The organism is Lunatimonas salinarum (assembly GCF_017811155.1).
GTDB classification, from domain to species: domain Bacteria; phylum Bacteroidota; class Bacteroidia; order Cytophagales; family Cyclobacteriaceae; genus Lunatimonas; species Lunatimonas salinarum.
The window spans coordinates 230,687-288,357 of sequence record NZ_JACVCV010000006.1; the positions used below are offsets into that span (position 1 = coordinate 230,687).

At 46.4% G+C, this 57,671-nt stretch carries 50 protein-coding genes and 1 riboswitch (2 of these 51 running past the window's edge); of the genes, 20 read left to right on the forward strand and 30 right to left on the reverse strand.

The features are described 5' to 3' along the window. From IAQ59_RS09480 to IAQ59_RS09510, 7 genes are all read right to left on the reverse strand, one after another. On the reverse strand, positions 1–283 hold the beginning of the coding sequence (locus tag IAQ59_RS09480) for a DUF1501 domain-containing protein (RefSeq protein WP_209330554.1). It extends 1,175 nt beyond the left edge of the window; only the first 283 of its 1,458 coding nucleotides appear in the window; it begins with the start codon at positions 281–283; the stop codon falls past the left edge of the window. Between the two features lies 1 nt (position 284). Continuing rightward, complete coding sequence (locus IAQ59_RS09485) at positions 285–2,603, reverse strand: PSD1 and planctomycete cytochrome C domain-containing protein (RefSeq protein WP_209330555.1); 2,319 nt, start codon at positions 2,601–2,603, stop codon at positions 285–287. 209 nt (positions 2,604–2,812) lie between these two features. Continuing rightward, on the reverse strand, positions 2,813–4,168 hold the full coding sequence (accC, locus tag IAQ59_RS09490; RefSeq protein WP_209330556.1) for an acetyl-CoA carboxylase biotin carboxylase subunit: 1,356 nt from the start codon (positions 4,166–4,168) through the stop codon (positions 2,813–2,815). Between the two features lie 28 nt (positions 4,169–4,196). After that, complete coding sequence (gene accB, locus IAQ59_RS09495) at positions 4,197–4,664, reverse strand: acetyl-CoA carboxylase biotin carboxyl carrier protein (protein ID WP_209330557.1); 468 nt, start codon at positions 4,662–4,664, stop codon at positions 4,197–4,199. 116 nt (positions 4,665–4,780) lie between these two features. Beyond that, a complete protein-coding gene (gene efp, locus IAQ59_RS09500; protein WP_209330558.1) occupies positions 4,781–5,344 on the reverse strand; it encodes an elongation factor P in 564 nt (187 codons plus the stop codon). Positions 5,345–5,373: 29 nt separating this feature from the next. Next, positions 5,374–6,372 (reverse strand): beta-ketoacyl-ACP synthase III, encoded by a 999-nt coding sequence (locus IAQ59_RS09505; protein ID WP_209330559.1) that lies wholly within the window; start codon positions 6,370–6,372, stop codon positions 5,374–5,376. A gap of 328 nt (positions 6,373–6,700) precedes the next feature. Beyond that, the gene (locus tag IAQ59_RS09510; RefSeq protein WP_209330560.1) at positions 6,701–7,873 is read right to left on the reverse strand and encodes a 2-isopropylmalate synthase; all 1,173 of its coding nucleotides are present in this window, start codon (positions 7,871–7,873) and stop codon (positions 6,701–6,703) included. Between the two features lie 141 nt (positions 7,874–8,014). On the opposite strand from IAQ59_RS09510, the gene IAQ59_RS09515 reads away from it, so the two are divergent. Then, complete coding sequence (locus IAQ59_RS09515) at positions 8,015–9,574, forward strand: hypothetical protein (protein WP_209330561.1); 1,560 nt, start codon at positions 8,015–8,017, stop codon at positions 9,572–9,574. A 100-nt stretch (positions 9,575–9,674) separates the two neighbouring features. Here the strand turns inward: IAQ59_RS09515 and rpmF are convergent, their stop codons facing one another. From rpmF to pdxA, 3 genes are all read right to left on the reverse strand, one after another. Next, the gene (rpmF, locus tag IAQ59_RS09520) at positions 9,675–9,866 is read right to left on the reverse strand and encodes a 50S ribosomal protein L32 (protein ID WP_209330562.1); all 192 of its coding nucleotides are present in this window, start codon (positions 9,864–9,866) and stop codon (positions 9,675–9,677) included. 17 nt (positions 9,867–9,883) lie between these two features. Beyond that, positions 9,884–10,429 carry a YceD family protein gene (locus IAQ59_RS22330; RefSeq protein ID WP_209330563.1) on the reverse strand — a complete coding sequence of 182 codons (546 nt, stop codon included), beginning with the start codon at positions 10,427–10,429 and terminating at the stop codon, positions 9,884–9,886. A gap of 68 nt (positions 10,430–10,497) precedes the next feature. Continuing rightward, on the reverse strand, positions 10,498–11,526 hold the full coding sequence (gene pdxA, locus IAQ59_RS09530; protein ID WP_209330564.1) for a 4-hydroxythreonine-4-phosphate dehydrogenase PdxA: 1,029 nt from the start codon (positions 11,524–11,526) through the stop codon (positions 10,498–10,500). Between the two features lie 221 nt (positions 11,527–11,747). Between pdxA and rsmA the strand changes: the two genes are divergently transcribed. The 4 genes from rsmA to greA all read left to right on the forward strand — a co-directional run bounded on the left by rsmA (position 11,748) and on the right by greA (position 15,449). Next, on the forward strand, positions 11,748–12,533 hold the full coding sequence (rsmA, locus tag IAQ59_RS09535; protein ID WP_209330565.1) for a 16S rRNA (adenine(1518)-N(6)/adenine(1519)-N(6))-dimethyltransferase RsmA: 786 nt from the start codon (positions 11,748–11,750) through the stop codon (positions 12,531–12,533). After that, positions 12,518–13,885: a magnesium transporter gene (gene mgtE, locus IAQ59_RS09540; protein WP_209330566.1), complete on the forward strand. Its 1,368-nt coding sequence runs from the start codon at positions 12,518–12,520 to the stop codon at positions 13,883–13,885. Before rsmA ends, mgtE begins: the two co-directional genes overlap by 16 nt. Positions 13,886–13,896: 11 nt before the next feature. Next, a complete protein-coding gene (locus IAQ59_RS09545) occupies positions 13,897–14,835 on the forward strand; it encodes an NAD(P)-dependent oxidoreductase (RefSeq protein WP_209330633.1) in 939 nt (312 codons plus the stop codon). 137 nt (positions 14,836–14,972) lie between these two features. Further along, complete coding sequence (gene greA, locus IAQ59_RS09550; protein WP_209330567.1) at positions 14,973–15,449, forward strand: transcription elongation factor GreA; 477 nt, start codon at positions 14,973–14,975, stop codon at positions 15,447–15,449. Between the two features lie 15 nt (positions 15,450–15,464). Here greA and IAQ59_RS09555 read toward each other — a convergent pair whose 3' ends face one another. Then, complete coding sequence (locus IAQ59_RS09555; RefSeq protein ID WP_209330568.1) at positions 15,465–18,701, reverse strand: response regulator; 3,237 nt, start codon at positions 18,699–18,701, stop codon at positions 15,465–15,467. A gap of 263 nt (positions 18,702–18,964) precedes the next feature. Here IAQ59_RS09555 and IAQ59_RS09560 point away from each other — a divergent pair, with 263 nt between their 5' ends. Continuing rightward, positions 18,965–19,366, forward strand: a complete 402-nt coding sequence (locus tag IAQ59_RS09560) for an HIT family protein (protein WP_209330569.1) — start codon at positions 18,965–18,967, stop codon at positions 19,364–19,366. 20 nt (positions 19,367–19,386) lie between these two features. On the opposite strand, the gene IAQ59_RS09565 is transcribed toward IAQ59_RS09560, so the two are convergent. Then, positions 19,387–20,868 carry a S1C family serine protease gene (locus tag IAQ59_RS09565; RefSeq protein ID WP_209330570.1) on the reverse strand — a complete coding sequence of 494 codons (1,482 nt, stop codon included), beginning with the start codon at positions 20,866–20,868 and terminating at the stop codon, positions 19,387–19,389. 347 nt (positions 20,869–21,215) lie between these two features. Between IAQ59_RS09565 and IAQ59_RS09570 the strand changes: the two genes are divergently transcribed. The 5 genes from IAQ59_RS09570 (at position 21,216) to hslU (ending at position 28,868) form a co-directional block, all read left to right on the forward strand. Beyond that, positions 21,216–22,379, forward strand: a complete 1,164-nt coding sequence (locus tag IAQ59_RS09570; protein ID WP_209330571.1) for a 1-deoxy-D-xylulose-5-phosphate reductoisomerase — start codon at positions 21,216–21,218, stop codon at positions 22,377–22,379. Position 22,380: 1 nt separating this feature from the next. Beyond that, the gene (gene rseP, locus IAQ59_RS09575) at positions 22,381–23,700 is read left to right on the forward strand and encodes an RIP metalloprotease RseP (protein ID WP_209330572.1); all 1,320 of its coding nucleotides are present in this window, start codon (positions 22,381–22,383) and stop codon (positions 23,698–23,700) included. Positions 23,701–23,968: 268 nt separating this feature from the next. After that, positions 23,969–26,455 (forward strand): endopeptidase La, encoded by a 2,487-nt coding sequence (gene lon / locus IAQ59_RS09580; protein ID WP_209330573.1) that lies wholly within the window; start codon positions 23,969–23,971, stop codon positions 26,453–26,455. Further along, entirely contained in the window at positions 26,421–27,461 is a 1,041-nt protein-coding gene (gene porQ / locus IAQ59_RS09585) for a type IX secretion system protein PorQ (protein ID WP_209330574.1), read from the forward strand. Before lon ends, porQ begins: the two co-directional genes overlap by 35 nt. A 21-nt stretch (positions 27,462–27,482) precedes the next feature. Then, a complete protein-coding gene (hslU, locus tag IAQ59_RS09590) occupies positions 27,483–28,868 on the forward strand; it encodes an ATP-dependent protease ATPase subunit HslU (RefSeq protein ID WP_209330575.1) in 1,386 nt (461 codons plus the stop codon). An 85-nt stretch (positions 28,869–28,953) separates the two neighbouring features. Here the strand turns inward: hslU and IAQ59_RS09595 are convergent, their stop codons facing one another. From IAQ59_RS09595 to IAQ59_RS09625, 7 genes are all read right to left on the reverse strand, one after another. Next, positions 28,954–30,135 (reverse strand): MFS transporter, encoded by a 1,182-nt coding sequence (locus IAQ59_RS09595; RefSeq protein WP_209330576.1) that lies wholly within the window; start codon positions 30,133–30,135, stop codon positions 28,954–28,956. Between the two features lie 111 nt (positions 30,136–30,246). Further along, positions 30,247–31,348 (reverse strand): peptide chain release factor 2 gene (prfB, locus tag IAQ59_RS09600; protein WP_209330577.1). Its coding sequence is split into 2 segments (ribosomal slippage): positions 30,247–31,287 and positions 31,289–31,348, totalling 1,101 coding nucleotides; the frame shifts between segments, so codons are not numbered across the junction. A gap of 137 nt (positions 31,349–31,485) precedes the next feature. Continuing rightward, positions 31,486–32,022 (reverse strand): hypothetical protein, encoded by a 537-nt coding sequence (locus IAQ59_RS09605; protein WP_209330578.1) that lies wholly within the window; start codon positions 32,020–32,022, stop codon positions 31,486–31,488. Positions 32,023–32,100: 78 nt separating this feature from the next. Beyond that, positions 32,101–33,168, reverse strand: coding sequence for a branched-chain amino acid aminotransferase (locus IAQ59_RS09610; protein ID WP_209330579.1), 1,068 nt, complete (start codon positions 33,166–33,168; stop codon positions 32,101–32,103). A gap of 5 nt (positions 33,169–33,173) precedes the next feature. Continuing rightward, positions 33,174–33,722 carry a cob(I)yrinic acid a,c-diamide adenosyltransferase gene (locus IAQ59_RS09615; protein ID WP_209330580.1) on the reverse strand — a complete coding sequence of 183 codons (549 nt, stop codon included), beginning with the start codon at positions 33,720–33,722 and terminating at the stop codon, positions 33,174–33,176. A gap of 132 nt (positions 33,723–33,854) precedes the next feature. Further along, on the reverse strand, positions 33,855–34,571 hold the full coding sequence (locus IAQ59_RS09620) for an ABC transporter ATP-binding protein (RefSeq protein ID WP_245189524.1): 717 nt from the start codon (positions 34,569–34,571) through the stop codon (positions 33,855–33,857). 338 nt (positions 34,572–34,909) lie between these two features. Next, positions 34,910–36,706, reverse strand: a complete 1,797-nt coding sequence (locus IAQ59_RS09625; RefSeq protein WP_209330581.1) for a PQQ-dependent sugar dehydrogenase — start codon at positions 36,704–36,706, stop codon at positions 34,910–34,912. A 286-nt stretch (positions 36,707–36,992) separates the two neighbouring features. Here IAQ59_RS09625 and IAQ59_RS09630 point away from each other — a divergent pair, with 286 nt between their 5' ends. After that, positions 36,993–39,587, forward strand: a complete 2,595-nt coding sequence (locus IAQ59_RS09630) for a histidine kinase N-terminal 7TM domain-containing protein (protein ID WP_209330582.1) — start codon at positions 36,993–36,995, stop codon at positions 39,585–39,587. Between the two features lie 62 nt (positions 39,588–39,649). Here the strand turns inward: IAQ59_RS09630 and IAQ59_RS09635 are convergent, their stop codons facing one another. The 3 genes from IAQ59_RS09635 to IAQ59_RS09645 form a co-directional block, all read right to left on the reverse strand. Next, the gene (locus IAQ59_RS09635) at positions 39,650–39,970 is read right to left on the reverse strand and encodes a 2Fe-2S iron-sulfur cluster-binding protein (RefSeq protein WP_209330583.1); all 321 of its coding nucleotides are present in this window, start codon (positions 39,968–39,970) and stop codon (positions 39,650–39,652) included. 14 nt (positions 39,971–39,984) lie between these two features. Then, positions 39,985–40,989 carry an NAD(P)/FAD-dependent oxidoreductase gene (locus tag IAQ59_RS09640; protein WP_209330584.1) on the reverse strand — a complete coding sequence of 335 codons (1,005 nt, stop codon included), beginning with the start codon at positions 40,987–40,989 and terminating at the stop codon, positions 39,985–39,987. A 102-nt stretch (positions 40,990–41,091) separates the two neighbouring features. Continuing rightward, positions 41,092–41,526, reverse strand: a complete 435-nt coding sequence (locus tag IAQ59_RS09645) for a MarR family winged helix-turn-helix transcriptional regulator (RefSeq protein ID WP_209330635.1) — start codon at positions 41,524–41,526, stop codon at positions 41,092–41,094. A 123-nt stretch (positions 41,527–41,649) separates the two neighbouring features. Between IAQ59_RS09645 and IAQ59_RS09650 the strand changes: the two genes are divergently transcribed. Beyond that, positions 41,650–42,438: an SDR family oxidoreductase gene (locus IAQ59_RS09650; RefSeq protein WP_209330585.1), complete on the forward strand. Its 789-nt coding sequence runs from the start codon at positions 41,650–41,652 to the stop codon at positions 42,436–42,438. Between the two features lie 73 nt (positions 42,439–42,511). Here the strand turns inward: IAQ59_RS09650 and IAQ59_RS09655 are convergent, their stop codons facing one another. From IAQ59_RS09655 to IAQ59_RS09670, 4 genes are all read right to left on the reverse strand, one after another. Beyond that, a complete protein-coding gene (locus IAQ59_RS09655; protein WP_209330586.1) occupies positions 42,512–43,483 on the reverse strand; it encodes a c-type cytochrome in 972 nt (323 codons plus the stop codon). A gap of 231 nt (positions 43,484–43,714) precedes the next feature. Then, positions 43,715–44,722, reverse strand: a complete 1,008-nt coding sequence (locus IAQ59_RS09660) for an ABC transporter ATP-binding protein (RefSeq protein ID WP_209330587.1) — start codon at positions 44,720–44,722, stop codon at positions 43,715–43,717. 19 nt (positions 44,723–44,741) lie between these two features. Beyond that, entirely contained in the window at positions 44,742–45,776 is a 1,035-nt protein-coding gene (locus tag IAQ59_RS09665; protein WP_209330588.1) for an iron ABC transporter permease, read from the reverse strand. Then, complete coding sequence (locus IAQ59_RS09670; protein WP_245189525.1) at positions 45,766–46,902, reverse strand: ABC transporter substrate-binding protein; 1,137 nt, start codon at positions 46,900–46,902, stop codon at positions 45,766–45,768. Before IAQ59_RS09670 ends, IAQ59_RS09665 begins: the two co-directional genes overlap by 11 nt. Positions 46,903–47,024: 122 nt before the next feature. After that, positions 47,025–47,237, forward strand: a riboswitch (cobalamin riboswitch). Between the two features lie 178 nt (positions 47,238–47,415). On the opposite strand from IAQ59_RS09670, the gene IAQ59_RS09675 reads away from it, so the two are divergent. Together IAQ59_RS09675 and IAQ59_RS09680 are read left to right on the forward strand one after the other, a co-directional pair. Continuing rightward, positions 47,416–49,287, forward strand: a complete 1,872-nt coding sequence (locus tag IAQ59_RS09675; RefSeq protein ID WP_209330590.1) for a TonB-dependent receptor — start codon at positions 47,416–47,418, stop codon at positions 49,285–49,287. After that, entirely contained in the window at positions 49,284–50,345 is a 1,062-nt protein-coding gene (locus IAQ59_RS09680) for a DUF5074 domain-containing protein (RefSeq protein ID WP_209330591.1), read from the forward strand. The genes IAQ59_RS09675 and IAQ59_RS09680 overlap by 4 nt, the downstream gene beginning before the upstream one ends. A gap of 79 nt (positions 50,346–50,424) precedes the next feature. Here the strand turns inward: IAQ59_RS09680 and IAQ59_RS09685 are convergent, their stop codons facing one another. The 4 genes from IAQ59_RS09685 to ruvC form a co-directional block, all read right to left on the reverse strand. After that, a complete protein-coding gene (locus IAQ59_RS09685; RefSeq protein ID WP_209330592.1) occupies positions 50,425–51,027 on the reverse strand; it encodes a hypothetical protein in 603 nt (200 codons plus the stop codon). Positions 51,028–51,030: 3 nt separating this feature from the next. Further along, positions 51,031–52,308 (reverse strand): LVIVD repeat-containing protein, encoded by a 1,278-nt coding sequence (locus IAQ59_RS09690; protein ID WP_209330593.1) that lies wholly within the window; start codon positions 52,306–52,308, stop codon positions 51,031–51,033. Positions 52,309–52,419: 111 nt separating this feature from the next. Beyond that, a complete protein-coding gene (locus tag IAQ59_RS09695) occupies positions 52,420–52,836 on the reverse strand; it encodes a nucleotidyltransferase substrate binding protein (RefSeq protein ID WP_209330594.1) in 417 nt (138 codons plus the stop codon). Positions 52,837–52,861: 25 nt separating this feature from the next. Continuing rightward, positions 52,862–53,434: a crossover junction endodeoxyribonuclease RuvC gene (gene ruvC / locus IAQ59_RS09700; protein WP_209330595.1), complete on the reverse strand. Its 573-nt coding sequence runs from the start codon at positions 53,432–53,434 to the stop codon at positions 52,862–52,864. Positions 53,435–53,472: 38 nt separating this feature from the next. On the opposite strand from ruvC, the gene IAQ59_RS09705 reads away from it, so the two are divergent. The 5 genes in view from IAQ59_RS09705 to IAQ59_RS09725 are tightly spaced (at most 25 nt apart) and all read left to right on the forward strand, a layout consistent with a single transcriptional unit that may run on beyond the window. Continuing rightward, on the forward strand, positions 53,473–54,630 hold the full coding sequence (locus IAQ59_RS09705) for a glycosyltransferase (RefSeq protein WP_209330596.1): 1,158 nt from the start codon (positions 53,473–53,475) through the stop codon (positions 54,628–54,630). A gap of 25 nt (positions 54,631–54,655) precedes the next feature. After that, positions 54,656–54,907 (forward strand): hypothetical protein, encoded by a 252-nt coding sequence (locus IAQ59_RS09710; protein ID WP_209330597.1) that lies wholly within the window; start codon positions 54,656–54,658, stop codon positions 54,905–54,907. Positions 54,908–54,925: 18 nt separating this feature from the next. Then, complete coding sequence (locus tag IAQ59_RS09715; protein ID WP_209330598.1) at positions 54,926–56,137, forward strand: PP2C family protein-serine/threonine phosphatase; 1,212 nt, start codon at positions 54,926–54,928, stop codon at positions 56,135–56,137. A 3-nt stretch (positions 56,138–56,140) separates the two neighbouring features. Further along, on the forward strand, positions 56,141–56,773 hold the full coding sequence (locus IAQ59_RS09720) for a polysaccharide deacetylase family protein (protein ID WP_209330599.1): 633 nt from the start codon (positions 56,141–56,143) through the stop codon (positions 56,771–56,773). Then, a protein-coding gene (locus tag IAQ59_RS09725) for a glycosyltransferase family 2 protein (RefSeq protein WP_209330600.1) crosses the window boundary here: on the forward strand, positions 56,770–57,671 show its 5' portion. It continues 229 nt past the right edge of the window; the window shows 902 of its 1,131 coding nt (coding positions 1–902); the start codon lies at positions 56,770–56,772; its stop codon lies beyond the right edge, outside the window. Before IAQ59_RS09720 ends, IAQ59_RS09725 begins: the two co-directional genes overlap by 4 nt.

Below are 57,671 nucleotides of genomic sequence, written 5' to 3' on the forward strand. Positions count from 1 at the left end.
CAGGAAGTTCTTCCCCCATTCGCTGGTTAAGCGTAGGTTTATAGTCAAAGGATTCCAACTGGGATGGTGCTCCGTTCTGGAATAAGTAGATCACTCGTTTAGCTTTGGGGGCAAAGTGCGGCACGTTTGCCAGAATTCGATCGGTATCCAACTGGGAGCTGCCCTTAAACAGATCAGGTATCAATAGAGAGCCCAACGCCAAACTACCCAATCCAACGCTCGCTTTGGATAGGAATTTTCGTCTATTTTCGTTTAATCCGCCTTCTAATCGTTCTTTTTCCATTTTAGGTCCTTGTTATTGCTTCTTCCAAATTATATAGGGCAACTACCACTTGCATTAGGGCTGCGGTCTCAGGTTTGCTCATTTCTTCTTTTATTGGATAGTCTCCAATACTTACTAAAGGTGTTATATCGTCAGGCCGTTCCGTAAATCGCACAAATTCTTCTTGGTAAAAACCCATCAGCAGTTCCATTTCCTGTTCATGGGGCGGTCTACTAAGAATTCGGGTAAAGGCTTCGGTGATCGCAGCATCCTCTTTATTATCGTGGCTTTGTACCAGAGAGTAGGCAAGCACGCGGGATGCTTCCAGTACCAGCGGGTCATTCAGCATCGCCAAGGCCTGTAGGGGTGTATTGGTCCTGCCTCTGCTTACCTCACAAAGATCCCGGTTACTCCCGTCAAAAATGATCGGTTTGGGTGGGGGAGAGGTCAGTTTGATAAAGGTGTACAAGCCTCTTCGGTACAATGCATCACCTTTGTCCTGTCGATAGACGGCCAACTCTCCCCTTCCGGAAGTAGATGCCTCCCACAATCCGGCCGGTTGGTAGGGTTTTACACTAGGTCCTCCGATTTTGCGGTTTAGCAGGCCACTACTTGCCAACACGATGTCACGGATATGTTCCGCATTTAGGCGGATGCGGGGTGACCAAGATAAATACTGGTTTTCAGGGTCGATTTCCAGTTTTTTAGGGGTCACTTCTGCAGATTGCTGATAGGTAGCCGAGCTTACCACCTTTTTTATTAAGCCTTTTATATCCCATTCGCTATCCCGAAAGTCCACTGCTAGCCAGTCCAATAACTCGGGGTGGGAAGGAAGGTCTCCCTGCATACCAAAGTCTCCCGCAGATTTGACGATGCCCACACCGAATAATTCTTGCCATATTAGATTGACAAAAACGCGGGCAGTGAGAGGGTTCTGCTCGTCAAAGGTCCATTGTGCCAAGCCAAGGCGGTTTTTCGGCAGTTTCTCGTCAAATGGAAGTACAGCTACAGGTGTAGATGGGGTAACAGGCCGACTGGGTGCGTCGTAAAGACCCCGATCCAAAATGTAGGTAGTCCGAAGCGTATCTTTAAAATCCTCCATCACGGAGACCATGATTCTGCTGGTGTCGCCGTGGTTTACAAAACCCAACACATCTTCCAGGTCATCCTGCTCTATCCACATAATAGGTGTCTTGGCTGGTTTGGATCTGCTTACATCCCCCTCGTATCCCTTTTCGGGGGTATTGTTAAAGAATGCGTACATGCTAAAGTAATCCTCTTGGGAAATGGGATCGTACTTGTGGTCGTGGCACTGTGCACATTCGGCTGATAAGCCCAGTATCGCTTTGGTGAAGGTATTGGTCTTGTCCACAATATACTCGACGCGGTATTCTTCCTCAATAACCCCGCCTTCCTCGGTGTATTTGTGGTTTCGGTTAAATGCAGTGGCGAGAATGGTTTCTTTATTGGCATCGGGAAGCAAATCACCTGCAAGTTGCCAAGTGATAAACTGGTCGTAAGGAATGTTTTTATTGAACGCGTGTATCACCCAGTCCCGGTAGGGCCATTGGGTGCGGATATTGTCGTCCTGATAACCATACGAGTCTGAGTAGCGGGAAATATCCATCCACAGTACAGCCATTCGTTCTCCAAAAGCAGGGTCTGACAACAGCCGGTCAATTACCTTTTCGGTGGCGTCCGGACTGTCATCGCTAAGATATTCTTGAATAAGATCTAGCGAAGGGGGTAATCCCGTCAAGTCAAGGCTTAACCGTTTTAGCAGGTGGGCTTTCTGTGCAGGCTGATTAGGAGTCAGGCCAACCGATTCCATTTTAGAGGCAATGAAATAATCAATTTCATTTTTTGTCCATTCTTTGTTTTTAACAGAAGGAAGGCTTCGTTTTTCCGGCAGAACAAATGCCCAATGTGGTTCGTATTTTGCGCCCTGTGCAATCCACTTTGTCAGAATTTCTTTTTCTTCCTCTGTGAGTTTTAGGTTTGACTCAGGAGGTGGCATTATTTCGTTTGGGTCATCGGAGTAAAGCCGGTTGACCACTTCAGATTCTTTTGCTTTGCCAGGTACAATGGCATGTGCATTCGGGTTTTCCTTTAACGCAGCATATGCGCCTTCTTCGGTATCCAATCTAAGTCCCGCCTCCCGGGTATTGGGGTCAGGCCCGTGACAGGCAAAGCAGTTATCAGAAAGTATGGGGCGTACATGAAAGTTATAACTTAGCTGGTCACTTTCTTGAAGGTTTCCGGCCTTATCCGAATTTGACGGGTTACAGGCAGAAACGGCAACAGCAAGAAATAATACTAAATAGATTAACTGTTTGGGCATTTTCGGGACTGAGTGAGTTTATTTATCGAAACCCTAAAATGAGCAAATTTGGGTGAAATAGCAAGCGTTTTTTTATATACGGAAAATGTTGGGATCTAGCAGCGTCAAGTAGAGAAATGGCTAAAATTGGAATGGCGGCGCTTGCTGAAATCAGCAAACGTAGCAAGGATGGGAAAAAGAAAGGCTGCCAAACAGCAGCCTCTTTTTGATTAGTTGGTCTTTTTTACTTTTGAGAAGTCGAAGGTTTCCAGAAACTTGGTCGTAAAGTTGCCCGCCTTGAATTCCTTGTCTTCCAATAGCGCCAAGTGGAAAGGAATGGTGGTTTTAATGCCATCAATTACAAACTCTTCCAACGCCCGTTTCATCCGAACAATTACTTCCTCTCGTGACTGACCGCTCACGATGAGTTTGGCGATCATGGAATCGTAATTTGGGGGGATGACGTAGCCGGCGTATACGTGGCTGTCTATTCGCACACCCCTCCCGCCAGGTAGATGGAGGTTGACGATTTTACCGGGGCTAGGTCGGAAGTTGTTGGCGGGGTCTTCTGCGTTGATCCGACATTCCATGGCGTATAATTTCGGATAGTAGTTTTTCCCACTTATCGGTTCACCAGCAGCTACCTTTATCTGTTCTTTGATCAGGTCAAAGTCAGTGACTTCTTCTGTTATAGGGTGTTCGACCTGAATACGGGTATTCATTTCCATGAAGTAGAAATTGCGGTGCTTGTCTACCAAGAATTCAATGGTACCTGCACCCTCGTATGCAATCGCCTCCGCGCCTTTGATAGCTGCTTTACCCATCATGTCCCTTAGTTCGTCCGTAATAAAGGGGGAAGGGGTTTCTTCTACGAGTTTTTGGTGTCGGCGCTGTATGGAACAATCTCTTTCGGAGAGGTGGCAGGCACGTCCTTTAGAATCACCGATAACCTGTATTTCAATGTGCCGAGGTTCTTCTACGAATTTTTCCAGATAGAGTCCATCATTTCCAAAGGCTGCAGCGGACTCCTGCCTCGCATCATCCCACGCCTTTTTGAACTCACTTGCTTGCTTTACGATCCGCATGCCTCGTCCCCCTCCACCGGCTGTGGCCTTTAGGATGATTGGGTAGCCGATTTCCTCGGCCACCTGAAGGCCCTGCTCCAAGTCCTGCAACAAGCCATCAGATCCCGGTATAGTAGGAACTCCTGCTTCTGCCATGGTGGCTTTGGCAGTAGCCTTGTCTCCCATTTTGTTGATCATCTCGGGGCTTGCTCCGATGAACTTGATGTTATATTCTTCGCATATCCTCGAAAATTCCGCGTTTTCGGATAAAAAACCATATCCCGGATGAATGGCATCTGCATTGGTAATCTCTGCCGCGGCAATGATGCGGGGAATATTCAGGTAAGAATCCCTGCTTGGCGCAGAACCAATACAAACGGCTTCATCTGCAAAGCGGACGTGCAGACTGTCTTTGTCTGCGGTAGAGTAAACAGCCACTGTTTTGATCCCCATCTCTTTGCAGGTACGAATGATCCTGAGTGCTATTTCTCCTCTGTTGGCTACTAATATTTTTTTAAACACGTTTTTTTAAATTCAGGTTTTCAATCGTTTAACCAGCAGTGTCTACTAAAAACAGGGGCTGGTCAAACTCGACAGGGGACGCATTTTCGACCAATACTTTGACGATTTTTCCGGACACTTCTGAATCAATTTCGTTGAAAAGTTTCATCGCTTCGATGATACATACGGTATGACCCGCTTGGATGGTGTCACCTACATTCACAAAGGAGGGCGAATCAGGGTTTGGAGTTCGGTAGAAGGTTCCGATCATGGGTGATTTGATCTCTACCAAGGTTCCCGATACAGCAGGTGTCTCCTGGCTCGGAACAACGGGGGTCGGCGCCGAAGCAACGGCTACCGGGACTGCCGGCGCAGGTGAGACTTCCGGGGTCTTTAAGGCACTTGGCTCTACACTCTTTTTGACCGACAGCTTGAATTCATCTGTCTCAATCTTCACCTCAGCGAGTCCTGACTGTGATATGAAATCAATCAATTCTTGTATCTCTTTCGCTTTCATATGTTATCGTTTTATGCCCAAACAACACCCTTTAAGGGATTACTGTAGGCGTGCTTATTGTTTCAGATGATTGGTATAACCTTGAAATTTAGTAAAAAATAACAAAGTTTGGGCAATTATTTCACTCTTTCTGAGTAAGAACCGTCGCGGGTATCAACTTTAATCATGGTGTCCTGCTCTACAAAAAGTGGCACCATGACCACTGCACCGGTTTCCAATGTAGCCGGCTTTAAGGCATTAGTCGCAGTGTCGCCCCTTATGCCAGGCTCGGTATAGGTGATCATCAATTCTACAAAGGGGGGCAATTCCACGCCCAGAGGCTTTTCGGTTTCCGCATGAATAAGGATGTCTGCCAGCTGTCCTTCTTTCAACAACTGTGGCCTTTCGATCAGTGATTCTTCGATGGGGATTTGTTCGAAGGTATTCATGTCCATGAAATGGTAGCCCATGTCGTCAGCGTAGATGAATTGGTGGGGTCTTTTCTCCACCCTTGCGGTCGTTACTTTTTCACCGGCGCTGAAGGTCTTTTCCAACACTTTGCCCGATGTTAGGCTTTTCATCTTTGTCCGAACAAAAGCTGGGCCTTTGCCTGGTTTGACGTGCTGGAACTCTACGATGCTAACGATGTCATTGTTGAATTCCAAGCACAGACCATTTTTGAAGTCTGCGGTACTTGCCATCTTTTATGTTGATTTTATGTTGATTCTCGTTAATTTGGATCGTAGCCCCATTTTAGGTAAATGGCGCCCCAAGTAAAGCCTCCTCCGAATGCAGCCAATATCAGGTTGTCGCCTTTTCCCAGCTGGGATTCGTAATCCCAAAGGCAGAGTGGGATGGTACCCGCGGTAGTATTTCCGTATTTCTCGATGTTTAACATCACTTTTTCTGGACCCACTCCCATGCGGTTTGCGGTGGCATCGATGATTCTTTTGTTGGCTTGATGGGGGACAAGCCAGGATATGTCGTCTCCTGTCAGGTGGTTTTTTGCCATGATTTTGGCGCTGACGTCAGCCATATTGGTTACGGCAAACTTAAAGACGGTTGAGCCCTCTTGATAGATGTAATGCTCTTTGTTGGCGATGGTCTCCAAACTTGCCGGATGTAGGCTTCCCCCGCCTCGCATGTGGAGGAAGTCCGCTCCTTTACCATCCGAGTGCAACATGGAGTCCATTACCCCCAGTTCCTCTTCGGTAGGTTCTAATAAGACAGCGCCACCACCGTCACCGAAAATAATGCACGTAGAGCGGTCCTCGTAGTTTACGATCGAGGACATTTTATCGGCCCCGATCACGATGACTTTTTTGTGCATCCCGGTTTCTATAAACTGACTCCCAAGGGTGAGGGCGTATAAGAACCCGGAGCAAGCTGCGGAGATGTCAAATCCATAACTATTGGAAGCGCCAACGTTGGCGGCTATCAGATTGGCTGTGGACGGGAAAAACATATCTGGAGTAACCGTCGCACAGATAATGAGTTCTATATCTTCGGCCCGTGTATTCGTCTTTTCGAGAAGTCCCTTTACCGCTTCAGTACCTATAACCGATGTGCCTTGGTTTTCACCCTTTAAAATTCTCCTTTCCTTGATGCCGGTCCTGGAGGTGATCCATTCATCGTTGGTGTCTACCATGGTTTCCAGTTCTTGGTTGGTTAGCACATACTCTGGAACCCATCCTTGTACTCCGGTTATTACCGCTCTGATTTTCTTCATTGATTGATTAAACGACTGTTGAAATTTAAGATCACGATGCGGTGGTTTATTTCTGCTTTTTTGCCCCTTTTACCTGATCCTACGTGTGGTTTTTGTTTCGTTTCTCAAAAACTATCGATGAAACGGACTGGCAAAAATATTTAAAATGTCCCTCTCCACCAAAGATTTTTGAAGTTAAGGCTAATAAAATGACCGAAACCGGTGATAGCCAAAAATTGGATTTGACCCGCAGCAGCTCATAGGGCAGGACACTATGCACCAATAAAAAAAGAGCATCCTTTTAGATAAAAGATGCTCTTTTCTTTGCCGGACAATTAAATGTCCCTTTCTAGGCTTCTTGCTTTTGCGCTACGGTGGATTCTACCATAATATTCCTCAGATCATCGTCACTGATTTCTTTCTTGAGATCCGCTAGGTCCAAAAATGACTCGTAAATACCGTCTAGTTCAAGTTTTGTAACGGGATATCCTATCTTGTGTAGCCTATATGCCAATGCAGCACGCCCGCTCCGAGCGGTAAGTACGATGGTGGATTCATCCACCCCGACATCTAGGGGATCGATGATTTCGTAGGTCTCCCGATGTTTAATTACACCATCTTGGTGAATGCCGGAAGAATGTGCGAAGGCGTTGGAGCCCACGATGGCTTTGTTGGGCTGTACCTGCATACCCATACGTTCAGATACCAAACGGCTTATTGGATTGAGCAGTCTGGTGTTAATTCGGTTGGAGACATTCAGTCGTGGGTGCTGTTTCATAATCATGGTGACCTCCTCCAAGGAGGTGTTGCCGGCTCGCTCACCTATCCCATTAATGGTACACTCTATCTGCCGGGCCCCATTCATCACGGCCGAAATGGCGTTTGCGGTGGCCAATCCAAGGTCATTGTGACAGTGGGCAGATATGACTACGTTTTCGATACCCTTCACATGGTCTACCAAATACTTTATTTTAGCTCCATATTCATCGGGCAGACAGTATCCAGTAGTGTCCGGTATGTTTAATACAGTGGCTCCTGCTTTGATTACGGCTTCACAGACCCTCGCCAAGTATTCGTTGTCTGTTCGGCCGGCGTCCTCTGCATAAAATTCCACATCTTCCACGTGCTTTTTGGCGTGGGCTACGGCATCCACTGCCCATTGCAAGATGCCTTCTTGGGTGCTTCTGAATTTGTATTTGATATGATGGTCAGAGGTGCCTATTCCGGTATGAATTCGGGGTCTCTTGGCAAATTTCAGGGCTTCCGCCGCTACTTCGATGTCTTTTTTTACACCTCGTGACAGACCACACACAATGGGCTCCGTAACTGCCTTGCTGATTTCTATTACCGACTTGAAGTCTCCCGGGCTAGAGATAGGGAATCCTGCCTCGATGACATCTACACCAAGCTCTTCGAGACGCTGGGCAATCTCAATTTTTTGTGGCGTGTTAAGCTTACATCCGGGGACCTGCTCCCCGTCTCTTAGGGTGGTATCAAAAATCAAAACGTGTCCTTTATCCATAATGTACGTTGGTTTTCTAAAATCTAAGTTAAATCCTTGCGCACGGAACGAAAATTAGCCTATCTTTAATGTTCCGATATCCAAAGAGGCTTGTTTTCTGTTTAAATTATTGAAAATCAGTGTTTTGAATATGTGTAGAATATGATATCCAACTCCAAGAAAGATTTTCTGTTTGAGCTGATAAAAAATCTTTCCCCGGCCGAAAAGCGAAGCTTTAAGCTGTTTGCCAAACGGATGGAGGCAAATGAGAACGCAAAGTTTGTGCAACTTTTTGACGTGATGGACAAGATGTCCCATTACGATGAAGCATTACTCTTTAAGAAGGTCCCGGTGGCCAAGAAGCAGCTGGCCAATCTGAAGTCTCACTTGTATAAGCAAATTCTGGTTAGTTTACGGTTGATCTATTCGGATCGGAATGTCGAACTGCACCTAAATGAGCAGATTGATTTTGCGCGAATTTTGTATTCCAAGGGGCTTTATATGCAGAGCTTAAAGGTATTGGACAAGGCAAAGCATGTGGCTAATAGGTATTTTTTGGACACCTTGGTCCTACGTATTGTGGAGTTGGAAAAGGTGATCGAGTCCCAGCACATCACACGGAGTATGCAAGACCGTGCAGAGACATTGAGTGCGCAGGCCGCCGAGATGTCCGGACAGATCGCACGGAAAAATGCGTTCAGCAACCTTTCGCTACAATTATATGGGCTTTACCTAAAAACGGGATACGTTAAGGATGCAGAGGACCGAAATAGAATAGAGGCGTTTTATGCAGCCAACATGCCACAGTATGATATTCAGGAGTTGGGATTCTATGAAAAACTCTACCTCTACCAAGCACAGGTTTGGTTTTATCACATCGTGCAGGATTTCCCCCTATGTTACCGTGCAGCGCAGCGCTGGGTGGATCTTTTTGAGGAGTTCCCAGAGATGCGCAAAGTGGCCACCGGCAACTACTTAAAGGCTTATCATTACCTGCTGGATACCCTTTTTTACCTCGGGTATTACGAGCGCTTTACCGAGGTGCTGAAAAAATTTGAGGAAAACCTACGCTCTCCGGACTTCCAGTTGGATGAAAACGGATCTGTACTCGCATTTCTTTATTTCTATACCAATGCCTTGAATATCCGATTTATGCGGGGAGAGTTTTCTGCGGGCATTGAAGCCATTATGCCGGCTTTTAAAAAGGAGTTCTTGGCGCTGCAAAACAAACTCGACCTGCATCATCAGGCGGTTTTGAACTATAAAGTGGCTTGCCTTTATTTTGGTGCCGGCGAAAATCAAGAGGCAATCGCCTACCTGGATGAGGTGATTCAGCACACAGGTGCTGGTTTAAGTGAGGACTTACAGTGTTTTGCCCATATCCTGAAACTGATTGCGAGTTACGAGGCCGGTCTTGATGAAAACCTAGATCAACAAATTAGAAATGTATATAAGGTGCTTATAAAAATGGATGACCTTCACCAAGTGCAAAAAGAGATGATGGCCTTTATCCGTCAGCTGGGACAAATATACGATTATCAGCTGAAGGCAGCATTCGTGGCGTTGAGGGAGCGTTTAAAACCCTTTGAGCAGCACCCCTACGAAAAACGTGCGTTTTTGTACTTAGATATCATCTCTTGGTTGGAAAGCAAAATCGAAAACCGGTCGGTTCAGGAGATTATTCAGGAAAAATTCCTGGAAAAACTGGAATTGGAAAAGTGATCATGCCGGTAAGGTTGCTGGCAGGTTAGCACCCAAACACAAAAAACCAACCTGAGTACAGGTTGGCTGTTTGCTTTTATAAAGGAACAAGGAGCGACTATTATGCCAACACCTCTTTTTCCATGATCACTTGTCCCTTGTAGTATAACTTTCCATCTAGCCAAAAAGCTCTATGCCGCAAGTGGGTTTCACCAGTGGTTGGGCATTGTGACAATCCAGGAGCATTCAGTTTGTAGTGTGTCCTTCTCTTATCTCTTCTGGTTTTCGAAATTTTCCGTTTAGGATGTGCCATTTCTCAGTTATGGTTAATTATTCGTTATGCTTTAATTTTTTCAATTCCTCCCAAAGTGGATTATTGGCAGGTTTCAATTCTTCGTCTGACTCTTCTGCCGCGCTACTGTATACCATTGTTCCCTCGCTATCTTCGTCATCGAAGGCTTCATCTTGGTATCTGGGATGTAGCCGTTTGGCTGGAACAGACAGCAAGATAAACTCGTAAATAAACTGGGCTACATTGATTTGGGCAGTTTCGTTGGTAATGAGATAGATCTCCTCATTCAACTCGCCCTCCTCAGGCCCATACTTGTACAGGATGCGCTCGCGGATGTTTAAAGGTTGATCGTATTCGTCTAAACTACGATCACAGGTCAAAACTACCGTCCCGTTTATCTCAAACCACGCCTCGATTACACCAGCCTGTTTTTTTAAGACAACGTTGGCCTTCAGCTTTCCATCTGATACAACGTCATTACCGGCGAAGTGTCCAAAGAAATCGTTTCCGATCTCAAAAGGGAAAACATGCTCTCCTTCTTTTAGGCGAATGATATCAATGTCAAAATTCTTTAAGAATTTCACTTTTCCCTCCTTTTCCTAAATTAAGATCGCAAATTTAGAAATTTATTTTCGATAAAAAAAAGCGTTGATTAAATATTTGAGCTATCGATCCCCTCTTGTTTTTGTTTGAGGATTTCGCACGCTTGGAAGATGGCAGTCCGCATCGATCCCTCATTCGCCAAATTCTTTCCGGCAATGTCGTAGGCAGTCCCATGGTCCGGACTGGTGCGCACGGCGGGTAGCCCTGCCGTGAAGTTTACACCGGTTTCAAATGAAATGGTTTTAAAGGGGATCAGACCTTGATCATGGTACATGGCAAGCACGGCATCAAACTTTTTGTAATGCATCATACCAAAGAAGCCATCAGAAGGGAATGGGCCAAACACCAACGAACCCTTATCCTTGAACTCCTTTACTATCGGTTCAATGATTTCCTGTTCTTCGACTCCAAGCAACCCATCTTCGCCCGCATGAGGGTTTAGCCCTAAAACAGCTATCCGAGGCTTGGCAATTCCAAAGTCATCTTTAAGCGACTTCATCATCAGCTTAATTTTTTCGCGAATGTTAGCTGTAGTCAATAGGCCGTTAACCTCTCGGAGGGGGATGTGAGAAGTGACCAAACCCACCCGCATGTCATCGGAAACCATAAACATGAGGCTCTTTTCCACCCCGAAAGCCTCTGATAGAAACTCAGTATGTCCAATAAACTGGTTTTCGGGGGTGTGGATGTTGTTCTTATTGAGTGGAGCGGTCACTAGTGCATCGATGTGTCCGTTTTTTAGATCATCGGTGGCTTGGCTTAGCGCAGCAAAAGCCATTTTGCCTGCGTCTACTGTCTGCACACCTGGAAGTATCTCGGGGCAGTCCGGTACCACATTGATGACGTTTACCTTTTTGTGATGTACCTCTTCGATGTTTCGGATCTGCATGAAGTTAAATTCTTCCAGTCCTAAAGCCTTTTTGTAGAAACTAAGCGCTTTCCCATGTCCATAGATCACAGGGGTGATTAATTTATGTAGTCGGTTATCCTGTAATGCCTTCATCGTGACTTCTGCACCAATTCCGTTGATGTCTCCGATACTGATTCCTATTACCGGCTTGTTTTTTCGAACGTTCATAGAGTTTATTATGCGCTGATATAAATGTCCGCCGCCTGCGACGAACGGAGTGCAAGTTAGTAAAATATTGGTATTTACGAAGCCCTAGCTCATAGAGTCAGACTATACAGCGATGGGGCCTACCAAGAAGATGGTAGATTTGGTGGATAGTAGCCAATCGCCTGTGGTCATTCAGTAATATTATTTTACTTTTGGATATCGGTACGGAAAAAACGCACAACATGGACAAAGTAAGGGCAAAGAAGCACTTGGGACAGCACTTTCTCAAAGATTTGCGGATAGCTGAACAGATTGCGAAGGCTGTTACCGGTCATCACGGAGCCAAGGCCGTGCTAGAGATCGGTCCTGGGATGGGCGTGCTTACGGATTTTCTTCTTACGGGTGGCTGGGACCTACACCTTGTTGAAATAGATGAGGAGTCGGTTGCCTACCTGCGCGAAAAATACCCTGCGCTAATCGGTCGCATCATCCATGCAGACTATCTGAAGACACCGGTTAGAGACCTATTGCCCGAGCCGTATGTGGTGGCAGGTAATTTTCCCTACAACATCTCTTCACAGATTTTCTTCAAGGTGCTTGAAGAGCGTGAGCGGGTAAGTGAAGTAGTCGGTATGCTGCAAAAGGAAGTGGCGGAGCGCATTGCGTCAAAAAGTGGGAATAAGACCTACGGGATCCTAAGCGTCTTATTGCAGGCGTTTTACGACGTGGAGTACCTATTTGATGTGCCACCCCATGTGTTTGATCCACCGCCAAAGGTAAATAGTGCCGTCATTCGCCTTAGGCGCAATGAAGTTTCTACATTGGGGTGTGACGAAAAGTTGTTTTTCCGGGTGGTAAAGCAGGCCTTTAGCACCCGTAGAAAAACGCTTCGAAATGCGCTCAAAAGTATGGGGGTAGGCGAAGATTTTGGCCGGGATCCCCTGCTGGACCTAAGAGCGGAGCAATTGGGTGTGCCGGAGTTTATTTACTTAACCAATAACCTACAAGCCTCTTGGAACCAATCCTGAAATTTGAGCTTTCAAAAGAATATCTAGAAAGGCTCCGTGAAAGCATAGAGAGCGAGGATGAAGCCTTCATCAAAGCCTCCATGGAGGACGCTATCAAGGCAGACATCGCAGCCATTTTGGACGAATTATCCATGGAAGAGGCTCTTTTTGTGCTTAGAGCCCTTGACCCTGCGGTTGCCGCGGATATTTTGATCGAGATTGATGAGGACTCTCAGTACAAGGTCATCAAGACGATGGCACCTTCCGAGTTGGCGGTGATGATTGATCAAATGGAGTCTGATGATGCGGTGGACGTATTAAATCAGCTATTGGTCAAAGATAGGGAAGAAGTAATCGGCCACTTGGAGAAAAAGGATAAGACACTCCATATCATGGAGCTCCTTCGGTATGATGATGATAGTGCGGGTGGATTGATGGCCAAAGAATTTATCAAAGCCAATCAAAACTGGACCGTCGTACAGACCATTGATGAGATCAGACGCCAAGCAGAGAATGTCGACAAGATCTATTCGATCTACGTGGTAGACAACAAGGAAAAACTGATGGGTAGGGTGGCACTTAAGAAGATCATTCTGGCGGCGTCTGAGACTAAAATCGCGGATCTATACGATGAAAACATTATTTCAGTACCTACCCACATGGAAGGAGAGGAGGTGGCCGAGATAATGCGGAAATACGACCTGGAGGCGGTGCCCGTGGTGAATGTAAAGGATAAATTAGTCGGACGTATCACCGTAGATGATATTTTGGATTTATTGCGGGAGCAGGCAGAGGAGGATATTCAAGCAATGACCGGGATTTCCGATGATGTGGTAGAGTCCGATTCGGTGTATCGCCTTTCCAAAGCCCGTTTACCTTGGCTGCTGATCGGGATGGTAGGAGGCTTATTGGGTGCTGGATTTATCGGCTTTTTCGAAGAGGGACTGAGTGCGGTGACCGCATTGGCTTTCTTTATTCCACTGATCACGGCTACAGGTGGAAATGTGGGTATTCAGTCTTCTACGCTGGTAGTGCAGTCCTTGGCTGCTAAGTCGGTTTTTGAAGAAAGCGTTACCAAGCGGTTTATCAAGGTGCTGGTAGTGGCGGTGTTGAACGGTATCGTGTTGGCAACGTTCGTATTGGTCACGGTGGTATTGCTATACGGTCAGCCGTTGAAGTTTGGGTTAGTGGTCGCTATCGCATTGTTTTCGGTGGTCTTATTGGCTTCTTTTATGGGTACGCTGACACCGATCGTACTAGATAAAATGGGGATAAATCCAGCCATGGCTTCGGGTCCATTCATCACTACTGCCAATGACTTATTGGGCTTGGCCGTTTATTTTTTCGTCGCTATGTTATTGTTGAATGTATGAAAAAGCTGGGAATGACTGTTTTAATTATTGATCAAATGCATCCAAGTATCGTGCCCTTATTGGAAGCAGAGGGGTTCGGCGTAGACTACAGGCCGGATATCTCCCGCGGGGAGCTTTTGGCATGTATAGGTGCATACGACGGCTTGGTGATCCGCTCCAAGACACCCATCGATCGAGAAGTATTGGTGGGTGCCAAAAAACTTCGTTTTGTTGCTCGGGCCGGAGCTGGCTTGGATAATATTGACTTGGAGTTTTTAGAGCAAAATGGAATAGCCTTGTATCATGCGCCGGAAGGAAACAGGGACGCCGTGGCAGAGCACGCTATAGGAATGATCTTAATGTTGTTTAACAAACTGGGGCAGGCTGATTTTCAGGTACGTAATGGTATCTGGGATCGAGAGGGCAACAGGGGGGAGGAGCTGTCCGGCAAGACCGTAGGGATTTTTGGCTACGGAAATATGGGCAAATCGTTTGCCAAGCGACTCAGGGGGTTTGATGTCAATGTATTGGCATTTGATAAATACCTATCCGGCTACGGGGATGAGTGGGTGGAGGAGGCTACTTTTGAACAAATACAGCGCGATGCCGATATATTAAGTATTCACGTGCCTCTCACTTCAGAGACCCGTAACTACTTCACCATCGAGCGCTTGGAGCGGTTTCGTAAGCCGTTTTATCTCGTCAATACGGCTAGGGGAGAGGTTATTGGCTTTGACACGTTAAATGAGGCTTTATCCAGAAAAATTCTGAAAGGAGCCCTGCTGGATGTGCTGGAAAACGAACGTTTGCAGGCATTGAGCACGGCACAGAAAATTTCGTTTCAGCAGTTGACTGAGCGCAAAAATGTCCTGTTTTCCCCGCATGTGGCTGGCTGGACCAACGAATCTTATCTCAAAATCAATCAGGTACTTGTGAAGAAAATATCGGGCAAATGGACGGATCTTGGATGATCAAATTTTGGACGCTTACGTTGTGAATTAATATTGGATCCTATATCTTTGCATCACTAACATATGAAGAGGATAAAAGAAACGGTCTCGTAGCTGAGACCGTTATTTTATTTATTGGGAGTTAATAAAAAGGTATCATGGGAAATATACAGTATTACACCGAAGAGGGTCTCAAGAAACTCAAAGATGAGCTTCATGAATTAAAGACGAAGGGCCGTGCCGACATTGCAAGACAGATTGCAGAGGCCAGGGATAAAGGGGACCTGAGTGAAAATGCTGAATACGATGCAGCCAAAGATGCACAGGGACATTTGGAGTTGAAGATCGCAAAGTTGGAAGGTGTAATCGGAAATGCGCGTGTCCTGGACAACTCGAAATTAGACACTTCCAAGGTGGGTATATTGAGTACGGTCAAGATTAAAAATATCAAGAATGGCATGACGGTCTCCTACACGTTGGTGTCAGAGGAAGAAGCTGACTTGAAGGCAAATAAAATCTCCCTAGCCTCCCCGTTTGGAAAAGGGCTTTTAGGAAAGAAACAAGGAGAGATTGCTGAAATCAAAGCCCCAGCGGGGATCTTGAAATTCGAGATTTTGGAGATTTCCCATGAATAGGTATGCGTGGGGGAGTTACTCCCTTGAGGCGATTGTCAGTTTTTGTTCGATTTTGCTTTTTAGGTCATGAAACGATGCTAGTGTTTTTTTTGCCGCAGCAAGAATTAGGACATGGCTTTCCTGCTTTTCCATCTCTCTGACCTCGCTGGCAAATCGGTACAAATACAAACTTTCGGACAGTCCTCTGAGCTTATGAAGTAGATTTTGACTTTTCTGTTCATAATTCGCGCTTGGGCTTGCCAGTTTTTGCAGGATTTGTTCGATTTCGATAAAACCCTGGTCCAAAATGCTTTTGAGGAGGTCCTTGTCTCCAGATAAGATGCGCAGCAGTGCATCGTAGTCAAATTCCATGTCGGAAGAAGGTCGGTTCTGAAATTTCTCCTTTTGGATCAACTCCTGCACGAGATCCAGTATTTTTTGTTTTTCCAGAGGTTTGGTCATAAAGTAGTTCATCCCAGCGGCCAAGCAGGCTTCTTTTTCGCTCAGAAGAGCTCCTGCTGTGAGGGCGATGATGGGAACCGGGGAGCCGGTGGGTTCTTCTAGCTTACGGATTTCCTTTGTGGCTTGATATCCATCTTTTAGGGGCATTTGCACATCCATGAATATCAAATTGGGAGAGTGCAATATAAAGGAATCAACGGCTTCCTGTCCATTTTGCGCCTCTATTACCTGACAGGAAGGAAAATGTGACCGCAGAATTGTTTTTATCAAAATCATATTCAAAGGCACATCTTCGGCGACCAATATCTTCAGCAAGTCCTCTGCATGGGAGTCGGCAAAGTGGTCGGTCGAGGGGGATTCCTGGGGAGTCGTTATTTTATCATCAGCTAGACTTAAGAGGCAATTGAATAACTCGGAAATTTTAGCGGGTTTGATCAGCTTGGCATCGATTTGCAACTCCTGGTATCGCTTATCCAATTGCACTTCATCTACGGAGCTGTACAGTAATATTTTTGGTTTTTTTGCGGTTGACTTTGCAAAAATCTTTTTTGCCTCAGCAATAGTAGTAAGCCCATCCATAAAGGGCATTTGAAAGTCGACAATCAACACATCGAATTCTTCTCCCTGATTAAGTAATTGGAGTGCACTTAGCCCGTTGTCTACTTCCACAGTTGTGATTTCCCAATGAGCAAGGACGTCCCTCAGGATTCTTCGGTTGTTGGTATTGTCGTCTATCAACAAGATCTTCTTTATGCTGGAAAATTCCTTCACTGAAGCCTTATCTTCGGGCAAAAACGGCATCTTTAAGGTGAAATAGAAGGTGGAACCTTTGCCGAGTTCACTTTCCAAATGGATGGCCGACCCCATCTTCTCGGCAAGCATCTGAGAGATTACCAGCCCGAGTCCTGTGCCACCGAAATTTCGAGTGGTAGAGGAATCGGCCTGCGAAAATGATTTAAAGAGCTTTTCCTGCTGTTCTTTCGATATACCGATTCCTGTATCTCTTACCGAAAACGTGTAAAATCCCCATGTAGGGGCTTCCTTGTCGACTTCAAAGGAAACGGTTAGTTCAACCTCGCCCTTTTTGGTAAATTTGATTGCATTACTCAGTAAGTTTACCAATATCTGTTTTAATCGAATGGGATCCACTATCATCAACCTCGGAATATCAACCTGTATGTTTAGGAGGAATTCGAGGTTTTTGGTGGAGGTATTAAATTTGACAATGTCTGCCGTCTGTTCGATTAGTTCAATAATATCCGTTTCAATTTCCTCTAGTTCCAATTTTCCAGCTTCAATTTTTGAGAAATCCAGGATATCATTGATTATGCCCAGTAGGGAATAGGCTGAGGAATTGGCGCTCTGCACGTATTGTCGTTGAACATCGGATAGGGTAGTGTTCAGGAGAAGGTCTGTAAATCCGATCACACCGTTCAGCGGTGTGCGAATCTCATGACTCATATTAGCCAAAAATTCAGATTTCGCTCGGCTGGATTTTTCCGCTTCTTCTTTTGCCTTTATCATGGAACGCTCAAGGGCACTCTTTGTGTCCAAGTTTATCAACATCTCAGCGAAAATCTTCAGAAGGTTTTTTTCGGCGTCTTGAAGGCGGTGCACCTCATGTACCCAGTCAAACCCAACAAAGCCCGATAATTCGCTACCGCGAATCATTGGTATTGTGATCAGGGTTTTTATTCCTTGAGGCTCTATGATTGCTTTTAGTGGTTTATCGTCCAATAAATCGATGTTAGGCACCTCAAATGCTTGGTTGCGTTTATGTTGGTTAACCCAATTGGGAATCAAATCCAAAGGGACATTTTGGAGATTGTCAATCTCCGGAGTAACGCCTTCTTCACACCATTCGTAGGTATTGGAAAGTGTATTCTCCAAAAAATCATATTTAAATACGTATCCGCGGTCTGCCTTCACAAACTTGGATATTCTGGAAAGGGATTGTTTTATGGTATGGGATAAGTCCTTGATATTTGTATTGATGTAGGTAGACGAAATATCAATCATGAGGGTTTGCAATTCGATTTGTTTTTTAATCTCCTCCCTGACTAATTGCTCTTCGGTGATATCTTGCGTCAGGCCGGCAAATTTATCTGGATGATTTTCTTCCTGAATCAACAAGATCTTTATTTTAACCCATTTGAATCTTCTTCCTTTTAAGTGTATTTTTCCGGTAAACTCTCCTTCCTTTCCAGTTTTTAATACGGTTTCGCTTATGTTGCCCAGCGCTATTTTGTCTTTTTTCGAGAAAAAGCCTAATGCTTCTTCAATGCTTACAGACGTATCTACCGGAAGTTCATGGATTTTGTAAAGGCCTTTGCTCCATTTTAGTTCTTTGGTTTCTAAATCTAGCTCCCAAGAGCCCATGTCTGCCATTTTCATGGCCCTTGTCAAAAAAATATTGGTATGTACCAGTTCTTCTTGTATCTTTTTTCGTTCGGAGATATCTCTTGAAGTGGCTACTATATAGCCCTGATTATCAATCCATAGGTATTTGACCGTTACTTCAACCGGAAATTTATCCCCGGTTACTTGGTTTACATTGGTGCCTTCTATCACCATGGAAGGAATCTGCTTCAACTCCTTTACATGGGCCGACCAAACAGATCTGTCCATAAATATCTCTTCGAAGTCCCAGACATAGTACTTGTGTACCTCCTCAGGTCTTATGCCAAGTCGCTTGGATGCTTCTTTATTTACATAAAAAAGGTTACCATTTTCCAAGGCAACCTGCGTGGCATCGGATGTGTGGTCCAATAGGTGCTGGAGAAGTGTTAAATTTTCCTTGTTAGGTAACATAGACTTGACTTGGTCTGTATCGCAAAAATTAATTTGGTTAGCTGCTGTTAAGCAATATACTTTAGAATTCTTGATTGGAACATCTTTGGAGTGCCTATTTTTTTAAAGCTGCGTTATTTTTACGTTAGATCAAATCGACAGAATGGATTTTTCATGCACTCATTAGCTGACTTGGTGCAGACTTAAACCGACTCTGAAAAAAAGTCAAACTGCCGCAATATTTCCGTACCTTTGCTTCCTGTGAACTTATATACTTTCACCCTATGGCTTCCATCTTTACTAAGATTATTAACCGGGAAATTCCGGGCTATATCGTCGCTGAGGACGACCGAAACATTGCTTTTTTGGATATCATGCCCTTGGTTAAAGGGCATCTGCTTGTTGTTCCGAAGGTGGAAGTAGATTATATTTTCGATTTGGAGGAACAGGATTATGCGGACCTGATGCGGTTTGCCAAGAAGGTGGCAATTGCGCAGGAAAAAGTAATCAACTGTACCCGAATCGGGGTGGCGGTAATTGGTTTAGAGGTGCCTCATGTCCATATTCACTTGGTGCCACTCAGAACGATGGCTGATATAGATTTTTCACGGCCTAAACTAAAACTTGATGCAGAGGCTATGCAAGAAATTGCAGCGAAAATAAAATCAGCGTTTGACAATGGGTGAGGGTGTGATTTTTCTTCTTTTTACTGAATGTTATAGGATTGCATAAATGGCTGTCCATTTGGTGTGAGTCCTTCCAGCCTTAACCTACCACTAAATTCCTCCAGGAATTTACCTACAACGTTAGGGTCTTTAGCAGGTTCACCATTGTAGTGGGTAATTACAAAACCATTACCCAGACCCAAATCCCTCAGGTATCCACGGGTCATGCCGGATATTTTTACACCAAAATCGATGTTTAGTCGGTCCCTTTCCAAAGCATTGACATTTTCAAGCTTGGCACCAAGCAATGTGGAGGTATAAAATTCCCGCTTGATGATTCCGGTGTCTCCCAATAGGTTTTGAAGAGTGAGTGTAGCGCTTCGATTGGTATTGTCCCGAAGGTAGTCCAAGCGAATTTCATCCCCCGGATAATAATAGGAAAGTACTTCCTCAAAGCTACCTTTACCGGTGATCGTGATGCCATTGATGGCTTTTATGACATCATTTCGGCGAAGTCCCGCTTTTTCTGCGGCACCTGATCGTATCACATGGGATACGATCACACCGTCCAAGGATTTTAGGTTCATCTCCTCTGCAAGTTCCGGGGTTATTTCCACCACATCTACACCGGGAATGGCTTTTTGAACCTCTCCGTATTGAATGAGGTCATTGGCAATTTTGGTGGCGATATCTACCGGGACCGCAAAGCCATATCCCGTATACGAACCGGTCCTGGAAAGAATGGCGGTATTAATGCCCACCAGCTTGCCCTCGACATCTACCAATGCACCGCCAGAGTTGCCCGGATTAATCGGGGCATCCGTTTGTATAAAAGATTCCAGCGGAAACTCCCCTCCCATAATGTTGATCTGCCGCTCCTTTGCAGACACAATGCCCGCAGTAACTGTCGATGTTAGGTTAAACGGGTTACCCACGGCGATGACCCACTCTCCGATTTGAAGTTCGCGGCTGCTGCCAATTTGGATAGCCGGTAAATTGTCCGCATCAATCTTTAATACCGCTATGTCGGTATTTGCATCTGCTCCGATGAGACTCGCTTGGTAGGTACGCTTTTGGTGTACTACCTCGATTGTTTCTGCACGATCTATCACGTGATTGTTTGTGATGATGTACCCATCTTTGGATATGATAACGCCCGATCCTGTGCTTACTCGCTGCTGGGGGACTCCTTGACCAAAAAAATAATCGAATATGCTATACCTTCGGGTATCGGTACCGGAGAAATTCTTGATAAATACGACGGAGTTTGTACTTTTCTCAGATGCTTCAACAAAGGAAACCGGAGGGTTTGACCCCAACTGGCGAGGCCTACTCGGTGGAGTTTGATCAGCTTCCACTCTATCGGTTTCCAGAAGGGATGTTTGTTGATTCCACAGGCGCCCATCCCTATTTCCGTCCAGCCCATCCACTAACCTATTGGGATTGAACGCAGCTAAGTATATCCAAGCACCGAGAATTCCTCCGAACACAGCAATCGCCAAAGTAGTAAAGTATCTTTGCATCTATTGTCGAATTTTTTGCCCCGTAAGGGTTGCTTTTTTCTTTTCTAAACGACTGTAAGTCCTGAATCACACAGGTAGTGAAGAATGCCAATCCCTATTGGAGGCATCCCGGTATTTTCAGGTTCCTTCACGCTTAGCTTTCTTCATAGCTCAAGAACGTGATTTTTTCCCTGCTGTTTTGTGGAGGCTCGAATTTAATGCCAAAAACTTTATATCGGAAAATCCGGCGAAAAAAACCGGAAAACTCCGCTAACCTTGTAAATTTGTCAGCCAATGCCTGCTTTGTCAGTGCTTTCTGTTCATCATTTTGGCATGAAGACAGTGGGTGTGGTGATAAAATCGTTTAAATGTCAGAGAAGAGAAACGTAGCCATCTTAGGGTCTACGGGCAGTATAGGTACCCAAGCACTGGACGTGATTCGCAGTCAGAAGGACAGGTTTCAGGTGGAGGTGCTTACAGCCCAAAATAATGCGGATTTATTGATTGAACAAGCGTTGGAGTTTGAGCCCAATGCGGTGGTGATCGGAAATGAGGCTTACTACGAAGAGGTAAAGGAGGCTTTACGGCTAAGCGGGGTAAAGGTTTATGCCGGGCAAGCGGCATTGACCCAAGTGGTAGAGATGGAAACCATCGATGTGGTGCTGACTGCCTTGGTTGGGTATGCAGGCTTGATGCCTACCATTCGGGCTATTGAAGCAGGAAAGCCCATTGCATTGGCAAACAAAGAGACTCTCGTGGTTGCAGGAGAACTGATAACCCGCTTGGCAAAGGAAAAGGCTGTAAACATCTATCCGGTAGATTCAGAGCATTCTGCCATTTTCCAATGCTTGGTGGGGGAGTTTCATAATCCTATAGAAAAAATTATTCTCACCGCTTCAGGCGGGCCTTTTCGTGGCCTAGACAGGGAATCTCTACAGTTGGTCACCAAAGCACAGGCACTGAAGCATCCCAATTGGGATATGGGTGCCAAGATCACCATAGATTCAGCTTCAATGATGAATAAGGGACTAGAGGTGATCGAAGCCAAGTGGCTTTTTGGACTCAATGTCCAACAGATCGATGTGGTGGTCCATCCTCAATCTATTGTACATTCTTTGGTTCAATTCGAGGATGGTTCCATCAAAGCGCAACTTGGGCTTCCGGATATGCGTATCCCTATCCAGTTTGCGCTTTCTTATCCAAGCAGGCTGAGAGCTGATTTTCCGAGATTTGACTTTATGGAATATCCTTCCCTCACCTTTGAAAAGCCGGATAGGCAAACCTTTAGAAACCTGCAGTTAGCATATGATGCGATGGAAAGGGAGGGTAATGCTGCCTGTGTGTTAAATGCGGCAAACGAGATTGTCGTAGACGCTTTTCTGAAGGATCGCGTTGGATTTTTGGAAATGTCTGACCTAATTGAACAGAGTATGGCGAAAATCGGTTTTATAGAATCACCGACATTAACCGATCTGGTCGATACCGACCGTGAGACGAGAGAGTTTACCAAAGCATTAATTACAAAGAAATAATATGGATACGTTAATAATGGTGGCGCAATTGCTACTTGGATTGTCAATTTTGGTGGGATTGCACGAGTTGGGGCACTTGCTGGCTGCTAAAATGTTTGGTATGCGGGTGGAAAAGTTTTCCATCGGTTTTCCTCCAAAAATCGTGGGATTCAAATATGGAGAGACGGAGTACTCTATAGGAGCCATCCCGTTGGGAGGGTTTGTGAAGATATCAGGTATGGTGGACGAGTCGCTCGATACGGCGCAGATGGCCTCGGAACCGCAATCTTGGGAGTTTAGGGCTAAGCCCGCCTGGCAGCGGCTTATTGTGATGCTTGGAGGTATCATAGTCAATGTGGTTACCGGCATAATTATATTTGTCTTTTTGGTGTATGACCGAGGAGAGACGTATTACTCTAGGGATCAGGTATTGGAACATGGAATTGTTGCCTATGACATTGGAGAGCAGATCGGGCTGAAGACCGGCGACAAAATACTCGATATCAATGGGCAACCATACGAATCGATCAATGACCTGAGTAGTGGTTCTGCGCTGTTAAGTACGAATGGTTATTACACAGTGGACAGGGATGGAGAAAGGCTTCAGGTTTCTATTCCAAGGGGATTTATCAACTCGTTTTCCAATGAGGAAAGCATGTCAAAATTCATCCAAATCCGATTCCCGTTTGAAGTCGGCGAGGTAATGCCTGGACAGGGTGCCTCAGAGGCTGGAATACAGAAGGGAGATCGAATCACCGCATTAGATGGGCAGAAAGTATTTTACTTTGATGAACTTCAGGCAGTGCTGAAAGATAAGGCCAATCAGCAGGTAGAGGTATCCTTGGAGCGAAGCGGAAATCCGATGACCATGACCGCCAAGGTAAGTGAAAATAATACGATTGGCATTGGGGTGGCTAGCCTCCTCGAGCCGGTAAGAAAGCAGTATACCTTTGGAGAGTCAATTCCCTTGGGGGTGGAGCGCGCGTTTGGGGTAGTCATTGTGAACGCCCGGGCTATGGGCAAGATGTTTACTGGAGAAGTGTCAGCTAAGAACGTAAGCGGCCCCATTGGCATGGCGAAAATTTACGGTTCTTCTTGGGATTGGGTGAAATTTTGGTCTATCACCGGACTTATATCCATGATTTTGGCATTTATGAACTTACTGCCCATACCTGCTTTGGATGGAGGTCATGTCATGTTTTTGCTGTACGAAATGGTTTCCGGTAGGGCTCCTTCGGACAAGTTTTTGGAAAATGCACAAAAGGTGGGGATGGTTATCTTGCTCATGATTATGGTGTTTGCCATTGGAAACGATATCTTAAAGTTATTCGTGGGCAGCTAGGGCTGGGTTTCAATTTGACGCCTGTTTCTGAGGATATCTGGGCGGCTGTAAAGGAGTCTTTCTAAGCCTGTTTGGCCCTTCCCTTGAATAATTGGTATAGTCAGGGCTTTTGTTTTTGGAATTTAAAGTGATATCTTAATGCGCTTGCTGACATTTTGTGTCTCGGGCTACATTGGCATAGGGCTTGTTTACATTATTTAATAGAAAGGAACAGGCTCGCAGGCCTAAATTTTAAATAAAATGACAGTAGTACTGTCATATTGACTATATGAGCAATTTCGGAAATCAATTATATCAATCATTGCTGTTAGGAGACTATTCTGGGGATGGCGAACTTATCCACTTAATCACTGACGACGAAGAGGAAGAAAATATAAAGGACGATAATTATGCTGACGAGATTTCTATCTTGTCTGTACGCAACACCGTACTTTTTCCCGGGGTGGTTATCCCCATCACGGTGGGTAGACAGCGTTCTATCCGGTTGGTAAAAAAAGCCCAAAAAGGAGATAAGCTCATTGGTGTATGTGCGCAGCGAAATCCCAACCAAGATGACCCAGGTTGGCAGGACATTTACAATGTCGGTACCCTAGCGAAAATCATTAAGATGATCGTATTGCCAGATGGCAATACCACCATCATCATCCAAGGCAAAAAGCGATTTAAGATACGGGAAGAAATATCGGATGATCCGTATTTTATTGCAAAAGTGGATTATTTGGAAGAGTCATTTCCAAAAAACAATAAGGAAATAGAAGCCCTGGAGCAATCCCTAAAGGAGTCGGCCTTTAAAATTCTCCAGCTTAATCCAGAGATACCCCGAGAAGCCCAGGTAGCCTTGGATAATATCGACAGTACCCCATTCTTAACCCATTTTTTATCCTCCAATATCAATGCTCCCGTGGAATCCAAACAGCGTTTGCTGGAGATTAACGACGGCATCGAACGGGCAACGTTATTGTTGGAGCTAATGATGAAGGATATTCAGATGTTGGAGCTGAAAAGTGAGATCCAAAAGAAAGTACATACCGACATCGATCAGCAGCAGCGGGATTACTTTTTGCGACAGCAAATGAAAGTCTTGCAGACCGAGTTAGGGGAAGAAGGGCCCGAAAAGGAAGTGGAGGATCTGCTTAAGAGAGGAAAGAAAAAGAAATGGTCAAAGGAGGTATGGAGCCATTTCGAAAAAGAAGTTACAAAAATCCTGCGAATGAACCCATCTGCCGCGGAATACCCCATTGCCCTGAATTATGCAGAGGTGATGGTGGAACTTCCATGGAATGAGTTTACGACCGATAATTTTGATCTGAAGCGTGCAAAGGCTGTCTTGGATAAAGACCATTTTGGTCTCGAAAAAGTAAAGGAGCGGATTATCGAATACTTGGCAGTCTTGAAACTAAAGAACGATCTCAAGGGGCCGATTCTTTGCCTTTATGGCCCCCCGGGCGTCGGTAAGACCTCTCTCGGGAAATCCATTGCCAAAGCGCTTGGCCGCAGGTATGTACGGATGTCCCTCGGCGGACTGCATGATGAAGCAGAGATCAGGGGGCATCGAAAGACCTATGTGGGAGCTATGCCTGGAAAAATCCTGCAAAACATGAAGAAGGTAAAGGCTTCCAACCCCGTATTTGTCTTAGACGAGATTGATAAACTGAGCTCGGACTTTAGGGGGGATCCGTCTTCCGCCTTCTTGGAGGTACTTGATCCCGAGCAGAATAGTTCATTCACAGATAATTACTTAGAGGTCGAATACGACCTTTCCAAGGTACTTTTTATTGCAACAGCCAATACGCTGGAGACTTTGCAGCCAGCTTTGAGGGATCGGATGGAAATTATCGAAGTAACCGGCTACACGCTTGAGGAAAAGGTAGAGATCGCCGTACGGCATCTTATCCCGAAGCAGCGAAAAGAGCATGGGCTAAAAGGAAAGGATATTCAGTTTAGCCGGGAGGCTATCGTGAAAATCATTGAGGATTATACGCGTGAATCAGGCGTGCGAAATTTAGAGAGGCTTATCGGTAAAGTCACCCGAAGTGTAGCCAAGTCAATCGCCATGGAGGAGACCTATCAGAAGAAAATCACCCCGCAGACGATCCGAAAGGTATTGGGAGGCGAGGTGTACGATAAGGAACTTTACCAAGACAACAGTGTTTCTGGCGTCGTTACCGGATTGGCATGGACATCGGTAGGTGGAGAGATTCTTTTCATAGAAGCCAGTCTAAGTCAAGGCAGAGGAAAGCTCACACTTTCAGGCCAATTAGGTGACGTGATGAAAGAGTCCGCTATGACGGCCCTTTCCTATCTAAGATCCAAAGCGGATAAGTTGGGGATTGACCACCGGATTTTTGACCATTACGATCTGCATATTCACGTTCCGGCGGGTGCAGTACCCAAAGATGGGCCTTCCGCTGGTATTACGATGTTGACGGCCATTGCATCTGCCTATACTCAGCGAAAGGTACGGGCGAAGATAGCCATGACAGGAGAGATAACATTACGGGGTAAGGTGATGCCCGTAGGCGGGATAAAGGAAAAAATCCTTGCAGCAAAGCGTGCGGGAATCACCGATATTATACTCTGCAAGAAGAACCAGAAGGATCTCGAAGAGATTGACGATGTCTACTTAAAGGGGATCACCTTCCACGTCGTAGATCATGTCCAAGAGGTGCTGGACTATGCGTTGTTGGATGAGCTTGTAGATGATCCGATACCCTTTACGTTTGAAAGTCATCGGAATCCCTCCGGTGATTGCTAGGGGAATCTATATGATCTTTTGTTTGGGAACCCTGAATTTTTGCGGTTCCCATTCGCTTTTGGGGCAGGTGCCCAGAGGGGCTTTTGGATTCGGAGATCAGCCCTCTTTTACGGGACTGGCAGGATTGGGTGGGGTTAACATCACTTCGGGAGGTGACCCGTTAATGTTTCTGTCAAATCCTGCATTATTGGATTCCGCTGATGGGGAGGCACTTTCAGCCCATTATCTCAATTTGCCCGGAGGTTTTCAATTTGCCACAGCAGGCTATGGTTGGCAGCCTAAGGAAGGTTGGCAAGCAGCCTTTGGGGTGCAGTTTGTAAACTATGGGGAATTTGAAGGGTTCGATGAGGTTGGTTTTCCCCTTGGAACTTTTCATGCCAATGAATTTGCCATTACGTCTGCATTGAATGGCACCAATGGCGTCTTTCGGTATGGTCTGAATTTAAAGCTGATGGGCTCCTTGTTAGAGAGCTACCAAGCTTATGCACTGGCAAGTGACCTAGGGATTACCTATCACCACCCGCAGGAGCATTTGGTGATAGCCATCACCGCCAAACGGGTAGGGGTTGTGCTGGCACATTATATTTCGGAATTGCCTCTCCAACTTATTCCCGATGTGCGGGTAGGTATTCGTTACAAGGCTCCCAATATGCCGGTGCGGTTTCATCTGACGGGGAGAAACCTGATTCACGATAGCGGCCCTTCCTACATAAATACCGTTCCCCTAATGAATGATAACCGATTTGGTGATCGCTTATTTAAGCGATTGGTACTCGGGGCGGAGGTGCTGGTACATGAATCCTTTGAGCTCAGGATTGGATACAACCATTTGGTTCGGCGCGAGTTTGCTGATATCAGTGGCAGGGGACTTGGAGGGTTCTCTGGTGGATGGGTGTTTCGCACACCTGAGTTTACGCTTTCATATGCCGTTTCCGCCTACCAAATTGCCGGATCGGCTCATTTGTTCGGAATACACACAAACATACAGTCGCTAAGGAAGTTTTAGCCTTGGCAAAGATATTACATCATGAAGAATCTTACACCCAAACAAATTGTCGCTGAACTGGACAAGTACATCATTGGTCAGCACGACGCCAAACGGAATGTGGCTATTGCACTCCGAAACAGAATTCGCAGGCTGATGGTAAAATCGGATTTGCAAAAGGATATCGTCCCCAATAATATCCTTATGATTGGTTCTACCGGGGTGGGTAAAACGGAAATTGCTCGCAGACTTGCCAAAATAGCCCAAGCTCCGTTTACAAAAGTCGAGGCATCCAAGTTTACGGAGGTGGGCTACGTGGGCCGTGACGTAGAATCGATGGTACGGGATCTCGTGGAACAATCCGTTACCATGGTAAAGGAGGTTAGAAACGAAGAAGTAAAAGAGAAAGCAGCTGTAATCGTGGAGGATATCCTATTGGATATCTTGATTCCGCCAGTAAAAGGGAGTGGGTTTAGTACAGTAGGTTCTAGTTCTGGCTTTAATCCCGATCATGCCTCAGAGCAGGAACTGAATGAACGAACACGCGAGAAATTTAGGGAAAAGCTGCAAAAGGGGGAGCTGGAAGAGCGAAAGGTGGAAATCAATGTGAAGCAGTCACCCGCTGCGGGAATCGGAATGATCGGAAACGGCATGATGGACGAAGCAAGCATGGCAGGACTTCAGGATATGCTGAATAACATGATGCCAAAGCGCTCTAAAAAGCGAAAGGTAAGCATCCGAGAGGCACGCAAGATCCTAATGGAAGAGGAAGCTGCCAAGCTAATCGATTTTGATGAAGTTAAAGAGGAGGCGATCCGTTTGGCTGAAAACAACGGGATCATTTTTATCGACGAGATCGATAAGATCGCTTCCAAATCAGGAAAGGGTAGTTCCGGGCCGGACGTAAGTAGGGAGGGAGTCCAGCGGGATCTGCTGCCAATCGTAGAAGGTAGTGCCGTTAATACGAAATATGGGATGGTGCATACAGATCATGTCCTGTTCATAGCAGCGGGAGCTTTTCATGTTGCTAAGCCATCTGATTTGATACCGGAGCTTCAAGGTCGTTTTCCCATTCGTGTGGAACTAACCAGCTTGACCCAAGAGGATTTTTACCGGATTTTAAAGGAGCCCAAAAATGCATTGACCAAACAATATGCCGCTCTTTTTGAAGCGGAAGAAGTCTACTTGGAGTTTTCTGATGAAGCCATTCAGGAAGTCGCTACTTTGGCATTCCGGATAAACGAAGAAGTAGAGAACATCGGTGCCCGTAGGCTTCATACGGTGATGAGCCATTTGCTGAATGAATTTCTTTTTGAGGTACCGGACACAATCATGCCAAATAGTAGAATCATGATCACCCGGGAGATGGTTACGGATAGATTAAGTTCCTTGGTACAAAACCGGGATTTATCGCAGTATATCCTTTAAAGTTAGGCCCTTGGGATACTTCCCGGGGGTTTTTTTATTATCCGGAAGGGATTCATGCCGTATTTCGGCGATCGTTGTGGTAAACCTATGCGGTCTTGGGAATGTGGGCACTTTTTGGTATAAACCATAATAATAAAAATGCGACAGCAGCTGCGGCTGCACTGGTCGTAAATACCTTTCCGAAATTTTCCGCCTGGTTTGCAAATATCCATCCGGATATCAATGCACCCAAGCCAATCCCAGCCTCCAAGGCGATGTACATCGTAGCCAAGGCCCTTCCACGGAATCGGTCGAGCGAGAGGTCGATGGTCCAGGCTGTAATAGTGGGGTTGTTCATACCAATCGAAAATCCATAAAGCACCGCGCCGGTCAGCAACATCCATTTGCTCTCCGCAAAGGCCACTGTAAGCATGGCGGCTATCATGGTCAGTGTGGCGGCCTTAAGTACAGGAATACGTCCAAATCGATCAGACGCACGACCCGCAAGTACCCGTATGGCCAGCGACGCAACGGTAAATACCGCAAAAAAGAGTCCCTTATTTTCCATGTTTAGGTGTTCTGAGTAATCGGGTATAATGGTTAGGGCCACGCCAAAGGAAAATACTGAGAAGATTAAAATCAGAGATGGTGCCCAGACGCGGGTTTCTACCAATTCAGATCGGTTTAATTTTAGGTGGTTCCAACGTGGCCTTTCCTTATTTTGCAGGGTTTCCTTCAGGTTGAAAAGGATAAGTATAGAAAACAGTGAAATAAAAGCAGACAGGTAAAATAAGGGTTCTATCCCCCAAATGCCTGCAATGTAGCCCCCCAAAGCCGGGCCGGCTGCCATTCCCAATGAACCAAAAAGGGATTGAATACCCATCGCCTCCCCGCGCTTTTGGAAGGGAATGATGTCAGCCAAATAGGCAGAAGATCCCGTTGGAGTGAAGCCGGTCGAAAAACCGTGCAGAAATCTTAAAAAGAGAAACCCTCCCACGGAAGTCAGAATGGGATAGAGTAAACTTACGGCCACACAGACCACCACTCCCATTACCATAACCGGGATACGCCCAATGCGGTCGGCAAGTTTTCCGGAAAAAGGGCGGGAGAGTCCCGCAGAAAGGGTAAATAGCGCTATGATGTAACCTTTGTAATCCTCTCCACCTAAACTGCTCAGATAGGAGGGCAGCTCCGGGATAATCATATTAAAACTACTGAAAAACAGAAAATAGCTGGTACACAGTAGAAAAAAATTCAGGTTATATATGGAAGGTTTTGAAGCTTGCAAGAGCGTGTGTGATGAAGAGTAAATCCTAGCTCCCCGTGGGATCTTTGTAGAAATTCAGGATATTGAATAAATGTGCCTTCGAAGGACTAGTTCCCTTCGAAGGCATGGGGATTAATCACGTGTTGCTTCTTCTTCGCTTTGTGCAAGGAGAAATGCTTTGATGAATTCGTTCAGGTCCCCATCCAGCACAGACTGCACATCGGAGGTTTCGTATCCTGTGCGCGCATCTTTGGCCAGTTTATAGGGATGTAGTACGTAATTCCGGATTTGGGATCCAAAATCGATCTTCATTTTACTGGATTCGATTTTGGCCCGCTCGGCATTTCGTTTTTCCATCTCCAACTGGTAAAGCCTAGATTTGAGCATTTGCATGGCCTTTTCCCGGTTGGCTAGCTGAGAGCGTTCTATCTGACAGACCACTACGATGCCAGTAGGTTTGTGGGTCAGCTGAACCTTGGTCTCTACCTTGTTCACATTTTGACCGCCTGCTCCTCCTGATCGGGAGGTGTGAAATTCTACATCGGAGGGATTGATCTCAATCTCAATGGTGTCGTCTACTACCGGGTATACATATACCGACGCAAAGGAAGTGTGTCTGCGCCCGCCACTGTCAAAGGGAGATATTCGTACCAAACGGTGTACCCCAATTTCTGATTTCAAAAAGCCATAGGCCAAGGGTCCTTCAAATTCGAGCGTTACCGATTTGATACCGGCCACTTCACCTTCCTGTAGATCCACCTCACGGACTTTATATCCGTTTTTTTCACCCCACATGATGTACATCCGCATCAATATTGAGGCCCAATCGTTGCTTTCGGTCCCACCGGCTCCCGGATTGATTTCCAGCATGGCATTGAGCTGATCCTCCTCGCTACTGAGCATTTTCCGCAACTCCAAGTCTTCCAAGTCTTTTCGAACTTTTAAAAACTCGGCTTTTAATTCGGCCTCTGAGACTTCTTCCGCATTGTAAAATTCATACAATACTTCTAAATCACCTAGGTGGGTTTCCAGTGATTCAAACGAGGTGGTCCAAGCTTTACGGGCTTGGATTTGCTTCATCACCTTTTCCGCATCCTCCGGGTTGTTCCAAAAATCCGGCTGGGCGGAAATGGCTTCAAATTCTTCTATTTCGGCTTTCTTACGATCGTAGTCAAAGATACCTCCTCAAGGCCGAAACGCGGGCCTTCAAGTCTTTCAACTGGTCTTGTGTCATGGTATGTTGTTTTATTTTTAAAGTGCAAATTTCGGAAAATTTATAGGGAATACCTACCCGATCACAGGAATATAGGTGTTTGTGGCATTGGGACTGACGCATGGGTGATCTCCCTCAGTGGATTCACCTGAATCTATTCAGCGAATGGGACGATTGCTACGGGCGTTGTCTTCCCATTCCTCCTGGGTCAGAACGATCAGGCTTCGACTACCTTTGATCCGGAATCTTTTGTAACGAATCTGAGACATGATTAGAGCGGTACCAACCAATCCACCGGCTATGCCAATAGAGGCGTTGCTGTATTGGATGCTGCCTTCACCATACAGGCTGTTTACCGTCTCGGCTGTCAACAGCAGCAGTGCCGCTCCCGCGGGCATAAGTGTCAGGTTTCGAAGCGTGCTGTTTCTTTCGTCTTTGGTACGCACGTCAATGACCTCGATCTGCCTTGGGGAAACGATATTTTCCCCGAGAAGTATATGTGCCGGTTGAATCTCTCGAATTACGTCCGTCATGTAGTAAGGGATGTCGCGAAGTTTATAGGTCATGGTTTCCCCTACCTCGTACCTGATCCGAGTCTTTTGGTTGTGTCCTTTTTGGAGAACAAGGTAGCTTTGACCCGCTAAATCTATAGAAAGCGCAAAAAGCAAGAGGGTGGTATAAAGGAAAAGCTTCATGGGGCTTATACTCATTTTTCAGTGGCCACCTGCCAGTGTAGCCGGCAGGTGGTAGGTGGGATAGTCGTCAAGGTGTAACTAATACCTGTAAACCCAACCTCTGAAATCCTCTTCTTTACCATACTTGATCGCATCGAGCTTTTGGAGGACTCTGTTGGAAAACGCATCTGTGGGTTTTTGGGGAAGTTCAAAGTCTTTCCCATTTACGTTTATTAGGCGAATATGGGCTACCGTAGCGGCGGTTCCAGTTCCGAATGCCTCTTGAAGGGTGCCTTTTTCCAGTGATTCCTGGAGTTCTCCTACAGACAAAAAGCGTTCCTCCACAGGCATGTTCATCTCTCTAGCCAAGATGAGCACACTGTCTCTCGTGATGCCTTTAAGGATGGTTCCTGTAGTAGTAGGAGCAGTGATCAATACGCCATTGATCACAAACATCACATTCATGGTTCCACTTTCTTCTATGTATTGATGGGTTTTTCCGTCGGTCCAAAGGAGCTGATCATATCCCTGTTTTTGACCTGTCAAAGCAGGGTAAAGTGAGCCGGCGTAGTTTCCGGCGGCCTTAGCAAATCCGGTACCACCTTCGATTGCCCGGCTATATTGCGTTTCTACCTTTACGGCTACCGGTTTGGAATAATAGTGTCCTACCGGGCTGGTAAGGATCATGAATTTGTATTTTTGAGAAGGCCGGATTCCTAAGAAATCGTCTGTGGCAAAGATAAATGGCCTGATATATAGCGAACAGCCTGGCTTTGAAGGTACCCATTCCCTGTCTATTTCCAGCAGTCTGGCCAGCCCTTCCATAAACAGCTCTTCGGGTAATTCAGGGATACACATTCGTTTGGCCGATTCATTGAGCCTCCGTAGGTTTGCGTCGGGCCGAAAGACCAGCACTTGCCCCGCCTCGTTTTTGTACGCCTTTAGTCCTTCAAATACGGATTGTCCATAGTGAAGCGTTGCATTTGCGGGGTTTAGTGAAAGCGGCGCATACGGTTCTATCCGGGGATTTTGCCATTCTCCCTGTGCATAATCGGCTACAAACAGGTGATCACTGAGTGTATGTCCAAAGGCTAAATTGTCAAAGTCCGTTTCAGCTAATTTTGAAACCGGACTTTTGGTGATTTGAATTTCGATGGTCTTATTCATTTTGGTTAATTTCTTGGCGCCCAAATTGTTTCTTGTATCTTCAATTCTTTTGCCATCATTCTTCCTAATACAAAGAGGTAGTCGGACAGGCGATTGAGGTATTGGAGGATGAGATTGTCCACAGGGGTCTCGGTATGGAGTTCGATAACCCGACGCTCTGCTCTGCGGCAAACGGTCCGTGCCAAATGGGCAAACGACACGGAAGTGTGCCCTCCCGGTAGGATAAAATTCTTCAACGGTTCCAAACTGCTCTCCATTTGGTCGATTTCCAATTCCAGGGATAGTACGTCTGAGGCTTCTAGGTCCGGTTTTTTTACCTGTTTTGAATCTTCCTGTGTAGCTAATGTTGCCCCAATGGTAAAGAGTCGATCCTGAATGGCTTTTAAAAAATCTGCCCGGTTTTGGTTTACGGGTTGATCTTTTAATAGCCCTAGAAAGGCATTCAGTTCATCCACCGTACCGTATGCGTCTATGCGTAGGTGGGATTTAGAAACCCGCTTTCCACCCAGCAGTGAGGTGTCTCCACTGTCTCCGGTTTTGGTATATATCTTCATCTGTTAGGTAAGTTACTATTATCGCACACAGGGCTGCGGGTAATATTGTCATTCAACTGCATATTGCTGGGAGATTCCTCGGTTGCAAGGTACGTTGCTTAAAACCAACTACGGAAATAGCTTTCAAGAGGTTCAAACCGCTTCCTGCTTGCCAATGGTAGGATTTGGGTTGATTTTGTCCGATTCGACCAAGCCATCTCGCAATCGAATCACTCGGTGGGCGTAATGGGCAATATCGTCCTCGTGGGTCACCATGATGATGGTATTGCCTTTTTGGTGTAATTCTTGAAACAAATCCATGATGTCATAGGAGGTCTTTGAGTCCAAGTTTCCAGTAGGTTCATCAGCCAAAATGATACTGGGATCATTTACCAAAGCCCTTGCAATGGCTACTCGTTGACGTTGCCCTCCGGAAAGTTCGTTGGGCTTGTGGTGTACCCGGTCTTCTAGTCCCACGCTCTTTAGTGCCAAGAACGCTTTTTCCGATCTTTCTGTTTTGCCATAGCCGGCATATATTAGCGGTAAGGCGACATTTTCCAAACAGGACGCTCTCGGGAGTAAGTTGAAGGTCTGAAACACAAAACCTATCTCTTTGTTTCGCACCTCTGCCAATTCGTTTTCCGACATGTCACTGACGTTTTTATGATTGAGCGTGTAGGTGCCGGAGGTGGGTGTATCCAAACATCCAATGATGTTCATCAGCGTCGATTTTCCCGATCCCGAAGGCCCCATGAATGCCACATACTCGCCTCGATTGATCGTCATGCTGATGGACTTGAGCGCTTTTACTTCTTCCACTCCCATCCGGTAGGTCTTTTGGATTTGTTTGGTTTCTATAATCGCCGCCATATTTTTATGTAATTTAAACCGTGAAGATAACGCTTTATGACCAAAAAAGGGTAGGGTTTGGGTATTTTTGACGTTTAGCACCGATCTTCTCGTCAAAATTGTTCGGTGGCTATCGGAACGGATAGGGTATTTTTTAGTGGGTAATAGGGGGGCTTAATTGCGTACACCGAAGGCCATCACACATCCGGCCGCATGCGATTTGTTGCTTTTGGCAGACCCCAAAGGATTTTTGTCGTCACCCTTATGCCGGGAGCTAGGCCCACTGCGTCCTTTCCTGTTTCTGAGTAGGGCTAATTTCGCCGCAATAGACCATGAAATCAATAGATTAGCTGGCTGTTTTAAGGATTTGCAGGTTGTGCATCTGCCCGTATTCGGGCCACCTCGCTTGGCGTCACGGCACTTGCCTTATTTCCCCATCGGCTCCGAATGTAGGTAGTGATTGAGGCGACGGCGTGGTCGTCTAGGATGTTTTCGTGGGGTGGCATGTAGCCATTATAGGTTTTGCCTCTAACGGTGATTTCTCCTTGTATTCCATACAGGATCGCATTTATAACGGGTTCAATGGGACCCGTAACCCGTTCTGACTGGGCAAGCGGAGGAAACCGGTTTTTATCCCCTTCTCCATTGCGTTGGTGGCAGGTAGCGCAGTAGGTGTTATATAAAATTCCCCCTTCTAAGATGCTTCCTTTGTCTAGGTTATCAATCCCCTCCATAGGGGTTTTGATATAGGTTTTGTTTTCGGTGCGCTTCGCCATTGCGGCCAGTTGGGCTTCGCCAAAGGTTTTTTTGTTCCCTTTGTACATTACACGCCAGATTCTGCCTTTGTTGGATTCCGAAATGTACAGGGAACCATCAGGGCCTTCTGCAAGTCCCATGGGCCTATAGACCGCATCACCGGTGTTTTCTACGGTGTCCACCCTAGCAAAGCCATCTGCAAAGACCTCCCAATGAGACGCTTTTCCATCTTTAATGGGCACAAAGCAAACGATGTAACCGGATTGCGGATAGGGTGAGCGGTCAGTAGAACCGTGAAATGCTACAAATGCACCCTCTTTGTACCGATCAGGAAATTGGTTGCCTTGATAAAAGAGGATTTCCATGGGAGCCCAGTGACCCGGAAACCCTATTACCGGATCCTCAAATTCTGCCGCTCTTCCCACTGTGGCGCCATCTCCCCCATAGGCCGGAGCCAATACGTATTTGCCCTGGAGTTGGTCGTAATAAGCGTACGGCCAGCCAAAGTCAGAACCCTCAGTAACCCGCGCGAGAATTTCCGAAGGCAGTACCGCAGCTTGCCAGGCGCTGTAAATCTTTGGATATAAGGTGTGAAAATTATCGATGCCATTTACAACGGCATACAAATGATCGTCCAGCGGGCTCCAAGCCATGCCCACGATGCTCCTTAGGCCGGTAGCATACTTTTCTCCATCGGTCTGTACCTGATTTTGCCGGTCAGCATCAAATCGCCATATCCCTGCATGCATTTCCCTTTCCGGACTAGGATCGAGGCCCTTTCCTTCAGGGATACCTGTTGGTCCATAAAGAGAGATGTCCTGTCCCGCATCAGAGGGCGAACCAAACGGGATGTACATGTTTCCCCGTCCGTCAAAGGCCGCGGGCTTGGTGGTGTGCCAATTACGGGCTACATTGGGATCATTATCGGTCAGAATCACCTCAGTAGGGCTACTAGGTACTAGTTCTCCGGGAACAAGCTTGTTTCGTAAAACCTGCCTTACGGTGCTTGTGTATAGGTACCCATTGTGAATGGTAACCCCCACAGCTGACCCGCCCACATCTTCATAGTCTCCAAAACGTACCACGGAATCGGCCCTCCCATCTCCATCGATATCGCGGATACCAACCGTCCCACCAAGTTTGTCTCTGGAGTAGCGTAACTTCGCGTAGATGTCTCCCGTCTCAGTGACGGCAATATGGCGTGTCATACCCACACTATCGATGACAGTCAGGGCTTCGAAACCAGCTGGAAGGATAAGCCCTCCATTGTCGGAATCGGAGGGAGGTAAAGCAGGTGGTTCAGGAGTACACGCAAGCCAAGCAAGCGCAAGCAAACACCAAAACAAAGGTGAAGCGGTGACGCTAAGTGGATGGATTAATCGGGAGTAAAGGGTGCGCATGGGAATTTGGGGTCATTTTTTTTGATTCAAGTGCTGTCAGGTTCGGCAAAGGAAGCCATAAGTTAGCGAACGGAAAAGTAGAATTCAACGGCGGCAAAAAATTTCTTGGTTAGATGTAGATGGAATTTTTACGAGAGGTAAAAAAGGCAGGTGTTTTTATTGTTTCTTACCATGTTGCTAACGAAGATTATTATGTGGTTGGGGTAGTAGACGTTGGATTTATTGCTAAATTTATATTTTGTTGAAGATTTGTGATTGAGGGGATAGGATAAACGGTAACGATGGCATGGGTGAAAAGGCGGTCCTGAACGGATTTGTAATTTGGATGTTGGTTTCCGGTTTGATTCCTTTGCTGCTTGCATTAAACAGTCATAAGCTAAGGAAATCTAAGGAGGTCAGGTATTTTTCGTACCTGATGATTTCCTGTGCCCTGTATTCTTTTTTTTATGTGGGCGAGCTGATTTCAGAGGAGCTGTCGAACAAGGTGCTTTTTCTTAAGCTCCAGTATATCGGAGCAGTGTCACTTGGCCCCCTACTTTTTTTGGTCATATTATTTTATTCCGGAAATGCCAGACATGTCCTGTCGAAATATACGAAGTTGCTTTTTATTGTCCCGGCAGTCATGTTGCTCACGGTTTTTTTTAACGAGTATCACTATTTGTTTTACGCCGCTTACGACAGCGTCGTTCAGGGAGATTTGCGTGTGTTGGTAACCGAAAAGGGACCTTTGTATTGGGTGCATCAAGTATATACCGTTTTGCTTCTTTTATTGGCCCAAGTCTATCTAGGCAGGATGTTGCTGCTCGGGACAGTGACGGACTCCAGCCAGGTTTATTTTGTTTGGCTGGGTGCGATTTTTCCTATACTGGCGTATATAGTTCATTTGCTAGGTATCATGTCCTCACAACTGGATCCCATTCCATTTTCCTTTATGGGTATGGGGATATTTGTTTTTTGGGGTTTGGTTAGATTTCGTCTCTTCAAAGAGACTCCCATTGTGTATAAAACGCTTTTCGAAAGTATCGCAGATGGGGTGCTGGTGGTAGATCAAGATGGTAAGGTGGTAAACTACAACCCTGCATTTTTGCAAATGATAGGAGGTGAGGTTCTTCTCGTGCCCCATATACTGGAAGCCATTGAAGAAGGGCTTCATCGGGCATCCGATTCCAATAAGGCAGTTTTTCCTTGGGACACTCAAGCGGAAAAGCATTGGTATGCTGCGTCCATTTCCATTATTGGTGGAGCGGGTAGCGAAGCATTGGGCAAAATAATTGTAGTCCGGGATATCACGTCGGAAATTGCCTATCGGAAGGCTCTGGAAGAAGCCAAAGAGGAGGCGGAACAAGCCAACCGTGCCAAGTCGGAATTTTTGGCAAATATGAGTCACGAAATACGCACCCCCCTAAACGGCGTAATAGGGTTTACAGAGTTGTTGGGGAATACCGCATTGAGTGAACAGCAAAAGCGTTACGTTACCACTGCTTTTACTTCAGCGAATGTTCTTCTAGACCTGATCAACAATGTACTGGATCTTTCTAAAATAGAAGCCGGTAAGATGGAGTTGGATATACAGGAAATGAACTTGAGGCAAGTCATTCGGAATATTGCAGATGTACTAAGTTTTCAGGCAGCAAAAGACCAAATTGAATTTGTGCTGCACATCGCACCGGATGTACCCCATAAATTTCGGGGCGACGAAATAAAGATCAAACAGGTGCTGATCAATTTGTTAAATAACTCGTTTAAGTTTACACACCAAGGGGAGGTAGTCCTAAAAATTTCGGTGGCGGAAAGGCGGGGAGGCTTTGTTAAACTTAGGTGTGAGGTCCGTGATTCAGGAATCGGAATACCGGAAGAGAAGCAGGCGATGATTTTTGAGGCATTTTCGCAGGCAGATGCATCTACCACCAAAAAATATGGGGGAACGGGATTGGGATTGACGATTTCCAACCGGTTACTAAATTTGATGGGAAGTAAGTTGGTGTTGCAATCCGAGGAGGGGCGGGGCAGCGTGTTTTATTTTGAATTGCCGGACATTGAAATAGTGGAAGAAAATCCCTATTTGACCAAGGCTTACCCTGACTATTCTCCGGCATTGTTGGTTGGCTTTCAAGGGGAATTGGAAGCTACGCTTTTGTTTTACCTAGAACAGCTTAAGTTGGAGGCTACGAGTATCTTGGGGTTTGCTGATGCATTGGAGTGGTTAAGCAGTCATACTGAAGCAGGTATAGTATTTCTCCATGTAGAAAGAAATCAGAAGGGTAATTTCACCTATGAATTGAGGCATTTTATTGGAAGGCTTCCTTCCGCGCTACAGGCTCGATGTTGTATGGTGTTCCCGGCAGACACGGCCGAGGAGACCTTTACTGCTGCCCATTCTTTGGGGTGTAGGAGAAAATTGATCAAGCCCATTATGCTGATGGATATGGTTAGTCAGTTTGAGAAATGGCAAGTGGAAAGGGTTACGGTGGATACGTTGGAAGTGGGGGGTGTGGCACTTCCTACCGTGATAGACCGAACGGTTCTTGTAGCTGAAGACAATCCGGTGAATCGAATGTTGGTAAAGGTGTATTTGACGAATTTGTTTCCATCCCTCCACGTAATAGAGGCGGAAAATGGGAAAGATGCGTATGACCTATATCTCAAGGAAAAGCCCGACCTCTTGATTACAGATATTCATATGCCAGAAATGAACGGTTATGAACTGGCAACTAAGATACGTAATGGAGAGACTACGAGAAGGATTCCAATTCTAGCACTCACCGCAAATGTACTCGAAGGGCAGGAGGAGCGGTGTAAAAAGGCGGGTATTGACGACTACGTGTCTAAGCCTGTCAGGCAGGACACCTTCAAGAGGGTAATGGAAAAATGGCTTTGGTGAGGATTAAAAGGAGATGAGACCCGAAAACCAGGTCATCGGTTTTCGGGTCTAGGCACTATTGACTAGTTGTCTTCACCACGTAGTTTGACGACCGCGCCTTCCAGCAGGTCCGAAATGCGAACCTGACAGGCCAATCTGCTCGTTGGGAAGTATTCAGGGAGGGCCTCCAGTTGGTCCAATTCGATGTCGGTAGCCTGTCCCAATGCGTCCTGACCCTCTAGAATTTCCACGTGGCAGGTAGCACATAGCGCCATGCCGCCACAGGTTGCTAGAACAGGATAGTCAGACGCCTTAAGGACTTCCATGAGGCTTAATCCCATGTCGTCCGGTGCTTCTATAGACTGACGGTTGCCGCCATGGTCTTCAACGGTGAAATTTATCATTTGAATAGAGGAGTTTAAAAGGCGTTTACACCGTTTACTGTAGTATATTTGAAACTTAGTTTTTGGTCAGGATATACGAATTTAAACGCGGAGTGCATCATTATGGCTGCCTCGTGGAATCCGCAAAGTATTAACTTGAGTTTGCCCGGATAGGTGTTGATATCTCCAATCGCATATATACGCTCAACTCCGGTGGAATAGTCAGTAGTATCTACCTCTATGGCATTTTTGTCGATCGTGAGACCCCAGTCGGCTATCGGCCCTAGTTTGGGACTTAATCCAAATAAAGGGATCAGGTAATCGGTTTCAATCTTGATGGGAGATTTGGTCTTGTCTTCCAAATACACACTGTCTAAGTGACCATTTCCACCAAGTTCTTTGAGATTTGCCGACAAGATCAGATCAATCTTGCCGCTGTTGGCAAGATCAAAAACCTTTGCAGCGGTATCAGGGGCACCCCGGAACGTTTCGTTTCGGTGAACGAGCGTGACTCGCTTGGCGACATCGGCCAAGTAAAGCGTCCAGTCCAAAGCGGAGTCTCCCCCTCCCGCCAACACTACTTTCTTGTCCCGGAATTGCTCGGGATTTTTTACCATATAGGTGACGCCTTTGCCTTCAAAGACCTCCAGTTTTTCAATCACAGGCTTGCGAGGCTCAAAGCAACCCAACCCTCCCGCGATGATGATCACCTGTGCATGGATCTGAGTTTTCTCGTTGGTGGTAAGGATGTAGGAACCATCGTCTTGTTTGGCCAACTGATCTACGCGTTCGCCCAACGTGAAGGTCGGCTTAAACGGCTTAATCTGATCCATGAGATTATCTACCAACTCTTGGGCCTTGATTTCCGGATACCCAGGGATATCGTAAATAGGCTTTTGAGGGTATATTTCAGAGAGTTGCCCACCTATTTGTGGCAAAGCATCCACAAGATGGCAGCGCATCTTCAGCAATCCTGCTTCGAAAACGGCAAACAACCCGACCGGTCCGGCTCCTATAATGCAAATATCCGTTGTAATCATCCTCTGTTTGATTTTTTAATTAGAAAGGTAAACCCTTGAAGGCAATGATAGTTTGGTGCAAATATACTTAGTGTAACAACTAATTTTTCCATCGGCTGTTTATTAATCCTCCAGATTGGTATAGATCGTGTCTAATATCCGCTTAAACTCGTTGAAATCGTCTTGATTCAAATTTTTCCACGCTTCTTGTCGGATTTCTGATACTTGAGGCTTTAGCTCCAATACTTTTTCCTTTCCTGTATCGGTGAGCAATAACTGAAAACTTCTCCTGTCCTGTGGATGTGGAAGACGCGCTACGTATCCTTTTTTGCAGAGAATGTCAATAATCCGAGTAAGCGTGGGATGGTCTTTAAATACCAAATGTGCCAATTCAGATTGGCTAAGCGCCTCGCTCTCTGAAAGGTTTTTCAGTACTAACCATTGGTCTACAGTTACGTCAAACGCTTGTTGTTTGAATTTTCTTTGTGCATATTGCTTTACCCTTCTAGCTGTTCGATCCAGTAAAAAGGAATATTTACTAAATTGCTCGTATGTCATACCAATTATTAGTGCAACAAATATACGCATATTTTGATTTATCAACCAAAACACCCTATAAAGTTTATAGGTTTTGTTAAAAAACAACGTTGACCCCGAAGCGGGAATTTAAATAAATGACCTATGATACAAATTAATTTAGCCGGGAAACGGGCTGTGGTAGGCGGCAGTTCCCGAGGGCTCGGATTGGCTTCCGCACAACAACTGGCAGATGCAGGTGCCGAGGTCATTCTCATGGCAAGAAATGAAGAGAAGTTGAAAAGTGCATTAACCTCCCTATCGGTGAATGCAGGGCAGCGGCATCGTTACCTGGTGGTGGACTATGCAGATCCGGTAGGGTTTGAAAGGACTGTGAAGGAATACTTTGCCAATTTGGAGGTACACATTTTGGTAAATAATACCAACGGCCCTGCGCCGGGTACAGTGATGGAAAAAGGAGTGCAGGACTTTCAGCAAGCTTTTGATCTGCTGTTTAAATCGTATGTGACACTTACCCAGACACTCCTTCCGGGGATGTTGGGTGCCGGCTTCGGTAGGATCATTAATGTATCCTCCTCCTCGGTAAAGGAGCCGATTTCTAATCTGGTCTTGTCGAATAGTGTTCGATCTGCCGTGGTCAGTTGGGCAAAGTCTCTTTCCCGTGAGGTAGCATCCAAAGGTGTGACCGTAAATACAATTCTGACTGGGTCGTTTGATACTGAAAGGCTGATGGAGGTGGTCGAAGGACAGGCAGCAAAGAAAGGGATAAGTCCGAAGGCACTGATGGAACAAAAAATCCTGTCCATTCCAGCGGGCCGATTGGGGAGACCAGAGGAATACGGATTTTTGGTTGCATTCCTAGCATCTCCTTTGGCGGCATATATAAACGGAGTCAACATGCCGATTGATGGCGGCTACATGACGGCTATTTGAGGCTAGCTATTGTATGCATCGTCACAGGGTTGACCGGATTGTGTTTTATATTCGTTTCTGCTGAAAGATCGGACTAACTATTCGGTTTAAAAGGAATTACCTTGTTGTCTACCGGATTTATGGAGCGTAGATAGGCGTAGATTGCGGATAAGTCGTCTTCGGTCATGCCGGAATACATATACCAAGGCATGATAGTCTGAAAATCCATCGGGCCCACCCGCGGTAGGTCTTCGTGATTTTGATAGCTCTTGAACCTATTGATAAACATCTCCCGGTTCCAAGCGCCTATCCCAGTCTCGTGTGGTGTTATATTGGAAGAGGTAAGCACACCTCCCGGTAGCAAGAATTCCCTTCCTCCGGCGAGTAGTTCTCCTGTGACGGTGCCGTTTTCTGACTTGGTGTGACAATCGTTGCAGGCACTTGCAGTCACTAAGTATTTTCCGTAGGCTACCTGGTCTTCCGGCAAGGGTTTTTTTTCTGGCATGGCCTTCTTCGGCAGGGTGCGCATGATTAAATTGAATGGAAAATCAGGAGCCGATTCTGGGTGGTTGGTTGCTGTGGGTTGTAGCGTTCTGATATAGGCAATGACAGCTTCTATGTCATCGGGATCCAGTTTGCCATAGCTTTCGAAAGGCATAACGGGAAAAATAGGATCTCCGTTTTTCCGAACGCCGGTAGTAATTAGCCGGTATAGTTCTCCATCCGTCCAATCACCGATTCCGGCAGGCGTGATATTGGGAGAGATAAAAATGCCTGGGAACCCCATGGTTTGGTCGAATCGCTCACCTCCCTGCGCCTCGGTACCCATTCTAGGCGGTCCGCTGAAAATACTGAAATCCCGTTGGGAATGGCAGTCAATGCATTGAAGTACGTGGTAGGCCAGGTATTTGCCTCTAGCTATTTTTTCAGCAGTGGCGGTTACCTTTAGGTCTTGCGGCGGCGGACCCACGTTAGGTAGGGCATAGGATACATACAAAATTCCAGCTATCACGGTGAAAAGTATGATGGACACCAGAGCTATTCCAATTTTTAGCAGTTTCTTCATGGGACTTTTTTTGCAACTACCTCTAAGTATTGTTATTGAAGGAGACTTCACAGGCTTACAATTATTCCAAAAGTGACAACCGCTGAGTTGGTTGTACCAGGGTATGAAGCCCTACTTGACATTTAGGTATTGGTAGCTGAAAAAAATAGTTGGCGTATACTTGTACTTATAACAATGAAAAGATAGTGAAAATATCTCGTTGTGCAAAATATAATTATAAAAATCGTGTGATTACTGGGTTTTATTGCGCAAAAATGAAATCATATCTTCCAAGCTAAAAACTTCTGTGACTGTAGATCTCCTCCTGATTTGAATTGAAAATGGATTAGGGGCTATTTCAATGGAAAGTTCATCCATTGAGATGGGGTGTTTTTTTAGGATATTTTGTACCCAAGGGATCCAAGTTGCAGGACCGATGATGGAAGGCATTGGCGCATTGTGTTTGAAGCCAATTTTTCCGGTAAGTAGGTCAAACCGGTATGCGTTTCCAGGCATTAGCTTATTGATTTCTCCACGGATGACCAGGTCTTCCGGCGCTCCGTTTATCCATATTTCGCTATCAATCATAAGGAGTAGCTGATCGGCAGTTTCCAGTGCGATGTCCAGGTCATGGGTAACGACTAAGACGGCCTTGTTTTTTACGATAGCCAATTCCCGTAGTAAGTACATGATCTCGTATCGGTTTACCAAGTCTAAATGAGCAGTGGGTTCATCGAGTATCAGGATTTCTCCATCCTGTGCAAGTGCTCTTGCGATGAGTGCTTTTTGAATCTGACCATCCGACAGCTCGATCAGGAGCCTGTCCGAAAGATGGCTGATCTTGACGTCCGAAAGTGCCGATGCTACGGCGGTTCGGTCCACGCTATGTACCTGTCCCAGCCATCCGGTATGGGGAATCCTCCCCAGTGTTACCATTTCCCGCACAGTGAGATTGCCTTTGGCAATTTTGTCTGTAAACACCACGGCGACTTTTTGGGCAACTTCCCGGGGTTTGTATGTCGTTATCGGTTGACCGGCTATCCAAAGATCCCCGGAAAGAGGTGGAATTATACCAAGTATGGTTTTTACGAGGGTGGATTTCCCCACGCCATTTGGGCCCATCAGACAGGTGACTTCTCCGCTGCGAACAGCCAAATTCAGCTTGCCAAAAACGGGACTGCCCGACTTATAGCCTATCTCTAGGTTATTTGTTCGTATGCTGGGTTCCTTTGGCTTCATGGGGGTGGGGGATTCCTGCATCCTGTTCGGATTATTTGTGTTAAAATTCCCTGCTTAGGTTTCTTTTTACGATCAGCCAAATCACCACAGGGGCGCCTATAAAGGAAGTGATCACATTGATGGGCAATGTCTGAGCAGATCCAGGTACTTGGCTGATCGTGTCGCAGGCCAGCAGCACGATAGCGCCTAGCAAGGCAGAAGCGATCGCCAGGGTCCGGTGGTCGGATGTCTGAAAAAGCAGGCGGGCCACATGGGGTACCGCAATTCCAATAAAGCCTATCGGCCCACAAAATGCCGTGGCCGAACCGGTTAATATACCGGTGCTGATGATCATTTTCCAACGTAGTCGCCCGATATGGATGCCCATGCTTTGAGCGTAATTTTCTCCCAGCAGCATACCGTTATAGGATTTAATGGACTCAATCAGCGGAATAATCCCAAGTAGTGTAGCCAAGCCAAAAATGCCCAGCTGTGGCCATCCGGTACTGCCTAGGCTTCCCATGGTCCATACGGTATAAAGCTTTAACTGTTCTGCCTCAGAAAAGTAGGCAAGTAGCGCCACGATTGACGAAGTAAAACTACCAAACATTAATCCGATAATTAATAAGGTCATACTGTCCTTTACTTTCCAAGCAGCCATGCTGATCAGTAGCATCACGCCAAATGCGCCTAACGCCGCAGAAAAAAAGAGCTGCCAAGGACCAAGGGCCCAGGCCGATCCCGCGGTGGGTACTAGCGATGCAGCCATCATCCATAGTGCCACGCCCAGCCCTGCTCCCGCACTGATTCCGAGTACATAGGGCCCGGCTAGCGGATTTCTGAAAAAGGTCTGCATTTGCAAACCACTTAAGGAAAGGCATATGCCTGCTAATATGGCAGTGAGGGATTTTGGCAATCGGTAGTCAACGATGATAATCTCCCAAGAGGTCTTTGAAAAAGGGGTCCCTATCGCCCTACCTAAGATTTCCTGCACCGGAATCCAAACGGAGCCCAAACTCACATTGGTTAACCAAAGGAGAAGAAGTAAAGCGATTCCAAGCCAGAAAAGCAGGTGGGAAGGGGGATTAGTTTTCATTCAGTTTTTCATAGAAATACAGGACATGTTCCGGCATTAATTCAGGATGGATGATCTTTATCAAATCCCTAAGCACTAAGTCCGGTCGGGCATAGCCCAGTTCGAAATATAATAGGCCACCAGTAGCCCCTTTTCCAGCGGTGTACGTGTAGATATTGCCGGATTGAAACGGCAGAAAGGCCTGGTACCTGCTATCACTGGCAAGAAGTGCCTTCCTGGAAGTATAGTCCGCTGCACCAATCCAAAAATCTGCCTTCTCTGCACGGTCTAACACGTACTCGTAGCTCAGCGGCAAACTTCCTTTGCCTTCCAATTCGTTCAACAAGTAATCTCCTCCGGCGTGATCCAGCAGTACACTCACCCAGGATTCGGCTCCCGGTGCATACCAACTATCGTTGTACATGACACCTGACATCACTTTGGGGGGTACCGAAATCCCGCTATTTATTACCAATGTTTCGGCTTGTGCGTAAGCATCCGAGATTTTTTCAAATTGTCGGGTTGCTTCAGCCAGTTGGCCCGTTAAGGCACCTGTTACTTTAATCCATTCTGCTACTCCCAACGGGTGCTTCTCTATATAATCTCCATTCAGTATCACAGATATGCCTGCGTTGGATAAGATGTCGAGGGATGCCATGTCCTTGCCAAGGGTAGATACCATTATCCAATCAGGGGAGAGATCCAGTACCGACTCTATATTTAATAGATCTCCTTTACCAAGTTCTTTGACAAGGCCCTGCTCGATTCTCTGCCGCTGGGGTTGAGAGGATATTAGGTGGGTATTTGGGAAGCCAGCAAGTAACTCGCTACAATCCAGTAGTTCCAGATGTGGTATATGGGTGGTGGAGGTAAACGCGAGCTGTTTGCTGGGGAGTGTGATTACAGCGTCGAAGCCTTTTGGTGAAATGGAATCCGTGTAGATTGCTTGTTCCGGTAAAACGAGGTAGTGGTAGGATCGGGTTGCATTTGGAAAAGCTTCGTGAATTTCTATCCACACGGCGCCGTTTGACGTGCGGATGGAGAATCCCTCCGCAAATTGCACAGGAATAGGCTGCCAATCAGCAGTAGCATGCTGCTGCTCTTTCCGATCACAGGCAAACAACCAGACAGCTACCCAGCAAATCAAAACCAAACGATTAGTGTAAATCCTCACGGAAACGATCTTTTTGTTTCAAAATAAGCCATTGTTTTTTCCGTATCCAAAAAGATTCCTTATGCAGCTTGTTTTTAAATCTTTCTTTTTGACTTATGTTTGTGCTGAAATTTGGTTTCTACGCTCTGTTCAGAGTAAAGAATTAAAAGGGAATTCGGTTACATGCCGAAGCTGTCCCCGCAACTGTAACCTGTATCGGACCTACCGATAAGTGATTTGTGCCACTATGCCATTGCTTCTTTCAAACGAAGTGAGAAGGCCAGCAAATCCAAGGAAGCCAGGAGACCTGCCAGATTTTGACTATTCAGAGCTTTCGGGTGAAAGGCTTGGGAATAAGAAAACCTTGTCATAGATCGGCTTCATGTCCGCATGTGCTATCTTATGTTCATTCCTGCGAATGAGCCAGGGGCATCGTTTTTCCTTTTCCAATCATTGGGGTATCCGAATAGCGAAATAGGTGGTTTACGCTAAATATCGGAGGAATTGATGCTCGGTTTTGTTTTTGGGTTTTTTGTACAGCTGTTTGCAGGGATCGTTCCGGTCCCATCAGATACAGTTACGCTGCAACAGGTAGAGGTCGTCTCGGTTCCTTTGGATCGGTTTGCCAAAGGTCAGCAGATCATTTCCGTTGATGGTTTGGTGCTGCGGGAAAGTAGAGGAAATACGCTCTCCGAACTTTTACAACGTCACTCAGGGTTGTTTGTGCGTCAATATGGTCCGGGAATGGTAGGTTCATTGACGATGCGGGGGACCTCTGCCGGACACAACGCATTTTTTTGGAATGGACTGCCTATAAACTCCCCCTCGCTGGGGCAGATGGACCTGTCCGTCATTCCTCTTTCCGGATTGGATAAGTTGGAAATTCACTTTGGCAGTAGTGGAGCGAACTATGGTACCGATGCCATAGGCGGATCAGTGCATCTTACTTCCCATCCCGCATGGAAAAAGGGATGGAATGTGGAGGTGTCCGGAGGCGTGGGCAGTTTTGGCTTGCATAGGCAGGAGTTTTCCGGGGGGTATGCCAACAGCCGTTTCCAATCCAGAACGCGTGTATACCGAAAGGCTGCGGCCAACCGCTATCCTTATCGAAATCTTGCAAAGCCCGGCACGCCAACCGAGAAGCAGGCGCATGCTGCCATTCTACTGTCCGGAATAGTCCAGGATTTTCGATGGATGCTGAACTCGCGGAGTCAGTTGAGCAGTTCGATATGGTGGAATGCAGCCGACCGGCAAATCCAGCCATTAATCGGGTCAAATACCAGAGACGTTCAATCAGATCAAAGCCTTCGCTGGGTACTTGATTTTAACCAAAGTACCGAAAATAGTCACCTAAACGTAAAGGCCGGGTGGGTGAGGGACGAAATGGTATTTAACCGATCCGAAAAGACCGTAACGGATCAGTTTTTGGTCGCCGGAGAGCTGGACTGGTCTCTGCGATCCGCATGGGAATTTAAATCCGGGATTAGAGCTACCCATTTAAGGGGGGATCTGAGTACGTATTCCACCTCAGAACAGCGGTTGGAAGTATACCATGCGACCAACTACTCTCCCGTACAACCCCTTACTATTTCTCTTAGCCTCCGACAGCAGATCTATGGGGAGGAATTGGCTCCTTTCACGCCAAGTATTGGGGTGGATTGGGAGCTTTTGAAAGGCGGTGAACATCGCGTTATCGGAAAAATGGCTGCTTCGCGTAGCTATAAAGTACCGACGCTAAATGATCGGTTTTGGAAGCCTGGTGGAAATCCGGAATTGAGGTCGGAATCGGCGCTGAGCGCGGAGATAGGAGCCCTATACCGGTATGAAGTGACCGGTAAGAAATGGGAAACGCGACTTACCTACTACCGGATGCGGGTTGACAATTGGATTATCTGGATGCCCGGTGCAGCTTATTGGCGTCCCGAAAATATCCGCGAAGTGGCCAGTCATGGACTGGATTTCATGACTTCAGCCAAATACCGAATAAAGCGCTGGGAATTGGGTCTGACGGGCTCGTGGGCATGGACCAACGCCATTGTCCTACAGCAGGAAAATGCGACGGGGCAGGAGGTGGGCAGGCAACTTCCCTACACGCCGAATCACAAGGTTCAGTTTGGTGTCAATATGCAATGGGAGGCTTTGGGATTCTTCATCAACGGACATTGGGTGGGCCCTCGCTACATCAGTATGGATAATCAAAATGCTTTGCCGTCCTATGGGCTCTTGGATGTCGGATGGCGTTATGACTTGCCGATCAAGCAGCATAGAATCTCCCTCGGCTTTCAACTATACAACTTGATGAATGCAGCCTATCAGGTAATGAGGCTTCGTCCCATGCCTGGAAGAAATTATGAACTAAACCTAATCGTTACACTATGAAGAAGAATTGCTTTTTTGGAAATGTAGGCTTTTTATTTCTGTTGGTATTTGCCATTTCTTGTGCAGATGATCCGATAGAAAGACCGCTTGGCCGATTTGAACGTGGAGTGCTTATTGTAAATGAAGGAGCTTTTGGAGCAAACGATGGAGAGCTTTATCATTATAACCCGGAATCCGGCGAGGTTCAGGCAAACGTGTTTGAAAACACGAATGACCGGCCTTTTGCGGGGCTGATTCAGCAGGTAAGGGAGGCCGGTGAGCTCCTTTATCTGGTAGCTAATACGGGAAAGGTGGAGATTGTTCGGGGCGATGATTTAAGTAATGTTGGATCGGTAATTGACCCAACATTGCAGATCCCCCGGGACTTAGTAGTTGCGGGCGAAAAGCTCTTCATCAGTGATTTTGGCCCTTATGATGAATTTTGGAACAGTCCCGAATCCTTTGTGGCGGTGGTTCCTGGTAAGCAGGGAGGGGGCGTTTCAGCTAAGATTTCAGTACCAAGTCGTCCCGAGGGGATGGCTCTTATAAACGGTAGGGTGTGGGTAGCATGCACATCCGGCCAAAGTATTGCAGTAATTGCCCCCGATACAGAGGAGGTCTTTCGGGAGATAGCAGTGCCATTGGGGGCGCCCTATTTCTTTGCGCAACACCGTGGTAATTGGTATCTGTATGCAGTAGATGGTTCTAATGTTTATTTTCATCGCTTGAACCCCGCCACATTTTCCATCGCCCAGACCATCGCCATCCCACTGGCCAATGCGATCTATAACGGTAATTTTACGTTGGCAGAAAATGGCGAGGCATTTATCATTACCGCCTCAGACGGCGAGTCCAGCGTCGCTAAGGTTTCCATTGATGAAGGGACTGTGCTGGATGCCGCTTTTTTTAGCGGGAGTGATTTTTACGGATTGGGATTTGATGAGGTTTCCCGGTTACTTTATGTAGGAGATCATGCGGGGTGGCAGGGCAACGGTAGTGTTTGGGTCGTCAATTCGGAAGGAGAAATGACAAAAACTATCCCCGTAGGACGGGGGCCTTCTGGATTTATGTTCCGATAACTCTCACATAGATGGGGTCTAGGCTTGTGGAGGCTTGGTTAGTGCCGACAGGGGATTTCCTCGTCGGCACTTTGCTTATCTATAGGAACAGCAAGCCAACCGAAAAGCTGAGATTGCGGTACCTGATGCGGTCTGTTCTTAAAGAACTCCAGCCCGAGGCATCTGATTGATTAGGCAGCGTGCCGGTATTCCCAGGCAGTGGTTGCCCTACGTAGTAATTCGCCGACTGTTGTTTGTAGCCCAATAAAAAGCTCCAAGCTGTTCTACCCTTGTTTTTGACGCGAAAACCAATGGATGGATGTACTGTTAGGCCCCCTTCAAACCAAGAATGCTGATTCCATTCTGTAACGATTCTTTCTTCCAATATCATCGAACCAAATCCAAGGTCGAATCCGCCCATCCACGTAGTCTTTTTTTCGGGATTTAAGGTGCCTCGCCATCCCATCCCAAAGGGGATGATAGCTACTTGTGGATAGACATCCAATCCCAAGGTAAAGCCCACTAGGTGGTTGGAATGAAACTGCACACCATGCAATGAAGAGAGGGTCGGGCTGATCCTTGTGCCGAGTTCGTCTGAACCTTGCAACACTCCCAATTGCAAGTGGTGTGCGTAGGGGGCGCCTCGTTCCTGAGCCAAAAGCGGCAGGGTGATTAACCATACTATGCATACAAGCCAACGCATTTTTTATCTAATCTGTGGGTTATTTACGGCGACACAGCTGAGCTTACGAAGTTTATCGGGATCGCTGTAGTCGTATTGGCATACGCCCTCCGGTCCTATCACGATCAGGGATTTTGGCCCGGGAATAATATCGATTGATTTGATTTCCGTCAGGTGTTCCAGGGGTTTTACGTCCAGCACATTGCTTACGTCAAAGCTTTTCAAGCCATGATTGGCCTCTGCAATATACAGGTGTTTTCCGGACAGTCCCAGCCCGTGGGGGTTGTCCATGGGGTATGTCTTGACCAATTTGGGCTGATAAGGATCCACAATATCCAGTACATGCAGTTCGTCTACGCCTAGTCTACACGCAACCCCCGATCGTAGCGTCACAAAGGCATGTGTCTCGTTCGCTACCACTGGATCACAAGCGGTAATATGGTCATATCTGGACATTTGCTTTGGCCTAGCCGGATCGGACGCGTCGTATATGAACATGCCGGTCATGGATCCGATGAATAATTTGTCCTGAAAAGGAAAGATTGTCTCTATCCCCCATCCCAAAGATATATCTGTGAGGAATTTGGGGTCCTTTGGGTCATCTACGTCAAATACCCGTAAGTGGTAATGGTCTACCGTGTATAGGTGGTTGTTCAGCAAGGTGAATCTGGCCATCGATCCTCCCTGCCCGTAGCTTTGACCCGTTCGGCCTGCGGACTCGGCTCCTGAAAACGCCATCATATCGTTTCGAAAGGCCGGTCTACCCCAAAAGCCTATCGACATACGTCCCTCTGACGAGGTGATCACTGTGTCCTTATAGGTGACGATGATTCCTTCCTCCCGATTGCTGTACATGGTGGGAAATACATCCTCTTCCCTTTTAACCAGCGTGATATTGCTCGGGTCGCTTATGTCGAACGCCAATAAGTCAATGTAGTTATCGGCATAGAGAATGTTTGAGTTGATGGCTAAATCCCCTGTTCCTTCTATGGGTATGAAATTCAGGTTTTTTGGGGAGGCGGGATTGGTATTGTCCAGGATATGGATCCCTTCTCCCGGGGCGCCTACAAATAAGTAATCTCCATATAAATAGATCTTTCCGATGTTATCCAGCGGCCTTCCGGGTTCTACGACGACCTCCGCATTTCTAAACGAGCTCACCTGAAGCGTCACAGGAACCTGAGTGGTGTACGTGTAGGTAGAGATTACTTCATCCTGACAACCTACTGCCCCTATCAGTAGGATCCATGCGTAAAGGAAGATTGAGGGAAACGGGAGGTTTTGTGGTAGGTGCTTTTTCATGACGGTAGCATTTTACATAATCAATCCTTGGTATTTGGGATAATTTCGGTCTTTCCGATAACGCCATGACGTATATTGGGACTAAAACGCTACAGCCGATAGCTAATTTTTTTATTTTTCTGTTTTGGCCCTGAAGTTTCTTTCGAAGTTTTCCAGCAGATTGATGTAATTTTTTACCACACTATCGCTCAGAGAGCCCAAATAATCACCAGGGTACAACGGGTTGTATTTGATACGGCAGATGATCATGTCAAGCCAGCCTTGACCATCGTCTACCAAATCTTCATTAAAGGCCTCAACGGTAGCATCCCTCGAACCTGAAAAGGGTGGACGTCCTTGTTCACGGAAATAAGTGTGCATGGTTTCCAATGCAAGATCGTGCACGCCTTCGAAGTGTTGTACGATCTCCCTTCGTTGGGTTTCCAAAAGGCCTTTCGCTTTGGCCCGATCGATCAACTCCCGCAGGTCTTCCAAAGCGACCTGATACTGATTAAAGCATACCGAAGATGGGTTTGAGGTCTTTTTCATAGTGCTTTTTTTTCAAGATTAAACGTCATTTTACCCTATTTGGGTTATCTGTAATAAACGCTTTCCAGCCGCCTCCACTTCCCCTCGTTTGCAGGCGTCCGGAATGAAAATGATGGCAGATAGCCACTGCGAGTGCATCCGTGGCGTCCAAGAGCTTTGGGATTTCCTTGAGAGACAAAAGGGTTTTGATCATATCTGCCACCTGCTCCTTAGATGCGTTTCCGTTTCCGGTAACCGATTGCTTTACTTTTTTGGGAGAATATTCGGAAATGGGGATTTCACGGGATAATGCAGCTGCCATGGCTACTCCTTGCGCCCGTCCCAGTTTCAGCATCGATTGAATGTTTTCCCCATAAAAGGGCGCTTCTAATGCGACGGAATCAGGGTGGTATTCGTCGATAATTTGGGTGACCCTTTCAAAGATCTTTTTCAACTTGAGTTCATGTCCGGCGTATTTTTTAAGGTGGATTACGCCAAACTGCATGACCTCGTAGGCATTTCCCTTGACCATGATTAACCCGTAGCCCATCACGTTGGTGCCGGGATCTATGCCAAGGATGATTTTTTCTTTTACGCTTTTTTTTCCTTCTTTGTCCACCACGGCAAGTTAGTGGAAATAACGCGATGTACCCTGTTTTGAACTTCAAATTATCCGACCTTTCCATGCTGCAGGCATTCTTTTTACTTTATGTATTAGTATATGGTGCGATGATTTTTCTGTTGTGGCTTGCCTGGAGGAACTCCGGCAGGCGAAAGGCCTTTACAGTGGATGGTTTGGACAATCTCAAGGTGGCACTTGTCGTGCCCTTTCGGAATGAACGGGCTAACCTAGCGCAAATGGCCTATCAGACTTTTGCCGCAATAGAGGCTGATTGGGAAGTGATTTGGGTGGACGATCATAGCGAAGATGGGTCGCTACAGTTTTTGCAGGATTTCATTCAAAAGCACGCTATTTGCTCATGGCAGTTGATTCAGAGCGAGGGGATAGGAAAAAAGCCTGCATTGGAGGCAGGTATCAAAGCTTCACATGCCGACTTGATCGTAACGACAGACGCCGATGTGCTTTTTGCCGGAAATCCCTTCGGTTTGTTGGTGGAGGCCTTTGCGGAACAACAGGTTCAATTGGCCGCCGGACCGGTTATGTCAGCGTCAGCAGCTGGTTGGTTTGCCAAATTTCAACAAGCGGAATGGGCGAGTATTCAGTTAGTCACCGGGGCTAGCTTCCACCTTGGGACGCCGCTTATGTGTAGTGGGGCCAACCTGTGTTTTCGACGTGCGGCGTTTTTTGAAGTTGGAGGCTATGTGGGGAACTTTCAGCACCTCTCGGGTGATGATGAGTTTTTGCTCAAGAAAATAATAGCCCATTTTGGGAAGGAGTCGGTGGTGTTTGTGTCAAAGCCTGATGCCCTGGTGCAAACCAAGCCATTCCGTTCATGGGACGAATTGATCGCCCAACGGGAGCGTTGGGCTTCCAAATGGAGGTTGCACGGTAATTTTGGACATGTATTTGGGTCTTTTTTGGGGTTTTTCCTCCCCGTATGTTTTCTGTTTTCGCCGTTTTTGCTTGCTACAGGTGCAGCAGGATATTGGATATTTGCCTTCGTTTGGGTAGTCAAGTTGATCGGGGAAGGTCTCGTCCTTTCCGCAATCCTGAGGGCGTATAGGCAGCCGTGCTGTTGGTCTGACGTCCTTTGGGTGGGCATACTGCACCCTTTTTTTGTGGCACAGGTCGCGCTAGGGGCGTTTCGGGGAAATTTTACTTGGAAGGGGCGAAAAAGTGGTTTATTCCATTAATTTTGTGGAAAAACAAGGTTGTCTTATGTCTGATGACGAATTTGATTTACTGGACGAGTTATACTTTTTGCAGTCATATGATCAATTAAAGGAGGAAACCGGATGGGACGACCACCGATTGTTGGCTGTCTTGGGTCAGCTCTATATAAAGGAGTATATCAAATGCTACCATGCACCGGATCAGGAAGTCTTTGACGGGGCTGACCTGAACCGTAACGGCGCTTCGTATTATTACCTCGCAACGAAGAAAGGTTTGTTAAAACACAATGCCCTTTAGGCGTAAAACTAAGGTATAGTGACAATTGAAACGGTAAAATATCAACGAAAGGAGCTGGAGTTAAAGGCCCTGCTTGAGATCACCCAGGCGATCAACGAAAACAAGACAGAGGCTGTGCTCTTGAATATATTCAAATTCACCTGTCTGGTGCATTTGAATATCAAGAGTTTGATGTTGTATGTGGCTTCATCAGGAGGCTTTTCGTTGCGTATTGTGCATAACATCAAAGAACGAGTTCCGGATGAGATTCCCGGTGACGGAGTTGAGGAAAACAAAGAAAAGGGAAAGCTGAGCTTGACACTCTCTGAGGAGTATTCCTTTTCAGAAGTCAACATCTATGTGCCGGTATATCACAAGGACGCTATGCTGGCGATCTTGCTGCTTCGCAAAAAGGAAGAGGAAGCCGAGTTGGATTTGGACTTCACACAAGCATTGGCCAACATCCTGGTGGTGGCTTTGGAAAACAAACGTTTTGCAAGGCGGCAGTTGGAACAGGAGCGTCTTCGCAAGGAAGTGGAAATCGCCAGCAGTGTACAGCGGATGCTTTTTCCGGCGGTACTTCCACAAACGGATAAGCTGAAAGCAAAGGTAACGTACTATCCACATAGCACCGTGGGAGGCGATTACTACGACCTGATTCAAAAATCGGAAGATGAAGTGTTTTTTTGCATAGCGGATGTCTCCGGTAAGGGAATGCCGGCGGCTTTGCTAATGTCAAATTTTCAAGCTGCCTTGCGTACCCTATTGAGGAGTTTTTCGGATCTGAAAGTGATCGTGGAGCAGTTAAATTTCACCATTTTCGAAAATACCGTAGGGGAGCGCTTCATTACCTTTTTTTTAGGCTATTACAACTACAAGACAAAGACACTCGATTACGTTAATGCCGGGCACAATCCCCCGATCATCTGCCGAAAGGGATCTAAATCCCCAGAGTTGTTGGAGGCGGGCACGACCATCTTGGGGGCATTCGACAAGTTGCCTTTTCTGGAGACCGGTACTCGATCTGGCTTGAGTGATTTTATCCTTCATTTGTATACGGATGGACTTACTGAAACCATCAACCTGGAGGAGTCGGAGTTTGGCGATACCCGCTTTTTAAATTATGTAAGCGAAAATTGGTGCGACGACCCGAGCGAGTTTCATAAGGGCTTTTTTCAAGTATTGGATGCCTTTGCCAGCGGTCAGCATAGGAGAGATGATATCACGTTGCTGACATTAAGGTTTAGTTGATCCATGCATTTTTTTCGGATTCCATCTTGGTTGCAGTTGCTATGCCCTAGTGTGGTATGGCATGGAAGCCGGGACGATAAGCAGGTTTTCCTTACCTTCGACGATGGACCGGTACCTGGGATTACGGATTTTGTGTTGGAGGAACTGGCTAAGTGGAATATGAAAGCAACTTTTTTTATGGTAGGAGAAAATGTGTCCCGGCACCCCGGACTCGCAAGGGAAGTTGTCGCTATGGGTCACGGTATCGGAAATCACACCTATAATCATTTAAATGGAGTGAACACAGACGCTACCACTTACCTGCAAAATGTAGCGTTGTGTCAGGAACAACTAGCGCAGAATCTCGGTGTAGTTCCTGCCCTTTTTCGACCTCCCTACGGAAGGTTAACGGCATATCAGCGACGTACTTTAAGGGAGAGCTATGAAATTGTTCTTTGGGAGATTCTATCAGGCGACTATTTGGACCGGTTGCCCGAAGATTTGATTTGCAGAAAAATCCAAGAAAAGACCCGTTCAGGATCCATCGTGCTCTTTCACGATCAGGAAAAGACCGCAAGGAAGGTTAAAAAGGTGCTGCCTGATTATTTGGCCTTTTTGGATGGAGAAGGTTTTCAGGTTAAGCCATTGGAGGTATGATTTTCCTTGGCATAGGAATCCTGTTTCTTGTCCTTCAGGATGCGATCCTTTGGTGGAGAATTGTCTATCGGTTTAGAGACCATTCTCGGTCAGTTTATCGCATCGAAAAGCTTCCCACCATTTCGGTATTTCTTGCCGCCCGGAATGAACAGGACAATCTACCCGGTTGTCTTCAAGCGTTGGATGAGCTGAGGTATCCGAGGGATAAGATTACTTTTTACGTCGGAGACGACGGAAGTACCGACCGAAGTCCAGAGATACTATCGAGGTGGGTGCAGGGGAAGTCACAGTGCAAGGTCAGGATCTTTCAGGATTTAGTCCGACCTGGTCAGAATGGGAAGGCGCGTGTTCTTGCCGAATTGATTAAGGAATCCAATGCAGCGATTTATTTGTTTACGGACGCAGATTGCAGGGTTCCGCGGGATTGGGCGCTGGAAATGGTAGCTGCTTTTCGCTCCGAATACGGGCTTTGCACCGGCGTAACGAAGGTGGGCGACCGACATTGGTTTGGCCGGATGCAGGCGATAGAGTGGTGGTTGAGTTTGGGTATCGTAAAAGTGGTGGCGGATTTCGGTGTCTGCCTCACGGCCATGGGCAACAACATGCTAATATCTGCGGAAGCCTACCGCAAAGTGGGCGGTTTTGAAGCCGTTTGGACCTCTGTTACAGAGGATTTGGCCATTTCTGAACGGCTTTTTCAGATAGGCTTTCGCCCGATACACCATGTTTCAAAAGCCTGTTTGGTAGAAACCAACGGGATAGAAACCTTCGCCGGACTGATGCGTCAAAGGAAACGTTGGGCGAAAGGGGCCATGTCGCTTTCCTGGTATTGGGTTTTGCTGTTGGCGTGTCAGATGGCATTTTTTCCACTTATCTTGATCGGGTTGTTTTTTTTTCC

Bases quoted from the DNA above. Each gene is read 5' to 3' on its own strand.
- IAQ59_RS09485 (WP_209330555.1), bottom strand. From the start codon at position 2,603: ATGCCCAAACAGTTAATCTATTTAGTATTATTTCTTGCTGTTGCCGTT.
- accB (WP_209330557.1), bottom strand. From the start codon at position 4,664: ATGAAAGCGAAAGAGATACAAGAATTGATTGATTTCATATCACAGTCA.
- efp (WP_209330558.1), bottom strand. From the start codon at position 5,344: ATGGCAAGTACCGCAGACTTCAAAAATGGTCTGTGCTTGGAATTCAAC.
- IAQ59_RS09505 (WP_209330559.1), bottom strand. From the start codon at position 6,372: ATGAAGAAAATCAGAGCGGTAATAACCGGAGTACAAGGATGGGTTCCA.
- IAQ59_RS09510 (WP_209330560.1), bottom strand. From the start codon at position 7,873: ATGGATAAAGGACACGTTTTGATTTTTGATACCACCCTAAGAGACGGG.
- IAQ59_RS09515 (WP_209330561.1), top strand. From the start codon at position 8,015: ATGATATCCAACTCCAAGAAAGATTTTCTGTTTGAGCTGATAAAAAAT.
- rpmF (WP_209330562.1), bottom strand. From the start codon at position 9,866: ATGGCACATCCTAAACGGAAAATTTCGAAAACCAGAAGAGATAAGAGA.
- pdxA (WP_209330564.1), bottom strand. From the start codon at position 11,526: ATGAACGTTCGAAAAAACAAGCCGGTAATAGGAATCAGTATCGGAGAC.
- rsmA (WP_209330565.1), top strand. From the start codon at position 11,748: ATGGACAAAGTAAGGGCAAAGAAGCACTTGGGACAGCACTTTCTCAAA.
- IAQ59_RS09545 (WP_209330633.1), top strand. From the start codon at position 13,897: ATGACTGTTTTAATTATTGATCAAATGCATCCAAGTATCGTGCCCTTA.
- greA (WP_209330567.1), top strand. From the start codon at position 14,973: ATGGGAAATATACAGTATTACACCGAAGAGGGTCTCAAGAAACTCAAA.
- IAQ59_RS09555 (WP_209330568.1), bottom strand. From the start codon at position 18,701: ATGTTACCTAACAAGGAAAATTTAACACTTCTCCAGCACCTATTGGAC.
- IAQ59_RS09560 (WP_209330569.1), top strand. From the start codon at position 18,965: ATGGCTTCCATCTTTACTAAGATTATTAACCGGGAAATTCCGGGCTAT.
- IAQ59_RS09565 (WP_209330570.1), bottom strand. From the start codon at position 20,868: ATGCAAAGATACTTTACTACTTTGGCGATTGCTGTGTTCGGAGGAATT.
- IAQ59_RS09570 (WP_209330571.1), top strand. From the start codon at position 21,216: ATGTCAGAGAAGAGAAACGTAGCCATCTTAGGGTCTACGGGCAGTATA.
- rseP (WP_209330572.1), top strand. From the start codon at position 22,381: ATGGATACGTTAATAATGGTGGCGCAATTGCTACTTGGATTGTCAATT.
- lon (WP_209330573.1), top strand. From the start codon at position 23,969: ATGAGCAATTTCGGAAATCAATTATATCAATCATTGCTGTTAGGAGAC.
- hslU (WP_209330575.1), top strand. From the start codon at position 27,483: ATGAAGAATCTTACACCCAAACAAATTGTCGCTGAACTGGACAAGTAC.
- IAQ59_RS09605 (WP_209330578.1), bottom strand. From the start codon at position 32,022: ATGAAGCTTTTCCTTTATACCACCCTCTTGCTTTTTGCGCTTTCTATA.
- IAQ59_RS09610 (WP_209330579.1), bottom strand. From the start codon at position 33,168: ATGAATAAGACCATCGAAATTCAAATCACCAAAAGTCCGGTTTCAAAA.
- IAQ59_RS09615 (WP_209330580.1), bottom strand. From the start codon at position 33,722: ATGAAGATATATACCAAAACCGGAGACAGTGGAGACACCTCACTGCTG.
- IAQ59_RS09620 (WP_245189524.1), bottom strand. From the start codon at position 34,571: ATGGCGGCGATTATAGAAACCAAACAAATCCAAAAGACCTACCGGATG.
- IAQ59_RS09625 (WP_209330581.1), bottom strand. From the start codon at position 36,706: ATGCGCACCCTTTACTCCCGATTAATCCATCCACTTAGCGTCACCGCT.
- IAQ59_RS09630 (WP_209330582.1), top strand. From the start codon at position 36,993: ATGGGTGAAAAGGCGGTCCTGAACGGATTTGTAATTTGGATGTTGGTT.
- IAQ59_RS09635 (WP_209330583.1), bottom strand. From the start codon at position 39,970: ATGATAAATTTCACCGTTGAAGACCATGGCGGCAACCGTCAGTCTATA.
- IAQ59_RS09640 (WP_209330584.1), bottom strand. From the start codon at position 40,989: ATGATTACAACGGATATTTGCATTATAGGAGCCGGACCGGTCGGGTTG.
- IAQ59_RS09645 (WP_209330635.1), bottom strand. From the start codon at position 41,526: ATGACATACGAGCAATTTAGTAAATATTCCTTTTTACTGGATCGAACA.
- IAQ59_RS09650 (WP_209330585.1), top strand. From the start codon at position 41,650: ATGATACAAATTAATTTAGCCGGGAAACGGGCTGTGGTAGGCGGCAGT.
- IAQ59_RS09655 (WP_209330586.1), bottom strand. From the start codon at position 43,483: ATGAAGAAACTGCTAAAAATTGGAATAGCTCTGGTGTCCATCATACTT.
- IAQ59_RS09660 (WP_209330587.1), bottom strand. From the start codon at position 44,722: ATGCAGGAATCCCCCACCCCCATGAAGCCAAAGGAACCCAGCATACGA.
- IAQ59_RS09665 (WP_209330588.1), bottom strand. From the start codon at position 45,776: ATGAAAACTAATCCCCCTTCCCACCTGCTTTTCTGGCTTGGAATCGCT.
- IAQ59_RS09675 (WP_209330590.1), top strand. From the start codon at position 47,416: ATGCTCGGTTTTGTTTTTGGGTTTTTTGTACAGCTGTTTGCAGGGATC.
- IAQ59_RS09680 (WP_209330591.1), top strand. From the start codon at position 49,284: ATGAAGAAGAATTGCTTTTTTGGAAATGTAGGCTTTTTATTTCTGTTG.
- IAQ59_RS09685 (WP_209330592.1), bottom strand. From the start codon at position 51,027: ATGCGTTGGCTTGTATGCATAGTATGGTTAATCACCCTGCCGCTTTTG.
- IAQ59_RS09690 (WP_209330593.1), bottom strand. From the start codon at position 52,308: ATGAAAAAGCACCTACCACAAAACCTCCCGTTTCCCTCAATCTTCCTT.
- IAQ59_RS09695 (WP_209330594.1), bottom strand. From the start codon at position 52,836: ATGAAAAAGACCTCAAACCCATCTTCGGTATGCTTTAATCAGTATCAG.
- IAQ59_RS09710 (WP_209330597.1), top strand. From the start codon at position 54,656: ATGTCTGATGACGAATTTGATTTACTGGACGAGTTATACTTTTTGCAG.
- IAQ59_RS09720 (WP_209330599.1), top strand. From the start codon at position 56,141: ATGCATTTTTTTCGGATTCCATCTTGGTTGCAGTTGCTATGCCCTAGT.